Here is a 50,692-nt window from a genome sequence, read left to right as displayed (position 1 = left end):
CGGAGGAAGTGGGCGCGGCGGAGGCCGGGGCACGGACGCTGGTGGGGTGTGGCCGGACGCTGGCGGAACAGCGACTGGCCATCGTGGACCCGGAGACGCTGGAGCGGCGGGCGCCTGGGCAGGTGGGCGAAATCTGGGTGTCCGGGCCGAGCGTGGCCCAGGGGTACTGGGGCCGCGAGGACGTGACGCGCGAGACGTTCCAGGCGCGCATCGCCGGTGACGAGTCGGGGCCATACCTGCGCACGGGGGACCTGGGTTTCCTGCGGCCGGACGGAGAGCTGTACGTCACGGGACGGCGCAAGGACCTGCTCATCCTGCGCGGGAGAAACCATTACCCGCAGGATTTGGAAGCGACGGTGGAGGCGGCGCACCCGGCGCTGCGGCCGGGCGGTGGCGCGGTGTTCTCGGTGGAGGTGGCGGGCGAGGAGCGCGCGGTCGTCGTGCAGGAGGTTGACGTCCGGCGACTGGGGGACTTGAGGCAGAAGCTGGAGGTGGCGAACGCGGCTGTGGGCGCCATCCGTCAGCGGCTGGCGGAGTCACACGAGGTGCAGGCGCACGCGGTGGTGCTGATTGAACCGGGCAGCCTGCCGAAGACGAGCAGCGGCAAGGTGCAGCGGCACGCGTGCCGTGCGGCCTTCCTGAACGGGACGTTGCAGGAGGTGATGGCGTGGCGGGCGGAGAGTCCTTCCTCCGTCACTCCCCTTCCCTCCGCTGTCGCGGCTACCGAGGTCTCGCGTAGTGCATCTGCGTCGGATTCGCACTCTGGCCAGGACGCTGAGGCGCTGGTGGGCTGGCTGCGCGACATCGTGGCCCGGCATGCGCGCATGCTCCGTGAGGACATCGACGTCGATGCTCCGGTGACGCGCTACGGATTGGACTCGCTGGGCGCGGTGGAGCTGGCTCACGAAGTGAGCACGGGCACGGGCCTCACGGTCCCCATGGAGTGGCTGCTCCAGGGCCCGAGCATCACGTCCCTGTCCCAGCAGTTGCTCTCGCTCCGGGATGCCGCGAAGCCCGCGTCGAACACGCTCCGCCGCCGCGACGTGGATGGCGCCCGGGCAGTGTCCTTCGCGCAGGCCCGGCTGTGGTTCCTGGATCGATACGCGCCGGGTGACGTGGCCTACAACCTGCCCGCCGCCGTGCGCCTGGAGGGCTCGCTGGACGTGGCCGCGCTGGAGGGCAGCCTCCAGGCGCTCGTCGCGCGCCATGAGGCGCTGAGGACCTCCTTCCGCGAACAGGACGGAAGACCGCTCCAGGTCATCGCGAAGGACGCAGCACTGCCGCTGGCGCGCGTGTCGCTGGAGTCCCTGCCGCTGGAAGCCCGCGAAGCCGAAGCCTCCCGCCTCGCGCATGAAGAGGCCCGCCGCCCGTTCGACCTGTCGCGAGGTCCGCTGGTCCGCGCCACCCTGCTGACGCTGGACGAACGCACGCACGTGCTGGTGCTCGTCATGCACCACGCCGTGTCGGACGGCGCGTCCATGGCCGTGCTGGTGCGTGAGGTCTCCACCCTCTACGCGGCGCTGCGCGAAGGCCGTCCGTCTCCCCTGCCCGCGCTGCCACTGGCCTACGCTGACTACGCGGAGTGGCAGCGGGAGTGGCTGGACGGAACCCGGCTGACGTCGCACCTGGACTACTGGCGGAAGCAGCTCGCCGGTGCCCCCCAGTTGCTGGACCTGGCGACGGACCGGCCACGTCCCGCCGAGCGTGGAACGCAGGGCGCCCGGGTGCCCGTGGTGCTGGATGCCCGGCTGACCGAAGCCGTGCGCACGCTGGCGGTGCACGAGGGCGTCACGCCCTTCATGGTGCTGCTCGCGGGCTTCCAGGCGGTGCTCGCTCGCCGGGCGGGACAGGACGACGTCAGCGTGGGCACGGCCATCGTGGGCCGGGGCCGCGCGGAGCTCCAGGGCCTGGTGGGCTTCTTCGTCAACACGCTGGTGATGCGCACGAAGCTCTCCGGCGCACCCACCTTCCGCGAGCTGCTGGGGCGCGTGCGCGCGACCGCCATGGGCGCGTACGCGCACCAGGACGTGCCTTTCGAGAAGCTGGTGGAAGCGCTCCACCCCACGCGCGAGCGCGGGCACACGCCCCTCTTCCAGGTGATGTTCATCCTCCAGGGCGCGCACGTGGGCGCCCCCGTTTTGCCCGGCCTCCAGTCGCGTCTGCTGGACGTGCACCCGGGCACGGCGATGTTCGACCTGACGCTCTCGCTGTCCGAATCCGCTCGGGGCTTCGAGGGCTGGCTGGAGTACGCCACCGGCCTCTTCGACGCGGACACCGTGGCCCGCCTCGCGGGTCACCTGCGCGTGCTGCTGGAGGCTGCGGTCGGGGATCCTTCGAGCAAGGTGGACGCATTGCCGTGGCTGGACGCCGCGGAGTCGGAGCACCTGCTCGCGCTGTCGCGAGGACCCGGCATCGAGTTCCCCTCGGACGCCACCGTCTCCTCCCGCTTCGCGGCGCAGGTGGCCCGCACGCCCGATGCCGTGGCGCTCGCCGCGGGCGGGAATCGGCTCACGTACCGGGAGCTGCGTGCACGGGCCCGGGCCCTGGCGCACACGCTGCGGCAGCGCGGCGTGGGGCCGGAGTCGGTGGTCGGGCTGTGCGTGGATCGCTCGGTGGAGCTGGCGGTGGGGATGCTCGGCATCCTCGAAGCAGGAGCGGCCTACCTGCCGCTGGATCCGGCGTACCCGTCGCAGCGGCTCGCCGCGATGTGGGAGGACTCGGGGGCGAAGGTCCTCGTGGGGCCTCGCCGCCTGGAGGACGTGATCGCGGTGCCGGCCGAGCGCCGGCTGTTCCTCGACGACGTGGACCCGTCGGCGGGCGCGGACTTCGTGCGGTCCGCGAGCGACGCGCGGACGCTGGCCTACGTCCTCTACACGTCGGGCAGCACCGGGCGGCCCAAGGGCGTGGGCGTGCCGCACCGGACGGTGATGAACTTCTTCCGCGCGATGGACGCGCACGTCTCGCCGTGCCCGGGCACGTGGCTGGCGATGACGAGCATCTCCTTCGACATCTCCGTGCTGGAGCTGCTCTGGTCCTGGACGCGCGGCTTCCAGGTGGTGCTCGCGCCCACGGGGCTGGAGCCCATAGCGCTCGCGGAAGAAGTGGAGCGCCACGCCGTCACCCACTTCCAGTGCACGCCGTCCTACGCCCGCGCGCTCGTGGAGGAACCCCGGGCGCTGAAGGCGCTGGGCGGACTGCGCCAGCTGCTCGTGGGCGGAGAGGCCCTTCCGGGCGGCCTCGCCGCGACGCTGCGGGCTCACGTCCCCGCGCTGCTCAACATGTACGGCCCCACCGAGACGACGGTGTGGTCGTCCATGCATCGAGTGGAGACGGACTCGGCCGGCACCGTGCCGCTGGGCCGGCCGCTGGCGAACACCGGGCTGCACGTCCTGGACGCGCAATGGCGCCCGGTGCCGGTGGGCGTCCCCGGTGAGCTGTTCATCGGCGGCGAAGGCGTGGTGCGCGGCTACCTGGGCCGGCCGGACCTCACGGCCGAGCGCTTCGTGCCAGACGCGTTCAGCGAAGCACCGGGCACGCGGATGTACCGCACGGGAGACAGGGTGCGCTGGCTCGCGGACGGGACGCTGGAGTTCCTGGGCCGCGTCGACCACCAGGTGAAGCTGCGCGGCTTCCGCATCGAACCGGGTGAGATCGAAGCCGCGCTCCGCTCGCACCCCGAGGTCCGCGAGGCCGTGGTCGCCGTGCACGCGGATCGCCTCGTGGCCTACACCGTCCCTGCGTCCGTGGAGGCCGGAGCCCTGCGCGAACACCTGCGCTCCCGGCTGCCCGAGTACATGGTGCCCTCGGCGTTCGTCGGCATGGACGCCTTGCCCCTCACGCCCAACGGCAAGGTGGACCGAGGCGCCCTGCCCGTCCCCGCCGCTCCGGCCGCCACCGAGGACGCGGGCCCGCTGACTCCGCTCCAGGAGAAGCTGGCCGCGCTGTTCCAGGACGTGCTGCACGTGGAGCGCGTGGGCGCGCACGATGACTTCTTCGCGCTCGGGGGGCACTCGCTGCTGGCCACCCAGCTCGTCACCCGCGTGAGCGCGCGCTTCGGCGTGGACCTGCCCGTGCGTGCGGTGTTCGACGCGCCCACCGTGGCGCGGCTCTCGGAGCGCATTGATGCGCTCCCCTCACGTCATCCCGCGGAGCCCATTCCCACCGTGCCCCGGGACGGAGCCCTGCCGCTGTCGTTCGCGCAGCAGCGCATGTGGTTCCTGGACAGGATGGAGCCGGGGCAGGCGCACTACAACCTCCCGCTGGCCCTGCGGCTCACCGGGCCCCTGGACGTGGACGTGTTGCGCCGCACGTTCACGGAGTTGGTCCGCCGCCACGAACCGCTGCGCACCACCTTCGAGGAGCACGACGGTCAGCCGCTTCAGCGCATCCACGCCGCGCCCGAGGAATGGTCTCTGCTGGTGGAGTCCGTGCCGGAAGGCGACGCCCTCCGCCAGTGCATGCACGAGGACGCGACCCGTCCGTTCAACCTGGGCACCGGACCCCTGCTGCGCACGCGGCTGCTCCGGCTGTCCGACCAGGAACACGTGCTGCTCCTGTGCATGCACCACATCGTCTCCGACGGTTGGTCCATGGGCGTGCTCGTGCACGAGGTGCGCAGCCTCTACACGGCGCTGCTGGAGGGACAACCGTCGCCCCTTCCCGCGCTGGAGATCCAGGCCGCGGACTTCGCCGCATGGCAGCGCCGTCAGGAGGACTCGGAGGCGTCACGGGCCGCGCTGGCCGCGATGCAGCAGTCCCTGAAGGACGTGCCCGTGCTCACGCTGCCCGCCGAGCAGGGCCTGCCCGGGACGCGCTCGGCTCGCGGAGGCAGCCATGTCTTCACGCTGCCCGCGTCCCTGGTGCGCTCGCTGGAGCAGGTGGGCCGGGAGCGGGACGCCACGCTGTTCATGGTGTTGATGGCCGGGTATCAGGCCGTGCTGTCGCGCTACTCCGGGCAGGACGACTTCGCCGTGGGCACGCCCGTCGCCCACCGCACCCGGCCGGAGCTGGAACCCCTCATCGGCGTGTTCCTCAACACGCTGGTGCTGCGCGCGCGCCTGGACGGAAGCCCCCGCTTCCTTGAGCTTCTGGACCGCGTGCGCGAGGACTCCCTGGCCGCGTTCGCGCACCAGGACGTGCCCTTCGAGAAGCTGGTCGAAGCGGTGGCACAGGCGCGCGGCGGAGAGCGCACCCCGCTGTTCCAGGTGATGTTCGTGCTGCAGAACGCGCCGCTGTCCACGCCCGCCCTGCCCGGCGTCCACGTGGAGCGGCTGCACACCTCGACGGAGACCGCGCGCTTCGACCTCATCCTGTCGCTCACCGCGCGGGACGGCGGCCTGGAAGGCACGCTCGAATACAGCCGGGACCTCTTCTCCGAGGACGCGGCCGCAAGGTTCGCGACCCACCTCCGGGTCCTGCTGGAGGCCGTGGCCCACGACGCGACGACGCCCGTGTGGCGGCTGCCCCTGATGGACGCGGCGGAGCGCGCGCGGGTGCTGGAGACCTTCAGCGCGCCGGACCTCCGGCCGCTGCGCACGCCGTCCCTGCTGGAGTGCTTCGACGCGCAGGTCCAGCGGGCTCCAGACGCGGTGGCCGTGGATCACGAAGGCCGCACGCTGACGTACGCACAGTTGGATGCACGGGCGAGCCAGCTGGCGCGGCACCTGCTGGCGAAGGGCCTCCAGCCCGAAGGCCGAGTGGGCCTGTGCCTGGAGCGTGGCCTGGACCTCATCGTGGGCATGCTCGGCGTCGTCAAGGCGGGCGGCTGCTACGTGCCGTTGGATCCGGCCTACCCCGCGCAGCGGCTGACGTTCATGTTCCAGGACGCCGGCCTGTCGCTGGTGGTGACGGAGCGCTCGCTGCCCGAGGCCGTCCAGGACCGGTCCTGGCCCACGGTGAGCCTGGAGGCGGAGCGGGACCCGCTCGCGAGCTACGACGCGTCCGCTCCAGGCGTGCGGCTGCTGCCCGACGCATGGGTCTACGTGCTCTACACGTCAGGCTCCACGGGCACGCCCAAGGGCGTCGGCGTCACGGCCGCCTCCATCGTCCACGTGGTACGGGAGACGAACTACATCCAGCTGGGCCCCGACGACCGCATGGTGCAGGGCGGGACGCCGTCGTTCGACATCGCGACCTTCGAGGTCTGGGGCGCGCTGCTCAACGGCGCCCGGCTGGTCATCCTGCCGCGCGAGGTGACGCTGGAGCCCGCGCGACTGGCGCGCACGCTGCGCGACGTGGGCGCCACCACGGCCATGTTCCCCACCGCGCTGGTCCACGCCGTGGCGAGAGAGGTCCCGGACGCATTCGCCACGATGCGCGTGGTCTTCTGCGCGGGCGAGGCCGCGAACCCGGAGGCCATCCGCGCCGTGCTGCGCGCAGGACCGCCGGGCCGGCTGGTGAACTTCTATGGCCCCACGGAGACCACCGTGGGCGCTACCACGCACGACCTCCAAGGCCTGCCGGAGCACGTGAAGTCAGTGCCCATCGGCCGGCCGATGACGCGGGTCCGGACGTACGTGCTGGATGTGCACGGCCAGCCCGTGCCCGTGGGCGTCCCCGGCGAGCTGTACATCGGCGGTGACGGGGTCGGCCGGGGCTACGTGGGCCGTCCCGCGCTGACGGCGGAGCGCTTCCTGCCCTCGCCCTTCGGTGACGTGCCCGGAGCACGGCTCTACCGCACGGGCGACCGCGTGCGCTGGCTGAAGGACGGCACGCTGGACTTCCTGGGCCGCATGGACACGCAGGTGAAGCTGCGCGGCTTCCGCATCGAACCAGGCGAGGTGGAGTCCATCGTCCGCCAGCACCCGTCGGTGAAGGCCGCGGTGGCCGGGGTGCTCGACAACGGCGAGGGCGATCCGCGCCTCGTCGCGTGGTACGTGCCGCGTGCGCCGATGGAGGCGGCAGAACTGCGCGCCTTCGTCTCCGAACGTCTGCCCGCGCCGCTGGTGCCCTCGGCGTTCGTACCGCTGGAGGCCCTGCCCCTCACGCCCGTGGGCAAGGTGGACCGCAAGGCCCTGCCTGCTCCGGATGCGCGCTCGGTCGCGGTGGCGCCTTCGAAGCCCCAGCGGATGTCGCCCTTCCAGCAGCGGGTCGCGGACCTGTTCCGCGACGTCCTGCGCGTGCCGCACGTGGGCGCGCACGATGACTTCTTCGCCCTGGGCGGCCACTCGCTGCTGGCCACGCGGCTCGTGTCCCGCCTGCGCTCCACGTTCCAGGTGGAGCTGCCCCTGCGCGGCCTCTTCGAAGGCGCCACCGTCGCCGACGTCACCGACCAGGTGGAGGCGCGCCTCCTCGCGCGCACCGGTCTTCCTCGCGTGCCGGCGATCCGCAAGGCACCCCGCGACGGCGGGCTGCCCCTGTCCTTCGCGCAGCAGCGGCTCTGGGTGATGGAGCAGCTGCAACCCGGCGCCACGCCGTACATCCTGCTGGGCGCGGTGCGGATGGAGGGCGCGCTGGACGCGGAGGCCCTGCGCCGCGCGCTGGAGCTGCTGGTCGAACGTCACGAGGCACTGCGAACCACGTTCACGCTGAAGGACCGAGACCCCGTCCAGGTCATCCAGTCCACGTCTTCGTGGGCCCTGCCCCTGGTGGACCTGACCGGCGTGCCGGCGGAGGAGCGCGAGGCGGAGGTGCGGCGGCTCGCGCGGGAAGAGGCGGCCCGGCCCTTCGACCTGGACACGGGACCACTGCTGCGCACGCGGTTGCTGCGGCTGACCCCATCGCATCACGTGCTGCTGCTGGGCATGCACCACGTCGTCTCCGATGGCTGGTCGCTGGAGGTGATGGTGCGCGAGGTGGCCACGGCCTACGCGGCCTTCGCCTCCGGTGAGGCCCCCGTGCTGCCGGCCCTGCCCGTGCAGTACGCGGACTTCGCGGCGTGGCAGCGCGGCTGGCTCCAGGGCGACGTGCTCGCGGACGAGGTCGCGTGGTGGAAGGAGCAGCTGGCCGGTGCGCCTCGCGTGCTGGAGCTGCCCACGGACAAGCCTCGTCCCACGACGCGCTCCGCTCGGGGCTCGCTCCTGCCCGTGCACCTGCCTCGCGACCTGACGGATCGCCTGATGGGGCTCGCGCGGGTCGAAGGTGCCACGCCGTTCATGGCGCTGCTGACCGCGTGGCAGGTGCTGCTGTCTCGCTACAGCCGGCAGGAGGACCTGCTCGTCGGTGCACCCATCGCGGGCCGCACCCATGGCGACGTGGAGGGGCTGGTCGGCTTCTTCGTCAACACGCTGGTCCTGCGTGCGCGGATCCGTCCGGAGGATTCGTTCCGCGCGCTGCTGGGACAGGCGCGGGACACGACGCTCGCGGCCTATGAGCACCAGGACCTGCCGTTCGAGAAGCTGGTGGAGGAGCTTCAGGTGCCTCGCGACCTGGGGCGCACGCCGCTGGTGCAGGCCGTCGTCGCGCTCCAGAACGCTCCGGCCGGGGTGCTCGAAGCGCCCGGGCTGCGGATGGAGCTGCTGGAGGTGGATGCGGGCACGGCGCACTTCGACCTGGGCCTGCTGCTCACGGAGACGCCGGACGGACTGCGCGGCTCCATCGAATACAGCACCGACCTCTTCGAGCACGACACCATGGCCCGGCTCGCGGGCCACCTGCGCGTGCTGCTGGAGGCCGCCGTCGCCGGGCCGGACGTGCCGGTCTCCCGGCTGCCGTGGCTCACGCCGGAGGAGCGCCAGCAGGTGCTCGTCGCGTGGAACGACACCGCCCTGCCCTATCCCTCCGGCAGCACCGTCGCGGCGCGCTTCGAGCTGCACGCCGCGCGGCGGCCGGACGCCATCGCCGTGGAGGACGGAGACGCCCGGCTGACGTACGCGCAGCTGGATGCCCGGGCGAACCAGCTCGCGCACGTCCTGCGGTCACGGGGCGTGGGACCGGATGTGCCGGTGGCGCTGTGCCTGGAGCGCTCCGTGGGCTTCGTGGTCACGGTGCTCGGCATCCTCAAGGCGGGCGGCGCGTACGTGCCGCTGGACGCGTCCTATCCCGCGCAGCGGCTGCGCTTCATGTTGGAGGACGCGCGGCCGCACCTGCTCGTCACCACGCGTGAGCTGCACGGACGGCTGCACCTCCCCGACGCGTCCCTGCCATGCCTGTTCCTGGAGGAGCTGTCGCTGGAGGACCAGCCCGTCACCGCGCCGGAGACCGGCGTGGGGCCGCGCCACCTGGCCTACGTCATCTTCACCTCCGGCAGCGGCGGACGGCCCAAGGGCGTGGGCATCGAGCAGCGCGGGTTGCTGCGCCTGATGCACTCGGAGCCGTACACGCGCTATGGGGTTCGCGACACGGGGCTGCTCTTCGCGCCGGTGTCCTTCGACGGTTCCGTGCTGGAGCTGTGGACGCCGCTGCTGCATGGCGGCCGGCTCGTCGTCTTCCCGGGCCACGTCCCCGCGAGCGACATGGACGCACTGGCCCGCGTGGTGGAGCACCACGGCGTCACCTTCGTCCATCTGCCCTCGGGTCTCTTCTCGCAGTTGATGGAGCATCGGCCGGACATCCTCGGACGGCTGCGGGAGCTGCATGCGGGTGGCGACATCGTGTCCGCGCCGCACGTGCGCCGCGCCGTGGAGTCGCTGGGCATCCCCTTCACCAACGCGTACGGACCGACCGAGTGCTCCGTGGTCGCCACCACCTTCACGGTGGAGCGGCCAGAGCAGGCGTCCCTGTCGGTGCCCATTGGCGCGCCGCTCGCCAACACGTCGGTGTACGTGCTGGACGCGCGGCTGCACCCGGTGCCGGTGGGCGTGCCGGGGGAGTTGTTCCTCGGGGGAGACGGCGTGGCCCGGGGCTACGTGTCGCGGCCGGACCTCACGGCCGAGCGCTTCGTCCCGGATGCGTATGGCGCGACGCCCGGTGCCCGGCTGTACCGCACGGGGGACCTGGCGCGCTGGCGTCCGGACGGGACGCTGGAGTTCCTGGGCCGCATCGACGCCCAGGTGAAGGTGCGCGGCTTCCGCATCGAGCTGGCGGAGGTGGAGTCCGCCCTGCGCGAGCTGCCCGAGGTGCAGGAGGCCGCGGTGGTGGTGCGTGAGGACGTGCCCGGAGACAAGCGGCTCGTCGCCTACGCGATGCCCCGCGCCGGGCACGTGCTGGAGGCGCCAGCCCTGCGCGCGGCGCTGCGCCAGCGGTTGCCGGAGTACATGGTCCCGTCGGTGTTCGTGACGCTGGCCACCCTGCCCCTCAACCCCAGCGGCAAGGTGGACCGCAAGGCGCTGCCCGCGCCGGACGCCGCGTCCACGGGACGGCAGGGCCGCTTCGTGGAGCCGTCGCACCCGCTGGAGCAGCGGCTGGCGCCACTCTTCGCGCGCGAGCTGGGCACGGACCGCGTGGGCGCGCAGGACCACCTCTTCGAGGAGCTGGGAGCCACGTCGCTGACCGTGGTGCGCCTGGCCGCGCGCCTGCGCGAAGAACTCCAGCGCGAAGTGCCCGTGGTGTGGCTGTTCGAGCACCCCACGCTCGCAGGGCTCGTCGAGCGCCTGGAGCGCGATTCCCAGACCGTGGCCCCGGCCCCCGGCCACCGTCCGCGCGAGGCGTCGAAGCCCGGCGCATCTGGCTCCATCGCCATCATCGGCATGGCGGGCCGCTTCCCCGGCGCGATGACGGTGGCGGAGTTCTGGCGCAACCTGCGCGGAGGCGTGGAGTCCATCACGCGCTTCGCACCGGAGGAGCTGGAGCACCTGCCCGTCCTGCCGGAGGGCACGGAGCTGTGGCAGCACCCGGCGTTCGTCCCGGCCGCGGGCGTGCTCGAAGGCGTGGACCGGTTCGACCACGTGTTCTTCGACATGTCGCTGCGCGAGGCGCAGTTCACGGATCCGCAGCAGCGGCTGTTCCTCCAGACAGCGTGGGCCGCGCTGGAGGACGCGGGCGTGGACCCGGAGCGCTTCCCCGGCGCCATCTCGCTCTACGCGGGGGCCACGGGCTCCGGGTACACGGACGCCGTGCGCCAGGCGATGCCGCTGGACGCGGCGTCGTACATGGAGCTGCAGGGCACGGCCACGCACGAGAGCCTGGCGACGAAGACGTCCTTCAAGCTGGGGCTCACCGGTGAGAGCACGCTGCTCTACACCGCGTGCTCCACGGGCCTGGTCGCGGTGCACCTGGCCTGCCAGAGCCTGCGCGTGGGTCAGTCCGACGTGGCGCTCGCGGGGGCCACGCGGTTGTCGGTGCCGCAGCGCACGGGCTACGTCGCGCAGGAAGGGCTCATCTTCTCTCCGGACGGACACTGCCGTGCGTTCGATGAGAAGGCGGGAGGCACGCTCTCCGGCAACGGCGTGGGCGCGGTGGTGCTCAAGCGACTGGAGGACGCGGTCCGGGACGGCGACTCCATCTATGCCGTCATCCGGGGCTCGGCCATCAACAACGACGGCCGGAACAAGTCCGGGTTCACCGCGCCCAGCGTGCAGGGACAGGCGGCCGTGGTTTCCCAGGCGCTGGCCAACGCGGGCGTGGCGCCGGAGGCCGTGGGCTACGTGGAGGCCCACGGCACCGCGACGCCGCTGGGGGATCCGATTGAAGTGGCGGCGCTGACGCGTGCGTATGGCCTGGGCGCTGAGCACCGGGGCCGCATCGCGCTGGCGTCGCTGAAGACGAACGTGGGCCACCTGGACACGGCCGCGGGCCTGGCGGGCCTGATGAAGGCCGCGCTGTCGCTGCACCACGGGGAGATTCCTCCCAGCCTCCACTTCGAGCGGCCCAACCCGCAGATCGACTTCGACGCGGGGCCGTTCTTCGTCAACACCACCTTGCGGTCGTGGCCTCGCAGCGAGACGCCTCGCTTCGCCGCGGTCAGCTCCTTCGGCATTGGTGGCACCAATGCCCACGCCATCCTCGAGGAAGCCCCCATGCGGCAGAGTGGTTCCACCACGCGGTCCCACCAGCTCGTCGTGCTGTCCGCGCGTTCGCCGGAGGCACTGGAGGCGGCGGCGCGGCAGCTCGACGCGCACGTGGCGGAGGGCGTGGATGCGCGGGCGCTGGCGGACCTGGCGTTCACGCACGCCGTGGGCCGCAGGATGTTCGAGTACCGCCACGCGGTGGTGGCGAAGGACGCGGAGGACCTGGCGCGGCAGCTGCGCAAGCCAGTGGCGACGGTGAAGACCGGGAAGCGCGCGCCGCGCGTGGCGTTCGTGTTCTCCGGCCAGGGCGCGCAGCGGGTCTCGATGGGACGCGAGCTGGCGGAGGCATCGCCCCGGTTCCGCGAGCATCTGGACGCGTGCCTCGCGTTGCTGGACGCGCCGCTGCGGGAACGGGTGTCGGCCCTGCTGTCGCCTTCGGCGGGTTCGGAAGCCGAGGCCCAGGCAAGTCTCGCGGACACACGCGTGGCGCTGCCCGCGCTGTTCAGCGTGCAGGTGTCGCTGGCGCGGCTGTGGACGGACCTGGGCGTCACGCCGTACGCGGTGATGGGCCACAGCTTCGGCGAGTACGCGGCGGCGTGCGTCGCGGGCGCGCTGTCGCTGGAGGACGCGATGCGCCTCACGGTGGCGCGCGGGGAGCTGATGCGCCGCATGCCGCCGGGCGCGATGCTCGCGGTGGCGCTGCCCGTGGAGCGCGTCCAGTCCCTGCTGTCCGGCCGCCTGGAGCTGGCGGCGGTGAACGCGCCGGACCGCTGCGTGGTCTCCGGCCCGGTGGACGAAGTGGCGCGGCTGGAAGCGGAGCTGAAGGCCCAGAAGGCCGGAGCGGTGCGCATGCCCGCGCCGCACGCGTTCCACTCGGTGGACGTGGAGCCGGTGATGCAGGAGCTGGCGAGCGTGGTGGGCACGCTGCGCTGGTCGGAGCCCACGGTGCGCTATGTGTCCAGCCTCACGGGGACGGTGACGCAGCCGGGACAGCTCGCGGATCCACGCTACTGGACGGAGCAGATGCGCAGGCCTGTGCACTTCACCCGCGCGGTGGGGACACTGCAGGAGGAAGGCTGCGCGGTGATGTTGGAGGTGGGCCCCGGTCAGGACGTGACGCCGCTGGTGCGCGCGAACCTGATGGCGGTGGAGCCCGGGGCGCCGCGCGTGCGAGGGCTCGCGTCGCTGCGCATGGGCGGGACGACGACGGAGCAGATGGGCTGGCTCCAGGCCGTGGGCGAGCTGTGGGCCGCCGGCGTGGCCGTGGACTGGAGCGCGTTCTACGCGCACGAGCAGCGCCTGCGGCTGCACCTGCCCACGTACGTCTTCCAGGAGAAGACCGTCTGGGTGGAGCCCAAGGCGCAGGCCCCTGCCCTCCCCACCACGAATACCGCCGAGGCCTCTCGTCCGGCGCCCACTGGCGCATTCGGAGGCACCAACGGGCAGTCGGGAGCCATGCAGCTTCGGGGGGCGGGCCGGGTAGCGACGATGACGCAGGACTCGACTTCCGAAGGACCTTCGCATGACGTGCCGGAGGCCGCAGTCCATGCGCCCTCACATGACGCGCTTGAGACCTCGGCCTCCGCGCCCTCTCGAACCGCCCGCGAGGACGCACCTCGCGGTGAGGTGGAGGAACGCGTGGCCGCGCTGTGGCGTGAGCGCCTGGGCCTGGAGTTCGTCGGCCGCAACGACGACTTCCTGGAGATTGGCGGCAACTCGCTGACGGCCGCGCAGCTCCTCAACCAGGTGCGCGACGCCTTCGGCGTGAACCTCCCGCTCGCCGCGCTCTTCGAAGCGCCCACCGTCGCGGGCATCGCGGAGCGCCTGGCCCCCCTGCTGCTTCAGGCGCCGCAAGCCTCCGTCTCCGTGGAGCTGCCCCTGGTGCCGCTCGCGCGCACCGGTGAGCTGCCCCTGTCCTTCGTGCAGGAGCGCGTCTGGCGCCTGGAGCAGCACCGGCCCGGCCTGTCCGCGTACAACATCCCGTTCGTCCTGCGCCTGGAAGGCGACGTGAACGCCGACGTCCTGGAGCGCGGCATCCAGGAGATCGTCCAGCGCCACGAAGCGCTGCGCACCACCTACGACGCCGTGGACGGCCGCCCCGTGCAGCGCTTCCACGCGCGGATGCACGTCCCGCTCACCCGCGTGGAACTCCGTGGCCCCATGGAGACCCGCGAACCCGAGGCCCTGCGCCTCGCCCGCGAGGACGCCGCGCAGCCGTTCGACCTGGTTCATGGCCCCGTGCTGCGCACCACGCTCGTGCGCGTGGACACGCAGGTGCACCTGCTCCTGGGCTGCATCCACCACATCGTCAGCGACACGCTGTCCATCGCCCTGTTCGTCCAGGAGCTGGGCCAGCTCTACGACGCCTTCCTCCAGGGGCGTCCCTCGCCCCTGCCCCCGCTGCCCCTCCAGTACGCGGACTTCGGCGCGTGGCAGCGCCACAGCGTCGCGGGCAACCACCTGCCGGAGCAGGACCAGGGCTGGCGGCAGCGGCTGGCCGGCATGCCTCGCAGGCTGGACCTGCCCACGGACCGTCCGCGCCCCACGGACAGCCCGCTCACCTCCGCGCGCATGACGGTGGACTTCCCGCCCGCGCTCGCCCGCGAGCTCACGGCCTTCACGCGCCGCGAGGGCTTCACCGGCTACATGGCCGTGCTGGCCGCGTGGCAGACGGTGCTGCACCGCTACAGCGGCCAGACGGACGTCGTCGTGGGCACGCCCATCGCCAACCGCACGCGGCCGGAGCTGCTGCCGCTCATCGGCTACGTGGCGCACTCGGCGGCGTTCCGCACGCGCTTCACCGACGGCCTCACGTTCCGCGAGCTGCTGGCCCAGGTGCGCGAAGAGGTCGCCGACGCGCAGACGCGTCCCGACGTTCCCTTCGAGTACCTGGTGGAAGCCCTCATCCCGGGCAAGGACATCGGCCGCGGGCGGATGACGGACTCGGTGTTCGTCTACCACACGGGTGCGGCCGCGGGCGCCACGACGCTGAACCTCACCGGCCTGCGTGGCTCGCTGGTGGAGGTGCCGGGCACGCCCGTGCAGTGGGGCGCCACGCTGGCGGACCTCACGCTCGTGCTCTCCGAGTCCCACGGCCGCGTCCACGGCGCCCTGGAGTACGCGACGGAGCTGTTCGACGCGGCCACCGTGGCGCGGCTCGTGGAGCACTTCCAGGTGCTGCTCGGCGCCGCGCTGGCCCGGCCGGAGACGCCCGTCTCCCACCTGCCCCTGGCCACGGAGGCCGAGCGCCAGGCCTGGCCCGCGCCTCGGACCTCAGCGGGCTTCACCTCCGTGCCGGCCCTCCTCGCGGAGCGTCGCGAGCGTCACACGGACACCATCGCCGTCTCGCGTGGGGACACGCACTGGACCTGGGCGGAGCTGGGCGGCCGAGCGGAGGCCCTGGCCTCGCGCCTGAAGGCCCTGGGTGTGCCGGCGGGGACGCCCGTGGCGGTGTGCCTGCGCTCATCGCCGGAGAAGCTGTCCGCGCTGTGGGCCGTGCTGTCCGCGGGTGGCGCGGCCATCGCGCTGGGCCCCGCGGATCTGGCGCGGCTGTCCGTCTACGCGCCGGAAGGCGCCCGCGTGCCGGTGCTCGTCACCACGCGCAACCTGGTGGCCTCCGTGCGAGTGGAGGCCTCACGCGTCGTGTACGTGGAGGACGTGGGGGCCCAGGGGGCTTCGTCCAGCGTCTCCGCTGACGCGAACACCCTGGCGTGGCTACTGCCCACGGACCCGGGGCAGCCCGCGTGGGCCCTGGGACACCGCGAGCTGGCGGAGTTCTTCACCGCCCTGGACACGCGCCTGTCGCCCCCGGATGGCGGCGCATGGCTGTCCGCGAGCGAGCCGTCCGCGGACCGCCCGGAGCTGGAGGCGCTGTGGGCGCTCACGCGCGGGCTGCGCGTGGTGTACCCGCCGGAGCGCATCACCGCGGGGCTGGTGAACCTGCACGGGGGCGGGCCTCGCGCGAAGGCCATGGACCTGAGCCTCATCTACTTCGCGAACGACGAGGACACGCTCCAGGGCCCCAAGTACGAGCTCCTGATGGAGGGCGCGAAGTACGCGGACGCGAACGGGTTCTCCGCCATCTGGACGCCGGAGCGGCACTTCCACTCGTTTGGCGGTTTGTACCCGCAGCCGGCGGTCATCTCCGCCGCGATCGCGGCCGTCACGAAGCACGTGCACGTGCGCTCGGGCAGCGTGGTGCTGCCGCTGCATGATCCGTTGATCATCGCGGAGCAGTGGTCCGTGGTGGACAACGTGTCCCAGGGCCGCGTGGGCCTGTCCGTGGCCACCGGCTGGCACACGCAGGACTTCACCTTCGCGCCGGCCAACTTCGAGCGGCGCCGCGACATCCTCCTGGAGAAGCTGGCCACGCTGCGCGCGCTCTGGCGCGGCGAGCGCTTCAAGCGTCCCGGCGGCGCGGGCACCACCGTGGAGGGCGCGCTGCGTCCGAAGCCGGTGCAGAAGGAGCTGCCGGTGTGGCTCACCGCCACGTCCAACCCGGAGACCTTCCGCATGGCGGGCGAGCTGGGCGCGGGCGTGCTGACGGGCCTGCTGTCCCATTCGCTGGAGGAGCTGAAGCCAAAGGTGGCGCTGTACCGCGAGGCGTGGCGCCGCAATGGCCACCCGGGCCGCGGCCACATCACCTGCATGCTGCACACGTACCTGGGCGACGACGAGCAGGAGGTGTTGCGGCTCGTGCGCCAGCCGCTGCTCGCGTACTTCCGCAGCTCGGTGGACATCGTCACGTCGCTGCTGCTCACCCAGGGCTACCAGGGCGACATCCAGAAGCTGTCTCCGGACGACATCAACGCGCTGCTGGAGCACACGTTCGAGCACCACGCCAAGACGACGGGACTCGTGGGCACGGTGGACGGCGCGCTGCGGCGGTTGCGTGACGTGCGCGCGGCGGATGTGGACGAGGTGGCGGCGCTCATCGACTTCGGCCTGGACACCCCGGTGGTGCTGGAGGGCCTGCGCCGGCTGGCGGTGGTGCGCGAGCGCATGGACGCGGAGGCCACGGCCCGCCAGGAGCAGGTGCTGGTGGAGGCCGAAGCGGGCGTGGAGGGCCTGCTGGAGCTGGCGCGTCAGTCCGGCGCGGTGCTGGTGCACACGTCGGCCCGTCTGGCGCGCACGTTGAGCGAGCTGCCCGGGGCGCGCGAGTCGCTGTCCCGAGTGGGTGCGCTGGTGGTGGAGGGCGCGTCGGTGGAGCTGGGCGCGGCGCTGCACCGGGCCGCGGGCGTGGAGGTGTGGCTGTCGGGTGATGCCCAGGAGGGAGCGCTGCTGCCACGCACCCCGCGCGAGCGCATCCCCGCGAACCTCCAGGCCTGGGTGTTGGACGCGGCCGGACAGCCGGTGCCCGCGGGCGTGGTGGGCGAGCTGGCCCTCGCGGGAGCAGGCCTCCCCACGGCGCTGTGGCGCGCGGGTGATGAAGAGCACCGCCGCCTGGTGCCGCACCCTCGCGAGTCCGCGGCCCGGCTGTACCGCACGGGCCGCCATGCCCGCCTGCGCGCGGATGGCCGCGTGGAGCCGGTGGCCTCACCGTCGCGGCTCCCCCCTCCGCCCGTGGCGCGTCCCGCCGTGGAGGCTCCGCGTCCCGTGGCGCCCACCGGTGCGGAAGCCGCACGACCTGGAGCGCAGCTCACCGGTACGGAGGCCCTGCGGCCTGGAGCGCATCCTGCTGGCCCGAACGCCGTAACGCCTTCCACTGGTGCGAATGCTCCTCTCGTGAACGCGGGGCCGCCGCCCATTCCGCGCGTGGGCCGCGACACGCCGCTGCCCCTGTCCTTCGCGCAGCAGCGCCTCTGGTACCTCCAGCAGCTGGAGCCCGGCAGTGGTGCGTACAACAACCCGTCCCTCTTCCGCCTCGTCGGAGAGCTGGACACAGACGCACTCCAGTCCGCGCTGGATGCGCTGGTGGCGCGGCATGAGGTGCTGCGCACCACGTACTCACTGGAGGGCGACCGCGCGGTGCAGAACATCCACCCGCCGCGAGGCCTGCCGCTCCAGCGGCGCGACTTGGCGGGCGACACGCCCGAAGCGCGCGAAGCGGAGATGCTGCGCTTCTGCAAGGCGTACGTGCTGCTGCCGTTCGACCTGGAGAAGTCCGTGCTGCGCGCGACGCTGCTGCGCCTGGAGCCCCAGGTGCACGTGCTGGCGCTCGTCTTCCACCACGCGGTGTCCGACGCGTGGTGCAACATGGTCATCGCGCACGAGCTGACGGCGAACTACGCCGCGTTCCGCGCGGGCCTCCCGTCCCCGTTGCCGGAGCTGCCGGTGCAGTACGCGGACTACGCCGTGTGGCAGCGCGCGTGGCTGGACGGCGGCGAGATGGAGGCCCAGCTCTCCTGGTGGAAGCAGCGGCTCTCCGGAGCGCCCAACCTGGAGCTGCCCACGGACCGGCCGCGTCCCGCTGTCATCTCCTTCGCGGGTGCCCGGCACCGGTTCACGCTGCCCCCGGACGTGTCCACGCCGCTGCTGGCCCTGGGCCGCAAGCACGGCGCCACGTCGTTCATGGTGTTGATGGCGCTCTTCCAGACGGTGCTGTCGCGCTACTCCGGCCAGGACGACTTCGTGGTGGGCACGCCCATCGCGGGCCGCACCCGTCCGGAGGTCGAGTGGCTGATGGGGTGCTTCATCAACACCCTGCCCTTCCGCGCGAAGCTCTCCGGCCTGCCATCCTTCGCGGAGCTGCTGCGCCGCGTGCGCACCCAGGCCCTGGAGGCCTACGCACACCAGGACGCTCCGTTCGAACGCGTGCTGGACGCGCTGAACCTGCCGCGAGACCTGAGCCGCACACCGCTGTTCCAGGTGAGCATCAACGTCGTCAACACGCCGGAGTCCGAGGCCCGTCCCGCGGGGCTGGCGCTCAGCGGCGTGACCGTGCCCACGGACACGTCCAAGTTCGATCTGGGCTTCGAGGTACTGGAAGGCCGCGACGGCTTCACCTGCAGCCTGGAGTACGCCACCGCCCTCTTCGACGCGGCCACCATCGAGCGCATGGCGGAGCACCTGGTGGGCCTGGCGCGCGCCGTCGTCTCAAGCCCCCAGACACCCATCGCCCTGCTGCCGTTGCTGGCGGATACGGAACGTCACCAGGTCCTGGACGCCTGGAACGACACGTTCCGCGACTACCCGCATGACGCGTGCATCCCGGACCTCTTCGCCCGTCAGGCCGAGCTGCGCCCCGACGCGGTGGCCCTGGAGTCCGGTGACGAGCGCCTGACTTACGCGCAGCTGGACGCGCGCTCGAACCAGTGGGCGCACCTGTTGCGCCAGCACGGCGTGGGCCCCGACGTGCTGGTGGCGGTCTCGCTGGACCGCTCGGTGGAGCTCATCGTCGCCCTGCTGGGCATCCTCAAGGCCGGGGGCGCGTACGTGCCGCTGGATGCGTCGTACCCGGCGCCGCGCCTGACCGCGATGCTGGAGGACGCCCCCGCGAAGCTGCTCATCACCACGCGCAGGACGCGCGAAGCGCTGCCGGTGGAGCTGCCGTCCCTCTTCGTGGAGGAGGCGCCCGTCGCGGAGCTGCCCACGTCGCGAGTGGAGGACACCGGCCTGCGCTCGCGCCACCTGGCCTACGTGGACTTCACGTCCGGCAGCACCGGCCGGCCCAAGGGCGTCGCGGTGGATCACCGCGCGGTGATGCGCCTGCTGCACCACCCGACGTACGGGCACCTGGGGCCGGAGGAGACGTTCCTGCTCGTGGCGCCCATCTCCTTCGACCCCACCACGCTGGAGATCTGGGGACCGCTGCTGCACGGCGGAAAGCTGGCGGTGTTCCCGCCCACGTCCCCGTCGGACGTGGACCTGCTGGCGAAGGTCCTCCAGCGCCACGGCGTCACCACGCTGCTCCTGACGTCGGGCCTCTTCACGCAGGTCGTGGACGTGAACCTGGAGGCGCTGCGCGGCGTGCGGCGCGTGCTCGTGGGTGGTGACGTCGTGTCACCGGTCCACGTGCGTCGGGTGCTGGAGTCCGGCCTGGGGACCGCCGTCACGGCCTGCTACGGCCCCACGGAGACGACCCTCCTCGCGTCCACATACTCCGTGCCGGACGCGGCGTCCGTGGGCACGACGATGCCCATTGGCCGGCCCATCGCGCAGACGCAGCTCTACGTGCTGGACGCGCACGGACAGCCGGTGCCCCCGGGCGTCCCCGGCGAGCTGTACGTCGGAGGCGACGGCCTGGCGCGCGGCTACGCGTCCCGGCCGGACCTCACCGCGGAGCGCTTCGTCCCGCACCCCTTCTCCTCCCGGCCCGGAGAGCGCCTCTACCGCACGGGCGACCTGGCGCGCTGGCGGCGCGACGGGGTGATGGAGTTCCTGGGCCGCGTGGATCACCAGGTGAAGGTGCGCGGCTTCCGCATCGAGCTGGCGGAGGTGGAGGCCGCCCTGCGAGCCTGGCCCCACGTGCGCGAGGCCGTGGCCTGGGTGCGCGAGGACGTGCCCGGCGACAAGCGGCTCGTGGCCTACGTCGTCCCGGACGGCGGGCTGCTCGACACGAGCGCGCTGCGCGACTTCATGCGCCAGCGGGTGCCGGAGTTCATGCTGCCCTCCGCGTTCGTCACGCTGGCGGCCCTGCCGCTGACGGCGCAGGCGAAGGTGGACCGCAAGGCCCTGCCCGCCCCCGAGGGTCAGCGCGCCTCGCGCCGTGAGTACGTCGCGCCCCGCACGCACATGGAGCGGACGCTGGCGCAGGTGCTGGCCCAGGTGCTGCGCGTGGAGCGCGTGGGCCTGGACGACAACTTCTTCGAGCTGGGCGGCGACTCCATCATCAGCCTCCAGGTCGTCGCGAAGGCGCGGCAGGCCGGCGTGCAGCTGCTGGTGAAGGACCTCTTCCAGCACCCCACCCTGGGCGCGCTGGCGGCCGTGGCCCGGGTGAGCGCGGCCAGCCTCGCGGAGCAGGGCCCGGTGGTGGGCGACGTGCCCCTCACCCCCATCCAGGCGGGCTTCCTGGAGCGCGAGCCCGTGCACGCGCACCACTTCAACCACGCCCTGCTCCTCAAGGCGCGGCAGCCGCTCTCGCCCGCGCACCTGGAGCAGGCCCTGAAGGCGCTCGTCGTCCACCACGACGCCCTGCGCCTGCACTACCTCCGGGGCCCCGAAGGCACCTGGCGCCAGCGAGACGCCGGGCCGGACGAAGCCACGCTCACGCTGCTCCAGGTGGACCTCTCCGCGCTCCCGGCCGAAGCGCGCCGGGCCGCCATGGAAGCGGAGGCCACGCGCGTGCAGGCGTCCTTCGACCTGGCCGCGCCGCCGCTCGTGCGGCCGGTGCTGTTCCACTTCGGGCCGGGCGAGGAGCAGCGCCTGCTGCTCGTCATCCACCACCTGGTCGTGGACACGGTGTCGTGGCGCATCCTCATCGAGGACCTGGAGACGGCCTATCGCCAGCTCCAGTCCGGCCAGGGCGTCACGCTGCCCGCGAAGACGACTTCCTTCCTGGCGTGGTCCCGGCGGTTGGAGACGCACGCCCTGTCGGACGTGATCGGCGCGGAGGCCGCCTTCTGGCTGGAGGCGGCGCGCGCGGACGTGGCACCGCTGCCCGTGGATGGGCCGGGACCGCGCACCTACGCCACACACCAGACGGTGGCCGCGGAGCTGGACGCGGAAGCCACGAGGCTGCTGCTCCAGGAGACGCCGGGCGCGTGGCGTGCGCGCATTGATGACGTGCTGTTGACCGCGCTCGGTGTGGCGCTCAGCGAGTGGACCGGCAAGCCGGACATCCTCATCGACCTGGAGGGCCACGGCCGCGAGGAGCTGTTCGCGGACGCGGACGTGTCGCGCACCGTGGGGTGGTTCACGTCCCTCACCCCGGCCCTGCTGCGGCTGCCCTCCGATGGCACGCTGGGAGACCGGCTGCGCGCCGTGCGAGACACGCTGCGCGCGTGGCCCGGCCGGGGCATCGGCTTCGGGCTGCTGCGTCACCTGGGCCCCGTGGAGACGCGCGCCCGGCTGGCCGCGCTGCCCCAGGCGCAGGTGTCGTTCAACTACCTGGGACAGCTGGACGGCTCGGCCGCCGCGAGCACCCTCTTCGCCATGAGCGACGAGCCCGTGGGCCCGAACGTCGCGCCCCAGGCCGCGCATCCGCACGCGCTGGTGGTGGACGGCTCGGTGCTGGACGGACGGCTGCGCCTGGCCTTCGGCTACAGCCCGCAGCTGCATCACGAAGAGACCGTGCGGGCCCTATCGCAGTGCTTCCTCTCCGCGCTGCGCGAGCTCATCACCCAGCGCCACTCGGAGGACGCGCGCCGCCGCACGCCGAGCGACTTCCCCCTGGCGCGCCTCTCCCAGGCCTCGCTGGACGCGGTGCTGGCGGCGCAGGGCCCCACGGTGGAGGACCTGTTCCCGCTGTCCCCGCTCCAGGAGGGCATGCTCTTCCACGCCCTGGAGGATCCGCACGCGGGCTTCTACGTCGAGCACACCGCGTGGACGTTCCACTCGGACCTGGACGTCGCGCTGTTGCAGCGCACGTGGCAGACGGCGGTGGACCGCAACCCCATCCTGCGCACCGCGTTCGTGTGGAAGGACCTGGAGACGCCGCTGCAGGCGGTGCACTCGCACGCGACGCTGCCGTTCGAAGTGCATGACTGGCGCCACCTGCCGGAAGCAGCGCAGCAGTCCGGCCTGGACCGCCTGATGGCCGAGGACCGCTCGCGCGGCTTCGACGTGTCGCGAGCGCCGCTGTCGCGCATGACCATCGTGCGGCTGGCGGACGCGCGCTGGCGCTGCGTGTGGAGCCACCACCACCTGCTGTTCGACGGCTGGAGCCTGGGCCTGTTCTTCCAGGAGGTCTTCGCCCTCTACGACGCCCTGCGCGCCGGGACGCCGCTGCCCGCCGCCGGACGTCCGCCGTTCCGCGACTACATCGCGTGGCTGGGCCAGCGTGACGCCGCCGAGGACGAACGCTTCTGGCGCGGCCAGCTGGCCGGCCTCTCGTCGCCCACGCCCCTGCCGGCGGTGCGTCCGCCGTCCTCGCAACCCACTGGCGTGGTGAACCAGCCCGACCTGGCGATCGTGATTCCAGAGGCCCGGACCGCGGCGCTGGATGCCTTCGCGAAGCAGCACCAGCTCACGCTCAACACGCTGACGCAGGCGGCCTGGGCGCTGGTGCTGGCGCGCCACGCGGACACACGCGACGTGCTGTTCGGCACCACGCTGGCGGGCCGTCCGCCGGAGCTGGCGGGCTCGGAGGCGATGCTGGGCCTGCTCATCGCCACGCTGCCGGTCCGCGTCTCGCTGCCGGACGGAGACGCGCCCGTGCTGCCGTGGCTCCAGTCCGTGCAGGCGAAGCTGCTGGGCATCCAGCAGCACCAGCACACGCCGCTGGTCGCCGCGCACGGGTGGAGCGACATCCCCCGGGGACAGCCGCTCTTCCAGTCGCTGCTCATCTTCGAGAACTACCCCTTCGACGAATCCCTGCTGCGCCGCTCCACCGCGCTGGATCTGCGCGACCTGGTGATGGGCGAGAGCACGAACTACCCGCTGGCGGCCTCGGTGCTGCCGGGCCGCGAACTCCAGCTGCACCTCACCTACGACGCGAGCCGCTTCGACGAGGACGCCGTGCGCCGCGTGCTGGGCCAGTGGCGGCAGGCGCTGGAGGAGCTGGCCCGGCCCGGAGTCCGGCTGGCCGACGTGTCCCTCGTGTCCGCTGAAGACCGCGCGTGGCTGTTGCGCGCGGGCCTCGGTGACATCGTGGGCTTCGAGCGCGACTCCACGGTGCACGGCCGCTTCGAACGGCAGGCCGCGGAGACACCCGACGCGGACGCAGTGAAGTTCGGCGAGACGACGCTGTCCTTCCGTCAGCTCAACGCGAGGGCCAACCCGCTCGCGTGGCACCTGCGTTCGCTGGGCGTGGGCCCGGAGGCGACGGTGGCCCTGTGCCTGGAGCGGTCGGCGGAGGTCATCGTCGCGCTGCTCGCGGTGCTCAAGGCCGGTGGAGCCTTCGTGCCGCTGGACCCCAAGGCCCCGGCGGCGCGCAAGTCGTTCGTCATCGAGGACAGCCGGGCGTCCGTGCTGATCACGACGCAGGCGCTGCAAGACGCGTGGCACCCGGACGTGCCGCACCGGGTGCTGCTGGACGCGGAACCTGTCGGACAGTCGGACAGGTTCTCGGAGAACCCGCCGCCGGTGGCGGGCCCGGAGAACGTCGCCTACGTCATCTACACGTCGGGCTCCACGGGCGCGCCGAAGGGCGTGATGGTGCAGCACCGCTCGGTGCTCCACCTGCACAAGTCGATGACGTTGAGCATCTACGAGGACCTGCCGCCCGCTCAGCGCATCACCGTGAACGCGCCGCTGTACTTCGACGCGTCCATCGAACAGGTGATCCAGCTGTTGTCCGGCTACTGCCTGGTCATCGTCCCGGAGGACGTGCGCCTGGAGCCGGAGGCGCTGCTCCAGTGGCTGGAGCGTGAGCGCATCGACGTGTTCGACAGCACGCCGTCGCAGCTCAAGCTCCTGCTGGCCGCTGGGCTGCTGGAGCGCAACCACGTCCCCAAGCACTTCTCCATCGGCGGCGAGGCGATGGACGAGGTGACCTGGCGGCAGCTGGCCGCGGCGAAGCGAGGCCGCGCCTACAACGGCTATGGCCCCACGGAGGTCACCGTGGACGCGACGGTCAGCGTCGTCCAGGGCGCGCCCCAGCCGGTGCCCGTCATCGGCAGGCCCATCGCCAACCTGCGCGCCTACGTGCTCGACGCGAACCTGCGCCTGGCGCCCATCGGAACGCCGGGGGAGCTGTGCCTCGCGGGTGAAGGCCTCGCGCGAGGCTACCTGGGCCAGCCCGCCCTCACGGCCGAGCGCTTCCTGCCGGATCCGTTCAGCGCTGAGCCTGGAGCGCGCCTCTACCGCACGGGCGACAAGGCCCGGTGGCGGGAGGATGGCACGCTCGACTTCATGGGCCGCCTGGACTTCCAGGTGAAGCTGCGCGGCAACCGCATCGAGCTGGGCGAAATCGAAGCCACGCTGCGCGCGCACCCGGACATCCGGGACGCGGTGGTGCAGGTCCACGACGACCGGCTCATCGCGTACGTCGCGCCCCAGGTGGACACGTCGCCCCTGCGCGAACACGTGCGTCAGCGCCTGCCGGAGTACATGGTGCCCGCCGCGTTCATCGCGCTGGACGCCCTGCCCCTCACGCCCAACGGCAAGGTGGACCGCAAGGCGCTGCCCGCGCCGGAGTCCGCCCCCGCCACCGAGCGCGTCATCGAACCGCCGGCAACCCCCACCGAAGCAGCACTGATCCCACTCTGGTCCGAAGTGCTGCGAGTCCCCGCCGTGGGCCGCCACGACGGCTTCTTCGAGCTGGGAGGCCACTCCCTGCTGGCCACGCAGCTGGTGTCGCGAATCCGCACGCACTTCGCCGTGGAGCTGCCGCTGCGAGCCCTGCTGGAAGGCCCCACGGTCGCGGCGCTGGCCGAACGCATCGACGCGCTCCGGAAGCCAGAGGCCCCGGCGTCCGCCCTGCCCGCGCTGGTCCGAACGGAGCGGCCCGAAGTGCTGCCCCTGTCGTTCGCGCAGCAGCGGCTGTGGTTCATCGAACAGCTCGGCACCGCGGGCAACGCCTACAGCCTGCCGAGCATGATCGCGCTGGAAGGCACGCTGGACATCATCGTGATGCTCGCGGCGTTCGACGAACTGGTGCGCCGTCACGAAGCGCTGCGCACGACCTTCCGTTCCCACGAAGGCACGCCGTCGCAGCTCATCCACCCGCCCTTCCCCATGCCGCTGCGGAACGTGGACCTCTCCGCGCTGCCGACGGCGGAGGCGCGTGAGGCGGAGGCGTCGCGGCTGGCGCTGGAGGAGACGCGCACCCCGTTCGACCTGGAGCAGGGCCCGCTGTTCCGGGGCCTCCTGATGAAGCTGGGCCCCACCGAGCACCGGCTGCTGCTCAACACGCACCACATCATCTCCGACGGCTGGTCCACGGGCGTGCTGGTGCGCGAGATGGGCGCGCTCTACACGGCGTTCTCCGAGGAGCGACCGTCGCCGCTGCCGGAGCTGCCGGTCCAGGTCGCGGACCACGCCCTCTGGCAGCGCGGATGGCTCCAGGGGGACGTGCTGGAATCGCAGCTGGCGTACTGGCGCGGGCAGCTGGAAGGCGCCGCGCCCTTCCTGGAGCTGCCCACGGACCACCCGCGTCCGGCGCGCCAGTCCTTCCGGGCCGGCGTGCAGCCCCTGACGCTGCCGAGCGGCCTGAGCCATGCGCTGGAGACGCTGGCGAAGCAGACCGCCACCACGCCCTTCATGGTGCTGCTCGCGGCCTTCCAGCTGCTGCTGCACCGGTACGCGGGCCAGGAGGACGTGCTCGTGGGGGCGCCCATCGCGGGCCGCCGACACGCGGAGGCCGAAGCCCTCATCGGCTTCTTCGCGAACACGGTGGTGCTCCGCACGCGGGTGCGCGACACGCTCCGCTTCCGGGAGCTGCTGGAGGCGGTCCGCACCACCACGCTGGGCGCGTACGAGCACCAGGACCTGCCGTTCGAGAAGCTGGTGGAGGTGCTCCAGCCGGAGCGCGACCTGAGCCGCACGCCGCTGTTCCAGGTGACCTTCGCGCTCCAGAACGCGCCCATGCCGGAGCTGTCCCTGCCGGGCCTGACGCTGCGCCTGCTGGAGGCCCACGCGGACGTCACCCTCTTCGACCTTCAGTTCGCGCTGATGCGCACGCCCGGTGGGTTCGACGGCGCCCTCGTCTTCAACGAGGACCTGTTCGAACCGTCCACGGTGGCCGGCATGGCGGAGCACCTGCGCGTGCTGCTGGAGGCCGCCGTCCGCGCGCCTGACACACGGCTGTCCCAGCTGCCGTGGCTGACGGAGGCGGAGCGTCAGCGGCTGCTCGTCGCCTGGAACGACACGGCCCGGGACTACCCACGCGACGCGTCCGTGCCCGCGCTCTTCGCGGAGCAGGCCGCGCGCACCCCGGACGCCATCGCGCTCAAGTCTGGCGCGAAGTCGCTCACGTACGCGGCGCTGGAGCGCGCGTCGAACCAGCTGGCGCACCACCTGCGCCGCCAGGGTGTGCGGCCCGGCCACCGGGTGGGCCTGAGCCTGGAGCGGTCCTTCGACCTCATCACGGGTCTGCTGGGCATCCTCAAGGCCGGCGCGGCCTACGTGCCGGTGGACGCGAAGGCGCCCGCGGAGCGCATCACCTGGATGCTCCAGGCGGCCAGCGTCAGCGTGCTCGTCACGCAGGAGGCACTGGCGGACGAACTGCCCCAGGTCACGGACCTCCAGGTCCTGCTGGACGCGGATGAAGCGGTCATCGCGCGGCAGCCGGAGACGCCGCTGGACCTGGACGTGCCCGCTGACGCGCTGGCCTACGTGATGTTCACGTCGGGAAGCACCGGCCGGCCCAAGGGCGTGTGCATCCCGCATCGGGGCATCACCCGCCTGGTGCGAGGCGCGGACTTCATCCACTTCGGTCCGCAGGAGGTCTTCCTCCAGCTGGCCCCCATCGCGTTCGACGGGTCCACGCTGGAGATCTGGAGCGCGCTCCTCCACGGCGCGACGCTGGTGCTGGCGCCGCCCAAGGCCCTGTCGCTGGAGGAGCTGGGAGCGCTGCTGCGGCGCGAGGCCATCACCACGCTGTTGCTCACCGCCGCCCTCTTCGACCAGATGGTGCTCCACCAGGGCGACGCGCTGGCCCGGGTGAAGCAGGTGATGGCGGGGGGCGACGTGCTGCCCGTGGATCGCGTGCGCGAACACGTGAAGCGGCTGCCCGCGAGCGCGGTGCTGATCAACGCCTACGGCCCCACGGAGAACACCACGATCTCCGCCACGCACACGCTGCGCGCCGGGGATGCCGTGGGCAGCTCGGTGCCCATTGGCCGGCCGCTGACGAACTCCACGGTCTGGGTGCTGGACACGGCACTCCAGCCCGTGCCGGCCGGAGTGCCGGGCACGCTGTACGTGGGCGGAGACGGACTGGCCTGGGGCTACCTCCAGCGGCCGGACCTCACCGCCGAACGCTTCATCCCCCACCCCTTCGCCACCGTGCCCGGTGCACGCCTCTACGACACGGGCGACCGCGTGCGCTGGCGGCGCGACGGGACCTTGGAGTTCCTGGGCCGCACCGACTTCCAGGTGAAGCTGCGAGGCTTCCGCGTGGAGCCGGGCGAGGTCGAAGCCGTGCTGCGCCAGTCGCCCGAAGTCCAGGAGGCGGTGGTCGTGGTGCGCGAGGACGTGCCCGGCGACAAGCGCCTCGTGGCCTACGTCGTTTCCAGCGACGGCATCGACACGGGCGCACTGCGGGTGGCCGTGCAGAAGCAGCTGCCGGACTACATGGTGCCCTCGGCCATCGTGGTGTTGCCGGAGCTGCCCCTGAGCCCCAACGGCAAGGTGGACCGCAAGGCCCTGCCCACGCCGCGAGCCCGTGCCGCGGACAGCGCCACCTCCGCGCCCCGGAGCGCGCTGGAGAAGGCGCTCGCGGACATCTGGGCGGACGTGCTGCACCTGGAGGCCGTGGACCTCCATGGCGACTTCTTCAAGCTGGGAGGGCACTCGCTGCTGGCCACGCAGGTGGTGTCGCGCATCCGTTCGACGCTGGGCGTGGAGCTGCCGCTGGCCGAGCTGTTCCGCTCACCCACGGTGGCGTCGCTGGCGGAGCGGCTGGTGAACGCGCGCCGCACCCAGGCACCGCCACTGGTCCGAGCCGAGAGGACGACCGCGCCGCCGCTGTCCTTCGCGCAGCAGCGGCTGTGGTTCATCGACCAGCTGGAACAAGGCAGCCCGCTCTACAACATGCCGCTGGCCTTGAGCCTCACCGGCGACCTGGACGTGGACGCGCTGCGCGCCAGTCTGGACGCGCTGGTGGCGCGGCATGAATCCCTGCGCACCACGTTCCGCATGGAGGCGGGCAAGCCGGTGCAGGACATCCACCCGGAGGGCCACGTCCCCCTGGAGACGGTGGACCTGACGGCCCTGGGCAGCCGCGCCGCGAGGCAGGCCGAAGCCTGGCGCCTGGGGCACGCGGAGACGCTGCGCCCGTTCGACCTCACGCGCGGGCCGGTGATCCGCGCGCTGCTCCTGAAGCTGGAAGCGCGCGAGCACCTGCTGGTGCTGCACCTGCACCACATCGTGTCCGACGGCTGGTCGCTGGGAGTCCTCGTGCGGGAGCTCACGGCCCTCTACGAGGCCCGCCGTGCGGGCCGCGACGCCGCCCTGCCGGAGCTGCCGGTGCAGTACGCGGACTTCGCGGTCTGGCAGCGCGGCTGGCTCCAGGGCGGCGTGCTCCAGGCCCAAGTGGAGTGGTGGAAGCAGCAGCTGTCCGGAGCGCCCTTCGTGCTGGACCTGCCCACGGACCGGCCAAGGACCGCCACCGCCACGCAGCGAGGCGGCCTGGTCCGGGTGACGCTGCCTCGAATCCTGAGCGAGCGCGTGGAGGCCCTGGCGCAGGCCGAAGGCGCCACGCCCTTCATGGCGCTCCTGGCGGCGTTCCAGGCCGTGCTGTCGCGAGTCTCCGGACAGGACGACGTGCTGGTGGGCTCACCCATCGCGAACCGCCGGCACGCGGAGACGGAGGACCTCATCGGCTTCTTCGTGAACATGCTGGTGCTGCGAGGCCGCTTCAGCGCGAAGACGACCTTCCGCGAGCTGCTGGCCCAGGTGCGCGCCACCACGCTGGGCGCGTACGAGCACCAGGACATCCCGTTCGAACACCTGGTGGACGCCCTCCAGCCCGAGCGCGACCTGGGCCGCACGCCCCTGTTCCAGGCGATGTTCGCGCTCCAGAACGCGCCCGCGCCGGAGCTGGCCGTGCCCGGCCTGACCGTGGCCCCGGCCGACTTCGGAGAGGGAGCGCCCACGCAGTTCGAGCTGGCCCTGGACCTGAACCGGACCCGCGACGGCTACGAGGGCCGCATCCACTACGCGGCGGACCTGTTCGATGCGAGCACCATCGAGCGGATCGTCGCGCACCTGCGCCGGCTGCTGGAGGCCGTCTGCGACGCGCCCGACCTGCCACTGGCGGACGTGTCGCTGGTGTCGCCGGAGGAGCTGGCGCGCCTGGTGCGCATGGGCAGCGGCGAGCTGGTGGACTTCGAGCGCGACGCCACGCTGCACGGCCTCATCGAGCGCCAGGTGGCGCGCACCCCGGACGCCCCGGCCGTGGTGTTCGGGGAGATGGCGCTGACGTACCGGCAGCTCGACACGCGGGCGAACCAGCTCGCGTGGCGGCTGCGCTCCATGGGGGTGGGCCCGGAGGTGCGGGTGGCCCTGTGCATCGAGCGTTCGGTGGAGGCCATCGTCGCGCTGCTCGCGGTCCTCAAGGCCGGAGGCGCGTTCGTGCCGCTGGACCCCGGAGCCCCGCCCGCGCGCAGGGACTTCATGTTGAAGGACAGCGGCGCGGCCGTGCTCGTGACGACCGAGGCCGCATGCGGGGACTGGAGTCCGTATGGCGTCCAGGAGCTGTGGCTCGACGTGGAGCAGGCCGGCCTGGGAGCCCTCTCGCATGAGCCCCTGCCGTCGCTGACGGGCCCGGAGCATCTGGCGTACGTGCTGTACACGTCCGGCTCCACGGGCACGCCCAAGGGCGTGATGGTGCAACACCGCTCCGTGCTCAACCTTCACCGGGCCATGGGCCGCGCGCTCTACGCGGGCCAGCCCCGGGGGCAACGCGTCACCGTCAACGCGCCGCTGTACTTCGACGCGGTGATGGAGCGCGTGGTCCAGCTCATCGACGGCCACTGCCTCCACGTCGTCCCGGACGCGCTGCGTCTGGAGCCGGAGGCGATGCTCGCGTGGCTGGAGGAGCACCGCATCGACTCGCTGGACTGCACGCCCGCGCAGCTCAAGCCGCTGCTGGCGGCCGGGCTGCTGGAGCGCTCCTGGGTGCCACCTCTCATCGTGCTGGGCGGCGACGCGCTGGATGCCGGGTCATGGCGAAAGCTCGCGGCGACGGACCGCACGCGCGCCTTCAATGCCTACGGCCCCACGGAGTGCACCGTCGGCACGACGGCCGCGCCCATGCAGGGCCGCGCCCGGACGGAGCCTGTCATCGGCCGGCCGCTGGCGAACCTCAACGCGTACGTGCTCGATGCCCGGCAGCGGCTTGTCCCCTTCGGCACGCCGGGTGAGCTGTGCTTCTCCGGCGAAGGCGTCACGCGCGGCTACCTCAACCGGCCGGACCTCACGGCCGAGCGCTTCCTGCCGGATCCGTTCAGCGCGGAGCCGGGAGCGCGCCTCTACCGCACGGGAGACAAGGCCCGCTGGAAGCAGGACGGCACACTGGAGTTCATGGGCCGCCTGGACTTCCAGGTGAAGCTGCGCGGCTACCGCATCGAGCCAGGCGAAGTCGAAGCCACGCTGCGCACGCACGCCGGAGTCCGAGACGCGGTCGCGCTGGTGCGCGAGGACGTGCCGGGCGACGCGAGGCTCGTGGCCTACGTGGTGACGGACGGCGACACGGAGGTGCTGCGCGAGCATGTGCGCCGGCACCTGCCGGAGTACATGGTGCCGTCCGCCTTCGTCATCCTGCCCGTCCTGCCGCTGACACCCAACGGCAAGCTGGACCGCAAGGCGCTGCCCTCGCCGGAGGCGCGGCTGCGCGCCGCTCACACGTACGAGGCCCCGGTGACGCCCGCGGAGGTGGTCCTGGCCTCGTTGTGGGAGGAGCTGTTGAACATCCCCGTCGTGGGCCGCAACGACCACTTCTTCGAGCTGGGCGGCCACTCCCTGCTGGCCACGCAGCTGGTGTCCCGCATCCGTGAACGGTTCGGCGTGGACGTGGGCGTCCGGGCGCTGTTCGAGTCCCCGACCGTGGCGGCGCTCGCCCAGCGGCTGCCGGACGCACCGGAGGCCAGCGCCCTACCGCCGCTGCGCCCCGCGGAGGGCCCTGGCCCGCATCCGCTGTCGTTCGCGCAGCAGCGGCTGTGGTTCATCGATCAGCTCGACCCGGGCAGCGCGCTCTACAACATGCCCGCGGCGCTGCGCCTCACGGGCGCGGTGGACGTGCCCGCGCTCCAGCAGGCCTTCGACGCGCTGGTGGAGCGCCACGAAGCGCTGCGCACCACCTTCGAAACCGTCGACGGAGAACCCCGCCAGCACGTGCACCCCGCCCCCACCGGAGTCCTGCCGGTGGTGGACCTGACGGACCTCCCGGAGGACGCGAGAGAAGCCGAGGCCGTCCGGCTCGCGAGCGAGGACGCACTGACGCCCTTCCAGCTGGACGTGGGTCCGCTCGCGCGCCTCACGCTCCTCAAGCTGGGAGCACAGGAGCACGTCCTGCTCCTGTGCCTGCACCACGCCATCGGAGACGGCTGGTCCATGGGCATCCTGGTGCGCGAAGTCACCGCGCTCTACGAGGCCTTTCGCCAGGGCCAGCCCTCACCGTTGGCCCCGCTGCCGGTGCAGTACCCGGACTTCGCCGTATGGCAGCGCGGCTGGTTCCAGGGCGAGGCCCTGGACGCGCAGCTCGCCTGGTGGAAGCAGCAGCTGGCCGGAGCCCCGCAGGCCCTGACTCTGCCCACGGACAAACCCCGTCCGCCCCAGCGGTCCGCCAGCGGCGCGGCCTTCCCGGTGCGTCTGTCCCCAGCCTTGAGTGAAGCCGTGGAGGCCCTGGCCCAGGCGGAGGGCGCCACGCCCTTCATGGTGCTGCTCGCGGCGTTCCAGACGCTGCTGTACCGGTACTCAGGACAGGACGACCTGCTGGTGGGCACATCCATCGCGGGCCGGCGCCACGCGGAGACAGAAGGCCTCATCGGCTTCTTCGTGAACACGCTGGTGCTGCGCGCCCGGTTCGACGGTCAGCCGTCGTTCCGGAGGTTGCTCGCGCAGGTGCGCGCCACCACGCTGGGCGCGTACGAACACCAGGACCTCCCCTTCGAGCGGCTGGTGGAAGCGGTGCAGTCCACGCGCGACCTGTCGCGCACGCCGCTCATCCAGGCGCTCTTCGTGCTCCAGAACGTGCCGGACGCGGAGGTGCGCCTGCCGGAGCTGACGCTGCGTCCGGTGGAGGTGGACCTGCCCACGACGAAGTTCGACCTGGACCTGTCATTGGGCCGCACGGAGCGAGGCTTCGAGGGCGTCCTCTCCTACGCCACGGACCTCTTCGAGCCCGCCACGGCCCGAAGGCTGACGGATCACTTCCTCCAGCTGCTGGAGGGCGCGGTCGCGAAGCCCGATGCCGCGCTGGACGCCCTGCCCCTGCTGACGGCCGAGGAGCGCCAGTGGGTGCTGGAGGAGTGGAGCGGCGAGACGGCCCCCTTTGAAAGCGACCTGTCCTTCGCCGCGCGCTTCGAGCAGCAGGTGACGCGCACGCCCAAGGCCCCCGCCGTGGTGATGGGTGACACGACGGTGTCCTTCCACCAGCTCAACGTGCGCGCGAACCAGCTGGCGCATTACCTGCGCTCGCTGGGCGTGGGCCCGGACGTGACGGTGGCGTTCTGCCTGGAGCGCTCGCCGGAGGCCATCGTCGCCATCCTGGGCATCCTCAAGGCGGGCGGTGCGTACGTGCCGCTGGACCCGTCGGCCCCGGAAGCGCGCCGGGCCTTCATCCTGGAGAACAGCGGCGCGGCCGTGCTGCTGACGACGCAGGCGCACCTGGAGGCCTGGCAGCCGCAGGTGCGGCACGTGGTGCGGCTGGACGTGGATGCGCGGCGCATCGACGCGTCGCCGCCGGGCAACCCGCGCGTGGCCCTGAGGCCGGAGCACCTGGCGTACGTCCTCTACACGTCGGGCTCCACGGGCACGCCCAAGGGCGTGATGGCGCGGCATCGCTCGCTGGCGCACCTGAGGCACGCGATGAACGCGGTGGGCTTCGCCGAAGCGCCCAGAGGGCTGAGGGTGGCGGTGAACGCGCCGTACTACTTCGACGTGTCGGTGGGGCAGCTCGTCCTGATGCTGGAGGGCCACTGCCTGTGCCTCGTCCCGGAGCCCGTGCGGCAGGATCCGGAGGCGATGCTCGCGTGGCTGGAGCAGCGCCGGGTGGACGTCCTGGACTGCACTCCGTCGCAGTTCAAGCTGCTCCTGGAGGCGGGCCTGCTGGTGCAGACGCACGTGCCCGCCTACGTCCTCCTCGCGGGGGAGGCGGTGGACGAGGTGACGTGGCGCACGCTCGCGGAGACGCGGCGCACCCGGGCCTTCAACCTGTATGGCCCCACGGAGGTGACGGTCTATGCGACCTGGGAGCGCATCTCGGGCACGGCGCACCCCACGCCCGTCATCGGGCGGCCCCTGCTGAACACAGGCGTGTACGTGCTGGATGCGAACCTGGCGCCCGTCTCGGTGGGCGTCCCCGGGGAGCTGTTCCTCGCGGGCGAAGGACTGGCGCGGGGCTACCGCAACCGCCCGGACCTCACGGCCGAGCGCTTCATCCCCCACCCGTTCAGCACCGAGCGCGGAGCCCGCCTGTACCGCACGGGCGACCGGGTCCGCTGGAAGCAGGACGGCACGCTCGACTTCATGGGGCGCGTGGACTTCCAGGTGAAGCTGCGCGGCTTCCGCATCGAGCCGGGAGAGATCGAAGCCGCGCTGCGCATGCACCCGGGCATCCGCGACGCGCTGGTGCTGGTGCGTGAAGACGCGCCGGGAGTGCAGCGGCTGGTGGCGTACGTGGCCCCGGAGGTGGACACCGCGCCGCTCCGAAGCCACCTCCAGCGGTCGCTGCCGGACTACATGGTGCCGGCGGCCTACGTCGCCCTGCCCGTCCTGCCGCTGACACCGAACGGCAAGGTGGACCGCGCGGCGCTGCCAGCGCCGGTGGACGAAGCCACGAGCACCGAAGCGAGGGTCGGCCCCAGGGACGAACGGGAGGCCCTGCTTGAACGCCTCTGGGCCGAAGCCCTGGGCGTGTCCGCGGTGGACGTGCGCACGAGCTTCTTCGAACTGGGTGGGCACTCGCTGCTGGCGGTGCGGCTGATGGCGGCGGTGCACCGGGAGACGGGCCGGAAGCTCCCGCTGTCGACGCTCTTCCAGGCCCCCAGCGTGGAGCGCTTCGCGGTCCTGCTGCCCGCCGCCGGGCCGAAGCCCTTCACGCCCCTGGTGCCCTTCACGAACGCAGGCACCGGCACGCCGTTCTTCTGCGTGCACCCGGTGGGCGGCAACGTGCTGGCCTACGCGGAGCTCGCGCGGAGGCTGGGAACGGATCAGCCCTTCTACGGGATCCAGGCCCACGGCCTGGACGGCGAAGGGCAGCTGCTGGACACGGTGGAGGCCCTGGCCGCCAGCTACGTGCGCGAGGTGCGGAAGGTCCAGCCCCACGGTCCGTATCGCCTTGGCGGCTGGTCCCTGGGCGGCGTCATCGCCTACGAGATGGCGTACCAGCTGCGCGAGGCCGGTGAAGCCGTGGAGCTGGTGGCGATGTTCGACTCCTACGTCCCGGAGACGGTGCCGGACTCGGAGCCGGACCTGGACCGCGCGCTGGCGGTGGGCCTGTTCGCGCAGGACCTGGGCGTGGACCTGGCGGCGCTGGAGTCCGAGGTGACGCTCGAGAAGGTGCTGGACGCCGCGGCCCAGGCCGGAGCGCTGCCGCCCGGCGCGGACGCCACGGCCCTCTTCCAGGTCTTCGAGGCCAACCTCGAAGCAGCCCGGCGCTACCACCCGCCCGCGATGGATCAGCGCGTGCTGCGAATCCAGGCGGAGGACTCGGGCGACACAGACGGCGGCTGGACGGCGCTCGTGGGAGACCGGCTGGAGTCGCACCGCCTGCCGGGCAACCACCACACGCTGCTGCGCGCTCCCAACGTGGAGGCCGTGGCGGAGCTGCTGGCGAAGGCGCTCAGCGACACGGACAAGGCATGACGAAGAACCCCGCTCCCTCAAGTCGAGGGGGCGGGGTCCGTGAACCGCGTCACCGGTGAGCAGCCGCTACTTGTGAGCGTTCAGGTCCGGCTCGGACGCGGGCGCCTTGTCGGCGGGCACGTCGAAGAAGGCGCTGGAGCTGGGCGCGCGCGTGGAAGACACGCTGTTCTCCAGCGTCTCCGGCACGGGCGGCAGCGCCACCGGCGTCACCTGCGCCTGGGCGGCGGCCTGCGCCTTGAGCTTCGCGTTCTTGCGGCGGCGGTAGAGGAAGTAGCCCACCGCCAGCACCGCCAGCGTCCCCATCACCACGACCTGGCCGTCCTTCAGCTTGCGGATGACCATGTCCAGCTCGCCACCGAAGTGGAACCCGAGCCACACGAACACCGGCGCGGACAGCAGCGCCGCCAGGCCGTCCCAGAAGATGAAGCGCCAGTAGGACATGTGGACGGAGCCCGCGGTGAAGTACGTCACCGCGCGCACGCCCGGCATGAAGCGGGCAATCATCACGATCTTCTGGCCGTGCGTGACGAAGAGCGACTCCACCTTCGCCCGCTTCTCCGGCGTGACGATCTTCGAGAAGAACCCGCCCCCCTTCGCCCCCGGGTCGCGCCCCAGCCGCGTGCCCAGCCGGCGACCCGCCAGGTAGATGAGGCTGTCACCCACCAGGATGCCGAAGAACCCCACCGCCATCATCACAGGCAGGTCGGCCGCGCCCTTGTGCGCCAGGAACCCACCGAGGATGAGTGAGATGTCCTCTGGAAGCGGCACCCCCAGCCCGCACGCCACCAGGATGGCGAACACGGTCAGGTAGGCGAAGAGGCCCTGGGAGTTACCGAGCAGGTTGGTAAGCAGTTCTTCCACGCGTCGTTCCGTCCAATCACTTCCCGAAGGGCCGTTCGGTGACCACCCGGGCTGGCCCGTCCATCACCCAGCCATCAACCGGGTGCGGCAGTTGAAAACTCCGGCCGCCCAGCTTCCCACCTCAAGCGCCCGAGCCCCACCACGAAAGCTCTCGGCTTTCTGTCTACCCGTACCTACGGTGTGCGACAGCCAGGAGCCGGGGGGACTCCCGGCGAGGACAGTAACCACCCCGGGTACGAGCGGCAGTGCCTTGGTGAGCTTCCGGCCTTCCGGCAGGAACTCCACGCGGCCTGGCCGACAGTCGCTCAGGTCCCGGGAGCCCGGGCTACCAGCGTGCGCAGCATGTCCCGGTTGTCGCGGGCCTTCGCGCCGAAGTGGCTGACGATGCCCATCAACAACTTGATGCAGGCCTGCGGCTTCTGCGCGAGCAGCTTCTGGAAATCCGCCGAGCGGATCTCCAGCGCCATCACGTCCGTCTGCGCGGTCGCCGAGCACAGCCGCTCGCCCTTCTGCACGAGCGCCAGTTCCCCCAGGGGCTCGCCGGCGGTGACCTCACCCAGGGGCACGTCCTCACCCGAGGGACTCCGGGCGCTCAGCCGCACGGTGCCCTCGCCGACAATCAGCAGCGAGTCCCCGGGCTTGCCCTCGGTGAAGAGCGCCGTCCCCTTGGGGAAGGCGCGCGACACGGCCGCCGCCGCGAAGATGGAGATGCCGGTGTCGGTGAAGCCCTTGAAGAGCGGACAGGCCTTCAGGGTCGTCTCGGGGGCAAGCGCCATGGGGGTGTTCCTAACACGCACAACGCGGCCGCGTCAGCGGCTGGCGCGGTGTTCAGCGGCGGTGTGCACGTAGTGGAGGGCGGACTGCACCAGGAACTCGCGCTCGCCTTCGTGGATGGGGCGCTTCACCTTGCCGGGCGAGCCCACCACCAGCGACCCCGGGGGAATCTTCGTCCCGGGCGTCAGCAGCGTGCCCGCGCCGATGATGCAGTCGTCCCCCACCTCCACGCCGTCCATGAGGATGGCGCCCATGCCCACCAGCACCCGGTGGCCCACGACGCAGCCGTGGAGGATGACCCGGTGGCCCACCGTGCAGTCATCCCCCACCGTCGTGGAGTCACCCTGGCTGGTGACGTGGATCATCGTGAGATCCTGGATGTTGGTGCGCTTGCCGATGCGGATGGAATTCACATCCCCGCGCAGCACGGAGTTGAACCAGATGGACGAGTCCTCGCCCAGCTCCACGTCGCCCACCACCTGGGCGGAGTCCTCGATGAAGCAGCTCGGATGAACGCGGGGGGACACCCCGCGAAACGGCTTCAACGGCATGGTGGCACCTCCGACGGCGGGACAGCGGCGGAAGGCGTCAGGCCTCCGCCGGGACATGCAACGGCAAGGGCAGCTCCACCGCCGGCGGCGCCACGGTGGGGGCCTGGAGCATCGCCACCTGCTTGCCCGCGAGCTGGTTGGGCGTGGCGCGCTCCACGTGCACCTTCACGACGGAGCCCGCGGGCGCGTCGCCCTCGAAGTTCACCGTGCGGTTCTCCGGCGTGCGGCCAAAGCGCTTGGTGGCGTCGTAGCGCGAGCGGCCCTCCACCAGCACCTCCACGTCCAGGCCCACCTGCGCCTGGGTGTACTCGCCGCTGATGCGTCGCTGCAGCTTCTGCAGGCGCTCCAGCCGCGCCACCTTCACCTCGTGCGGGATGGGGCCCCAGTCCTTCTCGCGCAGCGCGGCGCCCGTCTTGGGGCGCGGGCTGTACACGAAGGAGAACTGGTTGTCGTACTTCACCCGCTCGGTGAGCTGCATCGTCATCTCGAACTCTTCCTCGGTCTCACCGGGGAAGCCCACGATGATGTCCGTGGTGATGGCGATGCCGGGCCGCGCGGCGCGCAGCTTCTCCAGCCGCTCCATGTACTGCTCGACGGTGTAGTCGCGGCGCATCATCTTCAGGATGCGGTCGCTTCCGCACTGCACGGGCAGGTGGAAGTGCGGGGCAATCTTGGGCTGCACGCGGAAGGCTTCGATCAGCTCGTCCGACAGGTCATGCGGGTGGCTCGTCGTGAAGCGCACGCGCTCGATGCCCGGCACCTCCGCGGTGCGCAGGAGCAGCTGCGCGAAGCTGATGCCGCCCTGGTACGAGTTCACGTTCTGGCCGATGAGCGTCACTTCCCGCACGCCCACGCCGGCCAGGTCCGCCACCTCGTTGAGCACCTCCGGGAAGTTGCGGCTCACCTCGCGGCCACGGGTGTGCGGGACGATGCAGAAGGAGCAGACGTTGTCGCAGCCCTTCATCACCGTGACGAACTCGGACACCTTGCCGCGGGACGTCTCCGCGTCGGCGCGCGGGAAGACGTACTCCTCGGAGTCCACGAAGGCCGTCTCCACCACGCGCTCGCGGGCGTCCTGCACGCGGGCGATGACTTCCGGCAGCTTCGCGATGTTGTCCGGGCCGAAGACGAAGTCCAGGTAGGGCACTTTCTTCAGCAGCTTGTCCTTCTCCTGCTGGGCCACGCAGCCGCCCACGCCCAGGATCGCTCCGCGGCTGGCCTTCACCGCGCGGTAGCGCCCCAGCGCGGAGAGCATCTTGTCCTCGGCCTTCTCGCGGATGGAGCAGGTGTTGAGGATGATGAGGTCCGCGTTGTCCGCCTCGGGCGTGGGGACGTAGGACATCTTCGACAACGCCTCGCTCATGCGGAGCGAGTCGTTGACGTTCATCTGGCAGCCGAAGGTGTGGATGAAGTAGCGCTTCATGGGTAGGCCTTGAAGGAAAACGGGCCGTTATGGAACGCCCGGACGCGGAATGCAACCGGGCGGGCGCCTCGGGTCATCCCCGGCTGAGCACCTTCTGGAGCCGGGTGTGCAGGGCCAGGAGCTCCGCCTCGCGCCCCCGGAGCAGGGCCACCGTCTCCACGCCGTACCGCCGGCCCAGGGCGTCCGTCTCCCGCTCCTGCTTCACCAGCTCGTCCTGGACGCGCTTCTTCACCTCGTCCACCTCCGGCCCGGAGCGGGACTCCAGCTCCGTCAGCTTCGAGCGCAGCCGCTGCACCGTCCACCGCCGCCCGCCAAAGGCCCGGAGCACCGCGCTCCCCCACTCCGCCGCCTTCACGTCCAGGCCGCTCGCCTCCAGGGCCGCCTTGGCCGCGCGGGCCATGGCCTCCGGGCCGGCGTCCGCCTCCACGTGCGCCAGGAAGGTCTCCTGGTAGCGGACCAGCTGGTCGAGCAGCGCCGTGTCCACCGGCCGGGACGCCATGCGCAGCGTGCGGTCATCGGCGGCGTCGAAGTCCGGACCGGTCTCCACGTTGGGGACGTCCTGGTAGTCGTCGAAGAAGGAGGACGGGGCCATGGGGGGCTCCTCAAGGGACTGCGGGTTTCAGACGGGGACGAGCTGTTCCGCGATGCGGGCCAGGTCCGACACGGAGGTGACGACCACGGCCTGGGTGCAGTGCTTCTCGTAGGTGAGCATCTCGCTGTCGCCGATGCCCCAGTTGCCCCGCTCCTCGGGGCAGATCCACAGCACGCGCTTGGCCTTGCGCTTCAGGTCCTTGAGGGCCCAGGCGTTGCTCGCGTTGTAGTTGTTACGGCCGTCGCCAATGATCATCACGGTGGTGCGGCGCGTGATGCTGCCCAGGTGGTCGCGCGTGAAGTCCGCCAGCGCACGGCCGTAGTTGGAGTTGGAGCTCATGGACACGGTGCGCCCGGCGGTCGCCGCGTCGATGGCCTCGCTCACGTCCAGGTCCTTGAAGAACTGCGTCACCTCGCCCACGTCGGACACGAAGACGAACGAGCGAACGCGCACGAACAGCGACTGCATCGTGTGCATGAACAGCAGCATCATCCGGGACGCGTTGCGCACGGAGTCGGACACGTCGCAGAGCACCACCAGCTCCGGGCGCTCCGGCCGGCGGGTGCGGAACACGGGCACCATGGGGATGCCGTCCCAGGGCATGTTCCGGCGCAGCGTGCGCTGGGCATGGAGCGACCCGCGCCGGTGTGAGCGCTGCTTGCGGATCATCCGGCTCTTGAGCTTCTCCGCCAGCGTGCGGACAGCGGCCTCCATCTGGTCCACCTCCGCCTGCGAGAGCAGGTGCAGCGGCTTCTCCGTGACGGTGTCCGTGCGGCGGCGGATGCGAGCCTCCGACTGGCGCTTCACCTCCGCGCGGGCGGCCTCCTCAATCTTGCGCATGGCCGCGGCCACGTGGCGCGAGACGATCTCCACACCCTCGGCATGGAGCCCCCGGGCCTTGAGTTCGTCCTCCAGCGACTTCAGGTCGGACCGGGCCCGCTCCATGCCCGCGCCCGCCAGCATCCGCCGGGTGAAGAACCCCGTCTGGAGGGGGCTCTCCAGCTGCCCCAGGTCCAGCTGGAGCGACGCCTGACGGAAGAGCTGCGCCAGCCGGGCGCGGTCCCCCGCGAGGATGGCCTGCGCCAGCGGGGACATCTCCGGCGCCAGGAGGTTCATCTGGTAGATGACCATCTTCAGCAGGTCGCCTTCCAGGTAGCCCTCTTCCTCCAGCTGCTTCGCCAGCGACTTGTCGATGGCCTCGAACGTGCGGGCCGCGCCGGAGAAGAAGAAGTCGAACGCGCGGCGGAACGTCTCCACGTCCAGCTCGCGCTTCACCAGCGTGGTGCGCAGCACGGAGCGGAACAGCCCCCGGTCCTCGAGGCCCACCTCCGCGGTGGCGCGCAGCGCGTCCTGCACCTCGGACGTGCTGACGCGCACGCCGTTCTGGCGGAGGACCTCGGCGAACTCGACGATGCGGGCGTCCATGGCGCGTCAGGCTCCCCGTTCGAAGGACATCACCGCTTCCACGTGGTGCGTCTGCGGGAACATGTCCACCACCTGGAGGGCCACGGGCTTGTAACCGGCCTCCACCAGCCCCGCCGCGTCGCGCGCCAGCGAGGCCGGGTCGCACGCCACGTAGACGACCCGGCGCACGTTCAACGCGCGCATCCACTTCGCCAGGCCCGGCGCACCGGCCCGGGGCGGATCCGCGAGGCACAGGTCGAACGAACGTCCCTCCGCCACCAGCCCGTCGCACACCTTGCGCGCGTCGCCCTGGACGAAGCGCACGTTGGCCACGCTGCCCTCGCGAGCACTCCGCTGCGCCAGGTCCACGCCCACCGGAGATGACTCCACGCCCAGCACCGAACCCGCCGTGCCGGCCAGGGGGAACGTGAAGTTGCCGTTGCCGGAGTACAGCTCCAGCACGGAGTCCGTCTCCTTCGCGCCCAGCTCGTACAGGGCCGCCGTGACGAGCCCCACGTTGGCCTCCGCGTGCGCCTGCGCGAACGCATCCGGCCGCAGGTACACGGGCACCTCGGGGCGCAGCGGGGACAGCGAGCGCAGCACCGGCCGGCCGATGAGCCGCGCCGAGCCCTCCTTGGGCACCAGCACCGCGCCCTCCAGCCGCAGCGCGCGCACCGCGGCCTCCGCTGCCTCCTGGTGCCGCGCCGTCACCTGGCCGCTCATGTTCACCGCGAACGCGGCCTTGTCGCCCTCGGCCAGCAGCAACACCTCCTCGGTGTCCTTGGCCAGCGGCTTGAGCAGCGGGGCCAGCTTCCCGGGCAGCGCCGTGAGCACCGGCGTGAGCGCGGGGCAGACGTCCACGGGGATGCGCTCGTGCGTGCGCCGGCCGAAGTAGCCGAGCGCCCCCTTGCCCGCCCCGTGCAGCACCGCGCGGCGGCGGTAGCCCCAGTCCCGGGGCGCCACCATCAACGGCCGCACGGTGAAGTCCGTCCGCTTCAGGCGGCCCAGGTGCTCCAGCGTGGACAGGACGATCTCCTGCTTCGCGGACCGCTGCGCGGGGACGGACAGCTCCAGCCAGTCACAGCCGCCGCACGCATCCGAGTACACGCAGCGCGACGGCACGCGCTCCGCCCCGTCCGTCAGCACCTGGCCCAGGAGGCCGCGCACGACCTTGCCCTGGACCTCCAGGCGCACGCGCACGGTGTCGCCGGGGAAGGCGCCGGGCACGAAGACGGTGCGCCCCTCCCATTGGGCCACGCCTTCGCCCAGCTGGCCCAGCCGCTCAATCGTCAGTTCAATGGGGGATTCGGGCAGCGTCGTCATCGCAGGCGCACTCGCGGGGGCCGCCTGGGTGGGGCCGCCCTACTTCCGGGTCGCACTGCGACGCTCGTCCGCCGGCAGGGCTTCCCGCAGGCGCTCCACGAACGCTTCGATGCGCGACCGCTTCTCGTCGTCAACGTCCAGGAACTCCACCGCCATCCCCGGCACCTCCTGCCCCGGCGTCCCCTGGGGGTTGGTGCGGGTCACCTTCCCGGACAGGTCCACCGGGAAGCTGGCGCCCGGCAGCGACACCAACAGCCGCACCACCGTGCCCACCGGCAAGGGCTGCTGCGTGTTGATGTAGAGCCCGCCGCGCGACAGGTTCACCGCCCAGTCCGTCACGAAGCCCGACACCGTGCGGTACGCCACGGGCAGCTCATGGTCGATGCGGTGCGCGCGAGGCGCGGGGACAGGCTTCTCCGAAGTATCGGCCATGACGGACTCCGCTCTCCGGGAGATGGTGGCTTCCGTCCCATCCGGAGAGACGGAAGCGCACCCTAGCACCCAACGTCAGGCGGGAAACTTCATCTCGCGCAGGTCGGGCGCGATCTTCAGCTTCGGCTCGGTGAGCTGCTGCACCCGTTCCACCGTCAGTCCGGGTGCGATCTCCCGAAGCACCAGCCCCTCCGGCGTCACGTCGATGAACGCGTGGTCGGAGACGATGTGGTGCACGCACTTGAGGCCCGTCAGCGGCAGCGAGCACTTCTTCAAGATCTTCGGCTGCCCGTCCTTGTTGGCGTGCTCCATGGCCACGTAGATGCGCTTGGCACCGACGGCCAGGTCCATGGCGCCGCCCATGCCCTTCACCATCTTGCCGGGGATCATCCAGTTGGCCAGGTCACCCTCTTCGCTGACCTCCATGGCGCCCAGCACGGCCAGGTCGATGTGGCCGCCGCGGATCATCCCGAAGGACAGCGCGGAGTCGAAGAAGGCGGAGCCCTTCACCACCGTCACCGTCTCCTTGCCCGCGTTGATGAGGTCCGGGTCCTCCTTCCCCTCTTCCGGATACGGCCCGATGCCGAGCAGGCCGTTCTCCGACTGGAGCACCACCTCCACCCCGGGCGGGATGTAGTTGGGCACGAGCGTGGGGATGCCGATGCCCAGGTTCACGTAGAAGCCGTCCTTCAGCTCCTGGGCGATGCGCTGCGCGATCTGTTCACGAGTCAGGGGCATGGCTCAGGACGCCTTCTTGCGGACGGTCCGCCGCTCGATCCACTTCTGGAGGTTCTGCGCCTGCACGATGCGGTGCACGAAGATGCTCGGGATGTGCACCTGATCCGGGTCGATCTCCCCCGGCTGCACGATGTGCTCCGCCTGCACGATGGTGACCTTGGCGGCCATGCACATCATGGGGGTGAAGTTCCGGGCCGTCTTGTGGAACACCAGGTTGCCCCAGGTGTCCGCCTTCCAGGCGTGGACGATGGCGAAGTCCGCCTTCAGCGGCGTCTCCAGGACGTGGAGGCGCCCGTCGATCATGCGCGTCTCCTTGCCCTCCGCCACCTGGGTGCCCGCGCCCGTCGGCGTGAAGAACCCGCCAATGCCGCAGCCCCCGGCGCGGATGCGCTCCGCGAGCGTGCCCTGCGGGTTGAGCTCCACCTCCAGCTCCCCGGAGAGGAACTGGCGCTCGAACTCCTTGTTCTCCCCCACGTAGCTGGCGACCATCTTCTTCACCTGCTTGTTCTGCAGGAGGATGCCCAGCCCCAGCTCCGTGGTGCCGCAGTTGTTGGAGATGATGGTGAGGCCCTTCACGTTCTTCTTGTGCAGGGCCGTGATGAGGTTCTCGGGGTTGCCGCACAGCCCGAACCCACCACTCATGAGAGTGATGTTGTCCGGGATGTCGGCGACCGCCTCATCCGCGCTCGCGTAGACCTTGTTCATGCGCGCGGTGTCCTCTTCAGCGCTCGACCATCAGCGCGATGCCTTCGCCGCCGCCGATGCAGAGCGACGCCACGCCGCGCTTCTTGTCCTGGTCTTTCATCGTCTGCAGCAGCGTGACGAGCACGCGCGTGCCGGACGCGCCAATGGGGTGGCCCAGCACCACCGCGCCGCCGCGCACGTTCACCTTGGACGGCTCCAGGCCGAGGATGTTGTTGTTGGCGATGGACACCACGGAGAAGGCCTCGTTGATCTCCCAGAGGTCCACGTCCTTGGCTGTCACGTTCTGCTTCTTGAGCAGCGCGTTGATGGCGTCCGCCGGCGCGATGGTGAACTCCACCGGCTTGCGGGCGGCCTGCGCGTAGCCCTTGATGCGGCCCAGGATGGTGCGGCCCTCGGCCTTCGCCCGCTCCTCGCTCATCAGCACCACGGCGGCGGCGCCGTCGTTGATGGAGGACGCGTTGGCGGCCGTCACGGTGCCGTCCTTCTTGAACACCGGCTTCAGGCCCGGGATCTTGTCCGGCTTGGCGTTCTTGGGGCCCTCGTCCTCGGAGACGGTGGTGAACTCATCCGGCTTCTTGCCCGGAATCTGGACGGGGACGATCTCCGCGGCGAACAGGCCTTCCTTCTGGGCCTGGATGGCGCGGCGCGTGGACTCCAGCGCGAACTCGTCCTGCTGCGCGCGGCTGATGCCCTGCGTGGTGGCACAGGCCTCCGCGCAGATGCCCATGTGGACGTTGTCGTACACGTCCCAGAGGCCGTCGTGGATCATCGCGTCCTTGAACTCCACGTTCCCCATGCGGGCGCCGCCGCGCATGGTGTGGCTGAGGTAGGGCGCGTTGGACATGGACTCCATGCCGCCGGCGACGACGACGTCCGCGTCACCCAGGGCGATGGACTGCGCCGCGGCGATGACCGTCTTGAGGCCGGAGCCACAGACCTTGTTGAGGGTGACGGCCGGCACGGACTCCGGGATGCCCGCGAAGATGGCGGCCTGACGGGCAGGCGCCTGGCCCACGCCCGCCTGGAGGACGTTGCCCATGATGACCTCCTGCACGGCCTCCGGCTTCACGCCCGCGCGCTCCAGGGCCGCCTTGATGGCGATGGCGCCCAGCTGGGGGGCGGTGAGCTTGGACAGCGCTCCCTGGAAGGAGCCGATGGGGGTACGAGCCGCGCCCACGATGACGACTTCACGAGCCATGGAACTGCCTCCTTGAGAGGGGAACCGGGAACCGCAGGGAAAGATTGGATGCGACTTATCACGGGCGGTTTCGGGCGAATCAAATGGAAACGGCCGGGCTCCCACTTGGGAACCCGGCCGCCATCCACTTCAAGACGTGGGGCTGATTACTTCTTCAGCTTGCTCGCCATGACGTCGCCCAGGCGGGCCTTGGACCCTTCCGCCTGCTTGCGCAGGTACTCGCGGTAGTCCTCGCCCTCGCCGATGAGCGCCTTGATGGACAGCGCCACCTTGCGGTCCGGGGTGTTGATGTCGATGAGCTTGACCTCGACCTCCTGGCCCTCCTGCACCACGTCGCGGGGGTTCTCCACGCGCTCTTCCTTCAGCTCGGAGACGTGGACCAGGCCTTCGATGCCCGGCTCGATCTCCACGAACGCGCCGAAGTCGGTGACCTTGGTGACCTTGCCCTTCACGCGGCTGCCCACCGGCAGGCGCTCGGACAGCGTCTCCCAGGGGTCCGGCTGGAGCTGCTTGATGCCCAGGCTGAAGCGCTCGTTCTCGACGTCGATGTTGAGGACCACCGCCTCGACCTCGTCGCCCTTCTTGAACATCTCGCCCGGGTGCTTGATGCGCTGGGTCCAGGAGATGTCGGACACGTGCACCAGGCCGTCCACGCCCTCCTCGACGCCGACGAACACGCCGAAGTCGGTGACGTTGCGGATCTGGCCCTTGATGACGGAGCCGATCGGGTACTTGTCCTCGAGCAGCGTCCAGGGGTTCTGCTCGATCTGCTTCATGCCCAGCGCGATGCGCTTGGCCTTCGGATCGATGTCGAGGACGACGGCCTCCACCGTCTGGCCGACCTCCAGGATCTTGGACGGGTGCTTGAGGCGCTTGGTCCAGGACATCTCGGACACGTGCACCAGGCCCTCCACGCCCTGCTCGATCTCGATGAACGCGCCGTAGTCCGTGATGGACACGACCTTGCCGGCGACGCGGGTTCCGACGGGGTACTTCTCGTCGGCGCGGTGCCACGGGTCCTCCTGGATCTGCTTGAGGCCCAGGCTGACGCGCTCCTGCGCGGGGTCGAACTTGAGGACGACGACGCGCACTTCGTCACCGACGTTGAACATCTCGCTGGGGTGACCGATGCGGCCCCAGGACATGTCGGTGATGTGCAGCAGGCCGTCGATGCCGCCGAGGTCGATGAAGGCGCCGTAGTCCGTGAGGTTCTTGACCACGCCCTTGAGGACCGCACCCTCCTTGAGGTTCTTGAGGGTCTCCTTCTTCATCTCCTCGCGCTGCTTCTCCAGCAGCACGCGGCGAGAGAGGACGATGTTGCCGCGCTTCTTGTTGAACTTGATGACCTTGAACTCGAATTCCTTCGAGATGTACTGGTCAAGGTTGCGCACAGGGCGGATGTCGACCTGGGAGCCAGGGAGGAACGCCTTCACGCCGATGTCGACGGAGAGGCCGCCCTTCACGCGTCCGACGATGGTGCCCTTGACGATCTCATCACGCTCGCACGCGGCGGAGATCTCGTCCCAGATGCGCATCTTGTCGGCCTTCTCCTTGGAGAGGACGACCATGCCGGTGTCGTTCTCGCGGCTCTCCAGGAGGACCTCGACGGGGTCGCCGGCCTTGACCGTGACTTCCCCGCGGGGATTGGTGAACTCGGAGATCGGGACCTGTCCCTCGGACTTGTAGCCGATGTCCACGATCGCGAAATCCTTCGTCACCTGCACGACCGTGCCCTTGACGATCTCGCCTTCCTTCAGGATTCCGTCGCCGCCACGCTCCTTGAGCGAGGCCTCGAACATCGCCGCGAAGTCTTCGTCACCGCCGTCGATCTGCTGGTTCACGTTCTGCTGCATGAATGGGAAGTCCTTGGAACGGTACAACTGCCCCCTGTTTGAATGGGTGCGCGGCCGCCTGCGGGGAGCGACGGGAAACCGCGGGTGTCCCCTGAATGGGAACGCAAGGCTGGTTGGAAGCCGCGCACCCTAGACACCTGAGTTTCCGGGAGTCAAGCGGGGCACAGCGCCAAGTGGTGATCCGTGTTCTATGAACGCCCGGCCGGGTCCGCATCTGTCCTACCCGGCCGGTGCCCCCTGCCCGCTCGCCCCATGTGGGACAAGCGGAGCGCTACCCCTCGCGACGGAATGTTTCCCGGGCGATGACCATCCGCTGCACCTCGCTGGTGCCCTCGTAGATGGTCTGCACGCGCGCGTCCCGGAAGTAACGCTCGACCGGGAACTCGTCGATGTAACCGTAGCCGCCGTGCAGCTGCACGGCCTTGTCCGCGACCTTGTTGCTCATCTCGCTGGCGAAGAGCTTCGCCATGGAGGCCTCGCGGGTGAACGGCTGGCCGGCCTCCTTGAGGGCGGCGGCGCGCAGGGTCAGCAGCTCCGCCGCGTCCAGCTGGGTGCGCATGTCCGCCATCATGAAGCGGGGGCCCTGCAGGTCCGCCACGGCCTGGCCAAAGGCCTTGCGGTCCTTGGTGTAGGAGACCGCCGCCTCCAGCGCCGCGCGGCCGGTGCCGCACGCCTGCGCCGCGATGCCAATGCGGCCGCCGTCCAGCGCCATCATGGCCAGGCGGAAGCCGTCCCCTTCCTTGCCCAGGAGGTTGGCCGCGGGCACTTCGCAGTCCTCGAAGGTGAGCCCCACGGTGTTGGACGCGCGCAGGCCCATCTTGTCCTCGTGCTTGCCCACGTGGAGGCCCTTGGCGCCGCCCTCCACGATGAAGCAGGACAGGCCCTTGTTGCCGGCCTGGCCCGTGCGGGCCCACACGACGATGACGCCCGCGTAGGCGCCGGAGGTGATCCACTGCTTGCTGCCGTTGAGCACGTACACGTCGCCGCGCTTGGTGGCGGTGGTGCGCATGGCGCCCGGGTCGGAGCCCGCGTGCGGCTCGCTCAGGGCGAACGCGCCGACGATGGCCTCACCGGAGGTGATGCGCGTGACGTACTTCTCCCGCTGCGCGTCGGTGCCGACGGCGTGGATCAGCTCCGCGCACATGTTGGTGACGGCCATGGCCACGGACACGGAGGCGTCCGCGGCGGCCATCTCCATCATGGCCAGCGCATAGGACACCACGCCCGCCTCCGCCCCGCCGTACTGCCCCGGCAGGTTCACGCCCAGCAGGCCCACCTCGGCCAGGGCCTTGAAGACTTCCGGGTCGAAGCGCTCCTCGCGGTCGGCCGCGCGGGCGTGCGGGGCCACGCGCTCGCGGGCGAACTTGCGAGCGGTGTCACGGATGAGCGTCTGGGTCTCGGTGAGGTCGAAGTTCACGGGCGCGGGTGTCCTGCTACTCGATGGCCTTGAGGTTGAACGGGTACTCGATGGGGTGGTCGCGGCCGTCCGGGGGCTTGGGGAAGTCCAGGGACGACAGCACCGCCACCACGCAGTCGTTGAGGCCCGCGTCCTTCAGCGTGCTGCCGTGCTTGTCGATCTTCGCGCTGCGCACGGTGCCTTCGGCGGTGATGGTGAAGGTGGTCCGGAGCAGGCCCTCCACCTTCTTGTCCTTCTCCACCATGTGGTCCTCGTAGCACTCCTGGATGCGAGGCATGTGGTGGGCGATCACCTGGCGGATGGAGTCCGGGGTGAAGGGCAGCCTGCTGACGTCCAGCCCATCGTCCTTCTTGGGGGCCGGCGTGGCCGGAGCAGGCGTGGCCGCGGCCTTCTTCTTGGAGCCGCCCTGGGCGAGCGCCAGCGGAGACGCCAGGCCCAGGGACAGGAACAGCACGGGGAGGAGCGCGCGCTTCATGACCGGGTGACTACTCCTTGAGCAGGTTGGCGGAGATGACGATGCGCTGGATCTCGCTCGTCCCCTCGTAGATTTCGGTGATGCGCGCGTCGCGCACGTGGCGCTCGGCGTCCATCTCCTTGCTGTAGCCCATGCCGCCGTGGATCTGCAGGGCCTTGTTGGCCACGCGGCTGGCCATCTCGCTGGCGTAGAGCTTGGCCATGGCGCTCTCCGGGCTGTGGCGCACGCCCTTGTCCTTCATGAGCGCCGCGCGCCACACCAGCAGGCGGGCCGCGTCGATCTCCATGGCCATGTCCGCGATCATGAACTGGATGGCCTGGTGGTCGCGGATGGGCTTGCCGAACGTCTTGCGCTCACCGGAGTAGCGGACGGCCTCCTCGAAGGCCGCGCGCGCGATGCCCAGCGCCTGCGACGCGATGCCGATGCGGCCGCCGTCCAGGGTGGACATGGCGACCTTGAAGCCCTCGCCCTCCTTGCCCAGGCGGTACTTCTCCGGCACGCGCATGTCCTCGAAGAACATGGAGCAGGACCAGGCGGCGCTGATGCCCATCTTCTTGTCGGGCTCCGCGCGGGTGAATCCCGGCGTGTCGGTGGGGACGAGGAACGCGGTGATGCCCTTGTTGCCCGCTTCCTTGTTCGTCATCGTGATGAGGACGATGGCGTCGGCCTTGGGGCCGTTGGTGATCCAGTTCTTGGAGCCGTTGATGACGTACTCATTGCCGCGCTTCACGGCGATGGTCTTCTGGGCGGCGGCGTCGCTGCCGGCCTCGGGCTCCGTCAGGCCGAAGCAGCCGATCTTCTGGCCGCTGGCGAAGGGCTTGAGGAACTGCTCCTTCTGCTCGTCGGTGCCGAACTTGGACACCGGGTCGCAGTAGAGCGAGTTGTTCACGCTCATGATGACGCCGGTGGAGGCGCAGCCGCGCGAAATCTCCTCCATGGCGATGGCGTAACAGACGTTGTCCAGGCCCGCGCCGCCCCACTGCTCCGGCACCGCGATGCCCAGGAGGGACAGCTCCGCCAGCTTCTTCACCGCGTCCGAGGGCCACGCGTGCTGTTCGTCCCACTTGCGGGCGTTGGGGATGAGTTCCTTGGCGGCGAACTCGCGGCACAGCCGCTGGATCTCGCGCTGGATGTCGGTCAGCTCGAAGTTCATGGTGGACCTCCCATAGTACGGGGTCCGCCCCGGGGCTACTCCGAAGACGCCCCTCCGTCCGCGGGCGCGGGAATCCGGGTTCCAAAGAACATCGCGAGCGGAACCGTCACATCGAAGGACACGTCCGTGCGAGCCCCCGCGTCCGTCCACGTCCTGCGCACCACCACCGACACCGTCCAGGGTTGGGTGCCCCGGTGCCGTTCAATCAGGTCGTAGGTGAGCCCCACCCCTGCCACCC

16 protein-coding genes and 1 pseudogene are annotated in these 50,692 nt (G+C 71.2%); 1 reads left to right on the top strand and 16 read right to left on the bottom strand.

Annotated features, from left to right (window positions below):
- A partial coding sequence (locus D7X96_RS41015) for a non-ribosomal peptide synthase/polyketide synthase (protein ID WP_370450133.1) occupies positions 1-35,555 on the top strand: 35,555 nt, incomplete at its 5' end.
- A gap of 66 nt (positions 35,556-35,621) precedes the next feature.
- Here D7X96_RS41015 and D7X96_RS20265 read toward each other — a convergent pair.
- The 16 genes and pseudogenes from D7X96_RS20265 to D7X96_RS20190 form a co-directional block, all read right to left on the bottom strand.
- On the bottom strand, positions 35,622-36,416 hold the full coding sequence (locus D7X96_RS20265; RefSeq protein WP_121722430.1) for a DedA family protein: 795 nt from the start codon (positions 36,414-36,416) through the stop codon (positions 35,622-35,624).
- A gap of 305 nt (positions 36,417-36,721) precedes the next feature.
- The gene (locus D7X96_RS20260; protein ID WP_120552355.1) at positions 36,722-37,192 is read right to left on the bottom strand and encodes a cyclic nucleotide-binding domain-containing protein; all 471 of its coding nucleotides are present in this window, start codon (positions 37,190-37,192) and stop codon (positions 36,722-36,724) included.
- A 33-nt stretch (positions 37,193-37,225) separates the two neighbouring features.
- Entirely contained in the window at positions 37,226-37,741 is a 516-nt protein-coding gene (locus D7X96_RS20255) for a gamma carbonic anhydrase family protein (protein ID WP_120552357.1), read from the bottom strand.
- Between the two features lie 37 nt (positions 37,742-37,778).
- Positions 37,779-39,164 carry a tRNA (N6-isopentenyl adenosine(37)-C2)-methylthiotransferase MiaB gene (gene miaB / locus D7X96_RS20250; RefSeq protein ID WP_121722429.1) on the bottom strand — a complete coding sequence of 462 codons (1,386 nt, stop codon included), beginning with the start codon at positions 39,162-39,164 and terminating at the stop codon, positions 37,779-37,781.
- A 73-nt stretch (positions 39,165-39,237) separates the two neighbouring features.
- Positions 39,238-39,756 (bottom strand): hypothetical protein, encoded by a 519-nt coding sequence (locus D7X96_RS20245; protein WP_120552353.1) that lies wholly within the window; start codon positions 39,754-39,756, stop codon positions 39,238-39,240.
- Between the two features lie 27 nt (positions 39,757-39,783).
- Positions 39,784-41,181: a VWA domain-containing protein gene (locus D7X96_RS20240; protein ID WP_121770488.1), complete on the bottom strand. Its 1,398-nt coding sequence runs from the start codon at positions 41,179-41,181 to the stop codon at positions 39,784-39,786.
- 6 nt (positions 41,182-41,187) lie between these two features.
- Positions 41,188-42,483, bottom strand: coding sequence for a class I SAM-dependent RNA methyltransferase (locus D7X96_RS20235; protein ID WP_121770487.1), 1,296 nt, complete (start codon positions 42,481-42,483; stop codon positions 41,188-41,190).
- A 39-nt stretch (positions 42,484-42,522) separates the two neighbouring features.
- Entirely contained in the window at positions 42,523-42,915 is a 393-nt protein-coding gene (locus D7X96_RS20230; protein ID WP_121770486.1) for a PilZ domain-containing protein, read from the bottom strand.
- Positions 42,916-42,990: 75 nt separating this feature from the next.
- Positions 42,991-43,653 (bottom strand): CoA transferase subunit B, encoded by a 663-nt coding sequence (locus D7X96_RS20225; protein WP_120552349.1) that lies wholly within the window; start codon positions 43,651-43,653, stop codon positions 42,991-42,993.
- 3 nt (positions 43,654-43,656) lie between these two features.
- Entirely contained in the window at positions 43,657-44,358 is a 702-nt protein-coding gene (locus tag D7X96_RS20220; RefSeq protein ID WP_120552348.1) for a CoA transferase subunit A, read from the bottom strand.
- Positions 44,359-44,374: 16 nt separating this feature from the next.
- Positions 44,375-45,556 carry a thiolase family protein gene (locus D7X96_RS20215; protein WP_121770485.1) on the bottom strand — a complete coding sequence of 394 codons (1,182 nt, stop codon included), beginning with the start codon at positions 45,554-45,556 and terminating at the stop codon, positions 44,375-44,377.
- A gap of 146 nt (positions 45,557-45,702) precedes the next feature.
- Entirely contained in the window at positions 45,703-47,409 is a 1,707-nt protein-coding gene (locus D7X96_RS20210; protein WP_120552356.1) for a 30S ribosomal protein S1, read from the bottom strand.
- Positions 47,410-47,680: 271 nt separating this feature from the next.
- Positions 47,681-48,826, bottom strand: coding sequence for an acyl-CoA dehydrogenase family protein (locus D7X96_RS20205; protein WP_120552346.1), 1,146 nt, complete (start codon positions 48,824-48,826; stop codon positions 47,681-47,683).
- 16 nt (positions 48,827-48,842) lie between these two features.
- Positions 48,843-49,301: an AgmX/PglI C-terminal domain-containing protein gene (locus D7X96_RS20200; RefSeq protein WP_120552345.1), complete on the bottom strand. Its 459-nt coding sequence runs from the start codon at positions 49,299-49,301 to the stop codon at positions 48,843-48,845.
- A 10-nt stretch (positions 49,302-49,311) separates the two neighbouring features.
- Positions 49,312-50,454 carry an acyl-CoA dehydrogenase gene (locus tag D7X96_RS20195; protein ID WP_120552344.1) on the bottom strand — a complete coding sequence of 381 codons (1,143 nt, stop codon included), beginning with the start codon at positions 50,452-50,454 and terminating at the stop codon, positions 49,312-49,314.
- A gap of 35 nt (positions 50,455-50,489) precedes the next feature.
- Positions 50,490-50,692 (bottom strand): annotated as a pseudogene (locus tag D7X96_RS20190) (hypothetical protein); the annotation flags it as partial.

It is taken from the genome of Corallococcus interemptor (assembly GCF_003668875.1).
GTDB classification, from domain to species: Bacteria; Myxococcota; Myxococcia; order Myxococcales; family Myxococcaceae; genus Corallococcus; species Corallococcus interemptor.
This window is presented reverse-complemented; position numbering and strand designations above follow the sequence as displayed.

Coding starts and splice junctions, on each gene's coding strand:
- D7X96_RS20240 (WP_121770488.1), bottom strand. CDS start 41,181: ATGGACGCCCGCATCGTCGAGTTCGCCGAGGTCCTCCGCCAGAACGGC.
- D7X96_RS20235 (WP_121770487.1), bottom strand. CDS start 42,483: ATGACGACGCTGCCCGAATCCCCCATTGAACTGACGATTGAGCGGCTG.
- D7X96_RS20215 (WP_121770485.1), bottom strand. CDS start 45,556: ATGGCTCGTGAAGTCGTCATCGTGGGCGCGGCTCGTACCCCCATCGGC.
- D7X96_RS20245 (WP_120552353.1), bottom strand. CDS start 39,756: ATGGCCCCGTCCTCCTTCTTCGACGACTACCAGGACGTCCCCAACGTG.
- D7X96_RS20260 (WP_120552355.1), bottom strand. CDS start 37,192: ATGGCGCTTGCCCCCGAGACGACCCTGAAGGCCTGTCCGCTCTTCAAG.
- D7X96_RS20255 (WP_120552357.1), bottom strand. CDS start 37,741: ATGCCGTTGAAGCCGTTTCGCGGGGTGTCCCCCCGCGTTCATCCGAGC.
- miaB (WP_121722429.1), bottom strand. CDS start 39,164: ATGAAGCGCTACTTCATCCACACCTTCGGCTGCCAGATGAACGTCAAC.
- D7X96_RS20230 (WP_121770486.1), bottom strand. CDS start 42,915: ATGGCCGATACTTCGGAGAAGCCTGTCCCCGCGCCTCGCGCGCACCGC.
- D7X96_RS20200 (WP_120552345.1), bottom strand. CDS start 49,301: ATGAAGCGCGCGCTCCTCCCCGTGCTGTTCCTGTCCCTGGGCCTGGCG.
- D7X96_RS20195 (WP_120552344.1), bottom strand. CDS start 50,454: ATGAACTTCGAGCTGACCGACATCCAGCGCGAGATCCAGCGGCTGTGC.
- D7X96_RS20225 (WP_120552349.1), bottom strand. CDS start 43,653: ATGCCCCTGACTCGTGAACAGATCGCGCAGCGCATCGCCCAGGAGCTG.
- D7X96_RS20210 (WP_120552356.1), bottom strand. CDS start 47,409: ATGCAGCAGAACGTGAACCAGCAGATCGACGGCGGTGACGAAGACTTC.
- D7X96_RS20220 (WP_120552348.1), bottom strand. CDS start 44,358: ATGAACAAGGTCTACGCGAGCGCGGATGAGGCGGTCGCCGACATCCCG.